Raw genomic sequence first — 55,738 nt, forward strand, 5'->3', positions numbered from 1 at the left:
TTCAAGAAACTTCTGGTCGTATCCAAGCATACGCAGCGAAAGACGTACAAAAAGTACTGAAAGAGAAGTACCAAGGCCTAGATATCGGTGACATCATCGGTGTTAAAGGTGCGCTTCACAAATCAGGTAAAGGCGACCTTTACGTGAACATGGAAGAGTTTGAATTGCTGACTAAAGCACTTCGTCCTCTACCAGAGAAGTTCCACGGTCTAACTGACCAAGAGATGCGTTACCGTCAGCGTTACGTTGACCTAATCGTGAACGAAGATTCTCGCAATGCATTTATCGTGCGTTCTAAGCTTGTATCTTCAATCCGTAACTTCATGAGCGCGAAAGGCTACCTAGAAGTTGAAACGCCAATGATGCACGTGATCCCGGGTGGCGCAACTGCACGTCCATTCATCACTCATCACAATGCACTAGACATCGACATGTATCTACGTGTTGCACCAGAGCTTTACCTTAAGCGTCTAGTGGTTGGTGGTTTTGATCGTGTATTCGAGATCAACCGTAACTTCCGTAACGAAGGTCTATCTCCACGTCACAACCCAGAATTCACAATGATGGAATTCTACCAAGCGTACTCTGACTACAAAGACCTTATGGATCTGACAGAAGAGATGCTAAGCACGGCAGCAATGGACGTTCTTGGTTCTACTTCTATGCCTTACGGTGACGAAACGGTTGAGTTCGGTGGCACTTACGCTCGAATGAGCATGTTCGATGCAATCAAGCACTACAACCCTGAGCACGCTGAGATTCAAGCGCTAACAGAAGCAGACCTACAAGACCGTGAGAAGATGGTTGCTATCGCAAAATCTGTACACGTAGACGTAGAAACGTTCTGGACATGTGGTCAGCTTCTAGAAGAGATCTTTGGTGAAACGGCTGAGCCTCAGCTAATTCAACCAACGTTCATCACTGGCTACCCAGCGGACATCTCTCCTCTAGCACGTCGTAGCGATGACAACCCATTCTTCACAGACCGTTTTGAGTTCTTCATCGGTGGCCGTGAAGTTGCGAATGGTTTCTCTGAGCTTAACGATGCACAAGACCAAGACGAGCGTTTCAAAGCGCAAGTTAACGCGAAAGACGCGGGTGACGACGAAGCAATGTACTACGATGCAGACTACATTACTGCACTAGAGCACGGCCTACCGCCAACAGCAGGTCAAGGTATCGGTATCGACCGTCTAGCAATGCTATTTACAAACACGCACACAATCCGTGACGTGATCTTGTTCCCGGCAATGCGTCCACAAGCGTAATTCTCGCTTATAGGGCGTAACAGCCTATGTAATTAAAAAGCCACCTTCGGGTGGCTTTTTCTGTTTTTGGGCTTCAAAACCTAGTCTGTACCGCACTCTTGATTCGAAAAATCGTTATTTCTGACATAGTCTTACTATTGAGACATAAAATCTAAGATAGTCTCACTACTATACGCCTCTGCGCTGAATACGATCTCGCGGCATTTTGTCGAACGATGAAGCAGTGACTCGTATTAGCCTGATTTAAATAAAAATAGAATAAGGAAGAAGGATGGGAACTCAATTTAAGATGGATTCCTTACCAGGTTCTCTTATCGTCGTTGGTGGTGCGTACGAACCCTGGTTATCAGTGTTAGAACAAGTGGGTTGGCAGTGTACCCAGTGTGCAGATTTACGAAAAGCCGATGCCTTGATTGCTGATATTGGCCCATGTATTGGTATTGTCGATCTTAGTCATGATGAGTTCAGTCTCAACGGTATTGCTAACCTTGTGAGCAATAACAAGCAGGTGAGATGGCTCGCCTTTATCCGTGAATCGCAATTAAGCTCTGATACTATCTGCCAGTTTATCGTTAACTTCTGTATCGACTTTTTCACGGCGCCAATCCCAGATGCTCAGTTGCTGAGTACCATTGGTCACCAACTGGGTATGCTGAAGCTTGAGCAGAAAGTATGGCCAAACTACGGCATTAACAACAATATGGGCCTGCTGGGCGACTCTGTGGCTGTGAAGCGCTTGAGAGACCAAGTGAAGCGTATTGGGCCGACTGATGTCAGTATCTTGATTTATGGCGAGAGCGGAGCTGGTAAAGAGACGATTGCACGCTCGATTCACCAAAACTCGTCGCGAGCACAGAAGCCATTTTTAACGGTTAACTGTCGTGCCTTGTCTGAAATGAGAATAGAGGCCGAGGTCTTTGGTATTTCAGCACAGCCAGCGACAGCGCCTTGTATGTTGGAAGAAGCCGATGGCGGAACCATCTTGCTTAATGATGTTTTAGCGATGCCACGCAATCAACAACTGAATCTGTTGCGCTTTTTACAAGAGGGTAAGATTGAAACCGCTAATGGACCTAAATCCGTTGATGTGCGTATTCTGGCCGCGAACTCCTCTGATATCGAGAAGGCGTTGATTGAGGGCGATTTTAATGAAGAGCTCTATCACTACATTAATGTTCTGCGTATTCATGTTCCGAGCTTAAAAGAACGTGTGAGTGATATTTCAGTACTGGCTAATCACTTTCTGCGTGAGTACTCGAAAGAGTTTAATGCTCAAGCGAAGAGCTTTTCAGACGATGCTATCCGTTCGATGAATCGCTACCATTGGCCTGGAAATGTGCGTGAGCTGATGAATCAGATTAAGCGTGTTGTGTTGATGTCGGATGCGGTGATCATTGAGGATCATCAACTCGATTTACCAAAACAGAATGATGAACGCCGAAGTTTGAAGAGTATTCGTGAGCGTTCAGAGCGCGATGCACTGCTGATTGTATTGGAGTCTTACGGCGGTCAGGTTTCGTTGGCAGCTAAAGAACTTGGCGTATCACGAGCAACTATGTACCGATTGCTCAATAAACACAGCCTAATCTCTGAGGGGGTTGTTTAGACTCTTTTCTACATGACTTTATTCAGTCACTGTAAATGAAAGGCCACGTATCTACGTGGCTTTTTTGTTGCTGAAGGGGAGTCAGTTCTTTTCTAGCTCAGCCCGAAGATAGATATGCTGTGATTTTATATAATCATAGTGAATATGTTATATTTAAATGAATATGCAACTGATATTTTAGGTAAATGCATTGTTTTGAAAATGTTAACCAATTATCGGTTGAATAATATACTCACTTGGTTAGACTTTACCCGTGAAAGCAGAGATTTAACAAATACTTGTCTGCTTTTACTACCTCATTTCTTTTTGGATTTTTTAGTTAGCTTGGAGGCGCAAATGAAACATTTCGATTTTATACAGCATATTTGCGCGTCGTTTGATCCGTGTACTGACATGGTGACTGATATGTCACAAACATCAGCCATGGCCGATCGAAACACCCAAGATAAACCTAACTAATAGATCCGTATCCTTATTTGGCTGCGGAAAAATAGCAGCTAAATGAGAAGCCCTCACACTATCTAACACGCTATTTTTCCTCAGTTTATTCAACAACTGGAGAGTTATTATGCGTCACTCAGTATATTTAAAATTAGCAACAGTCCTTATCCGTGCCGATCTTCGTCGTGAAGAGCGTGAATGGCAACGAAAAGTTCGTCGTAGTTCATATGATCTACCATGGAACAATACTCACTTATTAAGAGATATTGGTCTTGAGGCTGACGGTCGACCTATTGGTTTTTCTGAACCAGAAGTTGTCACTATTGAACGTCGAGTACGTCACCTTCGTCGTGTCCTAAGTGCGCGAATACCGACGTAATCTGCGGGGTTGATAGCACCGTTCAACCCCTAAGATAAGTCACAGTGATAGTTATGGCGTCGAAAGTGCAAACTTTTGAACTAGAACTGGTCAAATAAGAGAAGCTCTTGCTTCTCTTTTTTGCTTTTTTAAGCCGTTATCTATGCTTTTTTAAGTTGTTATCTAGTAAAGGAAAAGAGTTCTACTAAGCTTTATAGAGCAAGGGAGGCTGGCTATGCAGAAGCATCAATTAGACATGTGGTTACATGGAGAGCATAAAGACTCTTATCAAACTCCAAAAGTGTACGTTATAGGCTGTTCTGATATCTCAGAATATCTACTGGCGGTGGAGTACAAACACAAGCTAGAACCGGTAAAGCAAGACGGCGAGCCGCTTCACTTTGGATCCTTGGATCAAGTGAAAGAGGAGTTACTCCGGCTCGGCTTTGAAAAGGCGTATCTTCGCCTACATAACGCGTATGATGAGTTTGGTAATGAGCCAAGCCAAAGCTACTGTGACATTGAACTGGCGCTTAAACCTCATTAAGAGAGCGTTTGTTGCTAGAGATTGATTCTAATTGCAGGCTCTTTTGTAACGCATTGAGAGTTTTCGCTACCGAGGCTCGATTAAACGATCTATGCGTAATGTGTTGTCAGCAATTTGTGGGTGAATTGAGTTCGTAGATAGAAACCACGTGGTTTAGTTTTGATAGGTTTTCCACTTGCACCGTAAGCTTCGGTTAACACTCGACTGTTGGCAGCTTTTGGACGTAAATGCAGTGCTTCACCGTGTCTTGCAGTTATTTGCTCCACATTGCCTAACACGATCAATTCCATTAGTTCTTCCCAATCTCTTTTCAAGAGTTCGTCTTCAGCTTGGCTAGGTGTCCATAATAAAGGGGATCCTACATGCCTCTCTGCTAACGGGATCTCTCTTTCTCCCTCGACAGGGATCCACAACACCTTAGACAGCTTGTTTCGAACGTGGCTGGTTTCCCAAGTTATGCCTTGCACACCCATCAAAGGCGCGACACACACAAAGGTGGTTTCGAGTGGCTTGCCAGAATAGCCAATCGGAATACTTTTTAGCTCGATCCCTAGCTTGGCAAAATCTTGTTCTGGCTTGCTGCCTGCAGGTGCACCCAAGTGCCATTCCAATAACTGCCCAACCCAGCCTTTATCACGCTTAAGGTCGTTTGGCATCCGCATCTCGGCTTCGTCGGCGAGTTCTTTAAAGGTCATTCCGGCGATGGCATACGCGCGCTCTAACAGCTCTTGTTGTGTTTGTGGTTCTGGTTTCATAATAAAAGGTATGATCAAAAAAACGATTTTATCAGAAGTTATCACCAAATGACGACTGGTTAAGAAATGATCTCCTTGCGAGAAAAGGGATCAAACTCAGGGTTATCCACAGGACATAAAGGTAATTAATTGAAATATTAATTTAGTGGATAAATAAACAGGGGTTTATGGTGGATAAAATGCTTGCCAAATGGGGTTCAAAATGAATCTTTCACTTGGTAGTGTGGATAAACATCGGAGTGGTTGATCTTTAACCATGTCGAATTTCTGAAAGATCTTTTACATTTCCAATGTTTTTTAAAACTAAGATATTATTTTAATTGGTTGATTTGTATGAATATAAATTAAGTTTTATTGATTTGTCGTTTTTTGTGTTGATGAATCTATGGATTAAAAAAAACGATTGCGGGTAATTCTTCACATAGTTATTCACAGAAAAGGTGAATAAATGTGGTCTATGTCTCACTATTGTGTGGGTAACTAGAATTTGAGCAAAACTTATCCATATCTTTAGTTATTATTCATAAATATAGCGCTTATCACGTCACTAAGTTTGCTCCGATTGGGGATATGTGGAAAAATCAGAGTAATTAAAAATTTAGATAGAGGTTGGCCAGTGATAGATGGCGATGGTTACCGATTAAATGTTGGTATTGTAATCTGTAACAACCATGGTCAGGTCTTCTGGGCTAAACGATACGGACAACATTCATGGCAATTTCCTCAAGGGGGAATAGATGAAGGTGAGACTCCGGAACAGGCAATGTACCGCGAGTTGTATGAAGAGGTTGGCCTTACTAAAAAGGATGTAAAGATCGTCGCGACAAGTCGTCATTGGTTACGCTATAAGCTACCCAAACGACTGGTTCGGTGGGATTCTAAACCTGTCTGTATTGGACAAAAACAGAAGTGGTTTCTTTTGCGCTTAGATTGCGATGAATCGCATATCAATATGCAGCGTGGAAGTACACCTGAGTTTGATGGTTGGCGTTGGGTGAGTTACTGGTACCCAGTTCGACAAGTTGTTTCTTTCAAGCGAGATGTTTACCGTCGAGCGATGAAAGAGTTCGCATCTTTAGCAATGCCGTTTAAAGAGCGAAAAATAAAAGGAAAGCGCAAATTGCGTAGAGGTTAAGCATGCTCAGTCAACTAAGGGAAATAGTTGAACACGTATCAAGAGTTGAAGATGTGTCGACGGCTCTTGATATTTTGGTGAAAGAGACATGCAGTGCGATGCAGACGGAATGTTGCACCGTGTATTTGGCAAATAATGATATGCAGCGCCTTGAGTTGATGGCAACTCAAGGCCTGATCTTCAAAGGCAATAGCATTCACATTGGTTTTGACGAAGGTCTGGTTGGCCTTGTTAAAAGAAGTGCTGAACCTATCAACCTTGCACAAGCATCTGCTCACCCTGCTTATAAGTTTTTTCCAGAGCTTGGAGAAAACGTCTATCACTCTTTTCTCGGTACTCCGATTATCCACCGCAAGCAAGTACTCGGTGTATTGGTCATTCAACAGAAGACTCCGCGTTTATTCAGTGAGATGGAAGAATCTTTCCTTGTCACGCTCTCAGCACAACTTGCCGTTATTGTGGCGCACGCCCAAACTCAAGGTCATTGGCTGTTAGAGCAACAGAAGCTACCTGCGACTAAAGGTATTGCAGCTTCATCGGGCGTGGCGATTGGTGATTTATGGTGGGACAACACCCAGCCTGAACTTACCGATGTTTATCCTGCTTCGACGCTCAATGTAGAGAGAGAGCATGAGTTGTTGGCGGTAGCGGTTGAAAATGCCCTCAATGACTTTAAGCGCATGCGAAAGCGCTTAGATAGCGAAATCAATAAAGACGCATTAGCGATCTTTGACCTGTTTACTCACTTACTCAACGATCCTATGTTGCGTAAGGATCTAAAGAGTCAAATTCAGAAAGGCGATAAAGCCGATTGGGCATTAAGACAAGTGGTTGAGAGCTATTCGAACCGCTTTGCTCGTATGTCTGATGTGTACCTTCGTGAGAGAGCACAAGACATCCGAGAGCTCGGACAAAGGTTGCTCTATTTCCTCCATAACTCTGAACATGAACTCCGCACATTAGATAAGCCGATTATTCTAGTGGTTCGTGAGTTAACCGCTTCGGTATTAGCGTCTATTCCAAAAGAAAAGCTATTAGCTGTTATTTCCTTGGAAGGGGCGGCGAACTCGCATGCAGCGATTTTGTCTCGAGCGCTTGGCATACCTTCAGTCATGGGGGTAAATCTCAATCTAGCTCAAGCTAATGGCAAGCGAGCGATTGTGGATGGGTATAGCGGTGAGATCTTTATTGAGCCGACTAAAAACCTGCTTAAAGAGTATCGAGGGCTGATTCTAGAAGAGAGTGAGCTCTCCTCTATGGTCAATCGCGAGCTGTACCTACCGGCAAAAACGCAAGACGACAAGCAAGTAGAGATTCTACTTAATGCGGGTTTGAGTGCAGACACTAACATCGCCATCAACCAAGGTGTTGATGGAGTAGGGCTGTATCGAACTGAAATCTCTTTCTTGTTACAGCAAAGATTCCCGTCAGAGGATGAACAATTCAAGCAGTATCGTTCTGTGCTGGCAAGTTACCCTGAGAAACAAGTGGTGATGCGTACACTCGATATCGGTGGTGATAAGGCCTTACCTTATTTTCCTATCGAAGAGGACAATCCATTCCTTGGTTGGCGTGGTATTCGTTTTACGCTCGATCATCCAGATATCTTCATTATTCAACTGCGTGCCATGCTACGTGCGAGTTGTGAAAGCCATAACTTGAGCATTTTGCTGCCGATGATCTCTGGTGCTCAGGAATTGGATGACGCGCTACAACTGATTGAACAAGCGTATGACGAAGTGCATGAGCTTGATAACCGAGTGCGTATGCCTCGCGTTGGTATCATGATTGAAGTGCCATCCATGCTGTACATACTGCCGCTGATTGCGGATAAGGTCGACTTCGTTTCAGTCGGTACCAACGACTTAACCCAATATTTATTAGCGGTTGATCGGAACAATTCACGAGTATCCGATGTCTATGAATCAATGCACCCTGCGGTGATCATGGCATTAAAACAAATTCATGATACTTGTAAGCAATATCAATTACCTGTGTGTATTTGTGGCGAGTTAGCCGGTGACCCGATGGGCGCGCTGCTATTGATTGGATTGGGGTATGAGACGCTAAGTATGAATACCTCGAATGTCGCAAGAACCAAATATTTGATTCGTCAATCGAACTTGGCTGAATTACAGGATTTGGCAAATAAGGCACTTTCAAAACCGTATGGTAGTGACATCTATAGTATGATGCTGAACTATTTCGAAGAGCGTGAATTTACAGGCTTCATTCGAGCAGGTAAAAAATAGGATTTAACGTGTCATATGAACTAATAGGCTTGTTAGCAGGCCTTGGTGCTATTGTTGGTGTTTTAGCAGGCTTGCTAGGCATTGGTGGTGGTTTGCTGGTGGTTCCTGCCTTACTGTTTTTGCTTCCTAAAGCGGGTATCCCCCAAGAGTTTGCGATGCAAATGGCATTGGCTACTTCGCTATCAACCATCATTGTTACGTCGGGATCGTCTGCGATTAACCATTTAAAATTAGGTAACGTAGAGATATTTGTCGTTAAGTGGTTGATGCCGGGTGTCGTTATAGGCGGCTTCCTCGGTTCTTTCGTGGCCGATGTCATTCCAGCTCAATACTTACCAAAAGTCTTTGGTGTGATTGTTTTGGTATTGGCGTTGCAAATGCTGTTGTCGATTCGCTCTAAGAGCCAAAAGTCGATGCCGGGTTCAGCTAAAACCGTATTGTGTGGTGGCGGTATTGGTTTGGTATCAAGCTTGGCGGGCATTGGCGGTGGGTCTTTATCGGTGCCTTTCCTTAACCATCATGGTGTGGAAATGCGCAAAGCTGTGGGCTCATCTTCGGTATGCGGTTGTGTTATCGCGATTTCGGGAATGCTCGGTTTCATTTGGCATGGATCTTCTGTTGATGATCTTCCTGCGTATAGCTTAGGTTACGTTTATCTGCCGGCTTTGATCGCGATATCTTGTACCTCAGTTTTGACCACTCGAGTGGGGGCGAAACTGGCCACTCAATTGCCAACCTCTGTGCTGAAGAAATTCTTTGCGGTATTTTTAATGTTTATAGCAGCCACAATGCTGCTGTAGTGTCTTTTCTGTTAGCCATTGAGCTAACCGTTAATCAATTTAGATAGAGAGCCAAGTATGTCTCAGGGTTTTATCGAATTCCCAAATATCGATCCTGTTCTTATTGAACTAGGACCAATCTCAGTTCGTTGGTACGGCTTAATGTACCTTGTTGGTTTTATGTTTGCTCTTTGGTTAGCAAATCGTCGAGCTGATCAACCGGGCAGCGGTTGGACTCGAGAGCAAGTATCAGACTTACTGTTTGCTGGCTTTCTAGGTGTGGTGCTGGGTGGTCGTATTGGCTACGTACTTTTCTACAACTTTGACCTTTTCCTAGCAGATCCTCTTTATCTATTTAAGGTATGGACTGGCGGTATGTCTTTCCACGGTGGTTTGCTTGGTGTTATTACTGCCATGTTTTGGTATGCCAAAAAGAACGGTCGAACCTTCTTTGGTGTGGCAGACATGATTGCACCATTGGTGCCATTTGGTTTAGGCATGGGACGCTTAGGTAACTTCATGAACAGCGAGCTTTGGGGCCGTGTGACTGATGTGCCATGGGCTATTGTGTTCCCTAACGGTGGCCCACTTCCTCGTCACCCATCTCAACTTTACGAGATGGCGCTTGAAGGTATTGTGCTGTTCTTCATCTTGAACTGGTTTATCAAAAAGCCGCGTCCTCTTGGTTCTGTATCAGGGTTATTCCTAGCAGGATATGGTACATTCCGCTTCTTAGTAGAATACGTACGTGAACCTGACGCTCACCTAGGTTTGTTCGGTGGATTTATCTCTATGGGACAAATTTTGTCACTGCCAATGGTTATCATCGGTGTGCTGATGATGGTGTGGGCATACAAGCGTGGTCACTACAAAGACGAATTACCACAACAAACGAAGTAAGGAATTGGTGTGAAACAGTATTTAGATCTCTGTCAGCGTATCGTTGATGACGGTACTTGGATTGAAAATGAACGCACGGGCAAGCGCTGCCTAACCGTGATCAATGCTGACCTGGAATATGATGTTGGTAATAACCAGTTCCCTCTAGTAACAACGCGTAAGAGCTTTTGGAAGGCCGCGGTTGCTGAACTGCTTGGCTACATCCGTGGTTACGATAATGCTGAAGACTTCCGCAAACTAGGTACTAAGACTTGGGATGCGAATTCGAACTTGAACGAGGCATGGCTAAATAACCCTTACCGCAAGGGCGAAGACGATATGGGCCGTGTTTACGGCGTTCAAGGACGTGCATGGGCAAAACCTGATGGCGGTCATATCGACCAACTGAAGAAGATTGTTGATGATCTAACGAACGGTATTGATGACCGTGGTGAGATCTTAAACTTCTATAACCCAGGTGAGTTCCACATGGGATGTTTGCGTCCGTGTATGTACAGCCATCACTTCTCTCTACTTGGTGACACTCTGTACCTAAACAGTACTCAACGTTCTTGTGACGTGCCTTTAGGCCTGAACTTCAACATGGTTCAAGTGTATGTCTTCCTAGCTATTATGGCGCAAATCACGGGTAAGAAAGCTGGCGTGGCTTACCACAAGCTTGTGAATGCTCATATCTACGAAGATCAGCTGGCGCCAATGCGTGACATTCAGCTAAAGCGTGAGCCGTTAGCTGGCCCAACATTCCATATCAATCCTGAGATTAAGTCTCTAGAAGATTTGGAAACATGGGTAACGATGGATGACTTCTGGGTTGAAGGTTACGAATGCCACGAAGCGATTAAGTACCCGTTCTCGGTTTAATCTAATCTGCTTTGTTTGATTGAAAGGCTGCCATTGTGCAGCCTTTTTTATTTGTGATACTTGGCTTGCTTACTATTTATAAAACCAATAATCTTGTGGGGTCTTTTCTAACCACAGAACTGCTATGACTCGTTCGCATTGCTTCGTGTTGCAACATGACTTTCCTATTGCTTTCTACCCTGATAAAAATCAGTTGGTGATTGATGATGAGGCGATTCATCTAGAGCCATTACAAGCAAAGCTACTCAGCTATTTCATCGAAAATCGCGGGCAAGTGGTTAGCACTCAGCAGATAGCCTCTGATGTGTGGCAAAGAACTCAAGTGTCTGACAATCTGGTTAGGCAAGTCATCAGTTTATTGCGCAGTCAACTTCAGGATAAGTCACGTCCGTATCGCATTATTCAGACGATCCCTAAACAAGGTTACCAGTTCGATGTTGAGGTGACTCAGTCGAGCGTTAAACCAACTCCCGTTGAGGACGCCTCTCAACTTGAGCCTATTGTTGCTAAGTCGAAAAAGAAAACCATCGCCCTGATTACAACCGCAGTATTCTCTATTGGCTTAATAGCAGCTTGGGCATGGCAAACCGATGTCCCAGCTAATGACACTGCTGTTATTTCTGCTCATCAAAGTGATGTAATTCCTGTTTATATTCATGACATAACACTCGATTCTGCGAACGATTATGAGATGTCAGAAAGCGTTTATAACTATCTTTTCTACGGGCTGAATTCGGCAAAAAACTTATCGGGTTACCACTTTTCTCAGCTATCGCATCAGGGCAAGCAATCACTGACCAACAATGGTGTTGAACTCAAAGGTTGGCTCAAACAAAAGGACAGTGATTATGTGTTGAGCGTGCTTGTACAAAACAATCGCCAACCGAATCAAAGTCAGAAAGTGGAAAAACGCTTTAGCCAAGATAATTTCTTTGATGCAATTGGGGATGTGATTCTCGAGGTCAAAGCCATTATTGCTCCAATGAGCTCCGAATACGGCGTGGCAAGTCATCGAGTGACCTCTATTGATAACTACGATGATTGGAGTGTTATCTCCGAGGGGATATCGTTGTTCTACCAAGGAAAAGGTGGTCAGCCAATTGAGGAAATAGCACTTCAGTTGGATACGATTCAACAACAAGGGCGAGATAATTATCTGGTCAATGCCTTGCTGTCGTATTCGGAATCTTTGGCTTATTTACAAAATCATGAACAAGAAGACCGCGAACATGCACTGCAACTGGCAAAGCAAGCCTTCGAGATGAACCCACGTTGTGACATCGCTAATCTTACCTTGGGGCTAGCCTTGTTAATCAATCAACATGCTAATCAAGCGTTCCCTTATCTATCCTATGCTGCCGAAAGTACGCCGAGCCCAATCAGCTTTTATCTACTGAGTGTGGCTGACAAGCTGTCGGACAACCCAAAAGGTTCGCAATACAACTATCAACGTTATACCGAAGTAAAAAAAGAGAATGACGGTCAACTGTTTGATCTTATTGAATCTTTATAAAAAAAACCTTTCCTAAACCACGAAATACGTTTTTAAGCGAAGGTGTTTCGTGAGAGCCAATAGCAACGGTATATCCGCAAGACTTTCTTGTGCCAACAGGCTTCTCAATATGTTTGATTATTGTTTGGACTCAGGCTCGATTGCCTTGCATCAAGCGTAAAAACATCGACTTCCAGATACTGGTACCAAATCATTCATTATTGGGGGTACACACATGTTGAAGAAGTTTGCTTTTCAGATCATTCCAATTCAGATCTTCTTATTCGTCTTTTGGTTTAAAAATGGCTTTATCGATAAAGTGATGGGCGTGCTACTTGGCTACATTACACCCGATACCGCTTATGCGGGAGACACTTGGGTGGGTTGGAAAGGCTATATTGTCGGCACTTGGGATAAGAGCCAAATCGGTCATGCTTTATTGAGTCCAACGTTCGATTTTATGTTCCCAATTTTGATTGCTTTGCAATGTGTGCCGTTTTTATTGGTTCTTCGTTCGGTACTTGCTGGTGAGTTCATGGTTGGCAAAGAACGTCCGTGGTTGCTCTATGCCGCCTTTGCTTCTCTGTTTGTGACTGCTTGTATGGCTTTCACTCAAACCATCACAGGTGCAAGCGACGGGCAGTATCTATGGCAATTTATCGGCTTTGGTATGGTTGCCATTATGTACCTGCGTAATGAGCAAGGTAAGTAAGCGTTTTTTAGATGCGAGTAAACGGGATTCGAGATGCGAAGAGCGTGTTTAGATTTGAGTCAGTTAGATATGAAATATTAAAACGCAGATAATTAGAGATAGTCGCTTTTCGTTACTCGTTTACACGAATCTCGTATCTGGTTTTGGTCTTCGTTACTCGCTTACTCAAATCCCGCATCTTCTTTTTGTTTCCTGCATCCGTTCCTAAAAAGAAAAAGCCCGCAACCTAGGAGGTTGCGGGCTTTGCTATAAGCGATGTTTGTTTTGCTATTAAGCAGTCAAAGCTAACACGGTACCAGGCAGTACAAGGAATACCGCAACAAGGTAACCAGCGACTACTGATTTGTTCTTCACAGCCATGTCTGAAATCATGTCTGCCGCTTTAACTGGTAGCTCACGTAGGAACGGAATACCGAAGATGAATACCGTTGCCATGATGTTGAACACCAAGTGTACTAGAGCAATTTGTAGTGCGAATACTGCGAACTCACCAGATACTGCTGTAGCTGCAAGTAGAGCCGTAATACATGTACCGATGTTTGCACCAAGAGTGAATGGGTAAACGTCACGTACTTTAAGAACACCTGAGCCTACTAGTGGAACCATCAAGCTTGTTGTCGTAGAAGAAGACTGAACAAGGATAGTAACGATAGAGCCAGAAGCGATACCGTGGATAGGACCACGACCAATTGCATTCTTTAGAATCTCACGAGCACGGCCAACCATCAGGCTCTTCATTAGCTTACCCATTACCGTGATAGCTACGAAAATAGTCGCAATACCTAGAACGATAAGCATGATGCCACCAACAGTGTCGCCAAATGTTGATAGAGGCTCTTTAATAGCACTAACTACTGGCTTAGTGATTGGCTTGATGAAGTTAAGACCACCCATGCTCATATCACCTGTTGCTAGCATTGGTGATACCAACCAGTGAGAAATCTTTTCTAGAATACCAAACGCCATCTCTAGTGGTAGGAAGATAGCAACGGCTAATAGGTTAAAGAAGTCGTGAATAGTCGCACTTGCGAATGCACGTTTGAACTCTTCTTTACAACGAACGTGACCAAGGCTAACTAGCGTATTGGTTACCGTAGTACCAATGTTAGCACCCATGATCATTGGGATTGCTAGCTCAACAGGTAAACCACCTGCCACAAGGCCAACGATAATTGAAGTAACTGTGCTTGATGATTGAATAAGTGCTGTTGCCACTAAACCAATCATTAAGCCTGCAACTGGGTGTGAAGCAAATTCGAAAAGAACCTTTGCTTGCTCGCCTGTTGCCCATTTGAAGCCTGTACCAACCATTGAAACTGAAAGTAATAGTAGGTAAAGCATGAATGCCAAGTTAGCCCAGCGTAGCCAACGAGTAGTGCTCGAGATAGGCGCTGCTGCAGTAGTAGCTTGGTTCATAATGTTTTCTCCATTGGACCGTTTAAGTCTGTGTTTGGTCTGTTTGTTTAATCTGAGCGTGATGTTAGAGAACAAATATTTCAGTAATATTACATTTTGGTTTAGGTTGGTTTTTTTTGTGATGATTTGCTGTTTAAATATTTTGACAGTAAATGTTGTTAATTTAACCTTTTGTTTTAATTGGTGTTTTTGTGATTTTCAACTTGGGTGATATAGATCTTAAAAGTTAGAGAAAAATTGAAAATAATCGCTGAAATATTACATTATGAAATCAGACACTTCGTAAAAACAGGTGATAATGGTTAGTTAGGTTTGGTTTTTCCGAGTTTGTTGAGTGGGAGTGTCATATTTGATATAAAAGGGTATCTACTCTTTTATTACGGCACATCTATGTCGCACCTCAACTATAACCACCTTTATTACTTTTGGATGGTTTGCAAACAAGGCTCTGTTACTAAAGCGGCAGAAGCTCTATTCCTAACACCACAAACAGTAACTGGTCAGATAAAAGCGTTAGAAGAGCGTATGGATGGCAAGTTAACTAAGCGTAATGGTCGCAGTGTTGAGCCGACAGAGCTTGGGCAGCTAGTCTTTAAGTACGCTGACCGTATGTTTGGCCTGAGTTATGAGATGCTGGATATCGTAAATTATAGCCAGCACTCTAATATTCTGTTTGATGTTGGTGTTGCGGATGCACTGTCTAAAAGACTCGTAAGCAAGATACTGATGTCGACGATTCCCCCAGATAACAGCATTCATTTACGTTGCTTTGAATCGACCCATGAAATGCTACTTGAGCAACTTTCTCAGCATAAGCTCGATATGATCTTGTCTGATTGCCCGGTGGATTCGAGTCAAAGCCCTGGCCTGTTTAGTAAAAAGCTTGGCGAAAGTGGAATGAGCTTTTTCAGTTCCGGCAAGGTTGAAGGTGTGAACTTCCCCGCGGTATTAGAACAAAGAAAGCTTTTGATACCTGGTAGTCGAACCTCAATGGGGCGCAAAGTGCTGCAGTGGTTTGATAGACAAGGACTTAAACCTGATGTTTTGGGTGAGTTTGATGATGCGGCATTGATGAAGGCTTTTGCTCGCTACCACGATGACGCAATATTCTTAGCGCCAACCCTTTATATGTCTGAGGTTGAGGAAGATACATCACTGCAATTATTAGGTGGCATTGAAGAGTTAAAAGAGGAGTACTACGTCATATTTGCTGAGAGGATGATCCAACATCCAGCAGTAAAAAACGTATGCGACGCAGATTTTAGCAAATTGTTCGAGTGAGGCGGTTTGTTAATGAATTGATATCGATTATCATAACTCCACCATATGCCGGAAATACTGATAGCCCGTAGTTGGCGTAAAGGTTGTAGGGAGCCAAACTATGAACTTAAAAGAGATGGAGAAGAACTCAGCACAAGCTGTGATTCTACTCAAAGCCATGGCCAACGAGCGTCGCTTACAGATCTTGTGCCTATTACATGGTACTGAGCTGTCGGTTGGGGAGTTGTGTGGCAAGTTGGAACTGAGTCAGTCTGCTTTATCTCAACATCTTGCTTGGTTGAGAAGAGATGGTTTGGTCGAAACTCGCAAAGAAGCTCAAACTGTGTATTACACATTGAGTAGTGAAGAAGTAAAAGCGATGATTAACCTACTGCATGGTATTTACTGCAAGTAGCTTATTGCTGGTGGGAGGTGGATTTCTTATCAGGAATAAGACCGACACAAGGAAGTGTCAGTATTTCACGTCAAACGTGAGTGCCTATCTATATTACCGACCTATCTATCTGCTTGTCTGTTTTTTTCTCGTTGTTTTTTAGCTGCTTAGCTATTTATCGGTAAGCAAATTAGCGGTTTTTCAGTTAAATAATCACCGGAAAATAATAGCATTTCTCAAATTTTAGATATAAAAAAACCGGCCAAGGCCGGTTTTTTTCGTTTTGCGTTGTAATCAAATTTCTATTAAAGAGCTTTGATTGCAGCAGCGAAACGAGACTTATGACGTGCAGCTTTATTCTTATGAATAAGGCCTTTAGTCGCCATACGGTCTAGAAGAGGTGTAACTTCTACAAGAGCAGCAGTTGCAGCTTCTTTATTGCCAGCTTCAATAGCTGCAATAGTTTTTTTCATGTAAGTGCGCATCATAGAACGACGGCTAGCATTGTGCTGGCGACGTTTCTCAGCTTGGATAGCGCGCTTCTTAGCAGATTTACTGTTTGCCAAGGGTCTAACTCCCAAAAACTTAGTTCGGTGACAATTTAAGGGCGAGGACTATCCCTCATTAGCGCTTAATTGTCAAATGATTTGTGCAAAAACCAATCGTAGCCAAACAAACTTTGGTATGGAAAGGTCATCGCGGTTAAGATGGCGGGGATTCTAACAGCATTTTTAGACCAATGCTAATAAATATGCTTCTTAGGATAGGATAGTATTTATCCTCGCTTGAAAGTAATCAACCAGTGTCAGAGGTTTCTGTGAGTAAACGACTATTAAAGTCAGGGCTGATTGTCAGTGTAATGACTTTTGTTTCCCGTGTCTTGGGGCTAGTACGTGATGTCGTAGTAGCAAACTTAATGGGGGCAGGAGCAAGTGCAGACGTATTTTTCTTCGCCAATAAAATTCCTAATTTTTTACGTCGGCTGTTTGCCGAAGGTGCTTTTTCTCAAGCCTTTGTACCAGTATTAACGGAATATCACGCCGCAGGTGATAAAGATAAAACTCGAGACTTGATAGCAAAGGTGTCCGGTACTCTTGGGGTGTTGGTTTCTATTGTTACGGTGCTTGGGGTATTAGGCTCTGGGGTTATCACCGCAATGTTCGGTGCGGGTTGGTTTATTGATTGGCTTAATGACGGCCCCTCGGCGCCTAAGTTTGAACTCGCCAGCCTAATGCTGAAAATTACTTTTCCTTATTTATGGTTCATTACGTTTGTCGCTTTATCAGGTGCAATCCTTAATACCATGGGCAAATTTGCGGTTTCGTCATTTACGCCTGTGTTCTTGAACGTAATGATCATTGCTTGTGCTTGGTTTCTTGCTCCTAATTTAGAACAACCTGAAATTGGTTTATCCATCGGCGTTTTTCTTGGAGGCTTAGTTCAATTCCTGTTCCAAATGCCTTTCTTGATTAAAGCGGGAGTACTGGTTAAGCCTAAGTGGGGTTGGAGAGATCCGGGCGTGGTTAAGATCCGCACGTTAATGATCCCTGCTTTGTTTGGTGTGTCAGTAAGTCAAATCAACTTGTTGTTCGATACTTTCATTGCCAGTTTTCTAGCGACGGGCTCGATCAGTTGGCTGTATTACTCGGATCGACTATTAGAATTTCCACTCGGTTTGTTTGGTATTGCCATTGCGACGGTTATTCTTCCTGCTTTATCTCGTAAGCACGTTGATGCTGAAGGAGAAGGGTTTGCTCACACCATGGATTGGGGTGTGCGCATGGTACTGCTGCTCGGTATTCCTGCGATGTTCGGTCTTATTGTGTTAGCAAAACCGATGTTGATGGTGCTGTTTATGCGTGGTGAGTTTTCTCCTCATGATGTTAATCAGGCTTCAATGTCTTTAGTGGCGTACGCTTCAGGCTTGCTGAATTTCATGCTTATTAAAGTATTGGCTCCCGGCTATTACTCTCGTCAAGACACCAAAACACCGGTTAAGTACGGCATCATTGCGATGGTGACTAACATGGTGTTCAACGCAATCTTCGCTTATTTCTATGGTTATGTTGGTTTGGCAATCGCAACGGCGTTGTCTGCGTTCGTGAACATGACTCTGCTTTATCGTGGTTTGCATCTAGCGGGTGTTTATCGTTTAACCAAGACTACATTGTTGTTTAGCCTTAAATTATTGATCTCAGGTACGGTAATGATTGGCGTGATTTTATGGCAGCTAGACAATATGCAATTGTGGCTTGATTGGGGCTTTAACCAAAGAGCGTTGACACTAACAGGGTTGATCGCACTTGGCGCCTTTGCTTATATTGTGTCGATACTGGTTTTAGGTATCCGAGTAAAACATTTAAAAGCAGCGACAGATTAATACTGATTAGTATATAATCCGTCGGTTTCACACAATAAATGATGTTAATAACAGGTTTTAGCTGATCACAATGGAACTGATCCGAGGTATACACAATATTAAAGCGCAGCATCATGGCTGTGTATTAACCATAGGTAACTTCGATGGTGTTCATTTAGGGCATCAAGAGGTTCTGAGTCAGGTTTCTAAACAAGCTGCAGCATTAGGGCTCCCTTCTGTTGTCATGACGTTTGAGCCGCAACCTATGGAGTTGTTTGCCAAAGGTAAAGCACCAGCACGTTTAACTCGCTTACGAGATAAATACGTGCAACTGAGTAAGCTAGATATCAGTCGTTTATTGTGTGTGAATTTTAATCAGTATTTTGCAAGCTTGTCGGCTGAAGCGTTCATTAAAGACCTTTTGGTTGATAAGCTTGGCGTGAAATTCTTGGTTGTCGGTGACGATTTTTGCTTCGGTAAGGGTCGTACTGGTAATTTCGCTATGCTCAAAGCGGCAGGCGAGAAGTATGGTTTTGAGGTGGTGAGCACCCAGAGCTATTGCTTAAACCAATTACGAGTAAGCAGTACTGAGATACGAAATGCGTTAGCGGCCAATGACTTGGCTTCTAGTGCTACCATGCTAGGGCGTGACTACAGTATCAGTGGTCGTGTTTCTCATGGTCGAAAACTAGGGAGAACTATCGGTTTCCCTACCGCTAATATTCCATTAAAGCGTTGTGTTTCTCCTGTATCGGGAGTGTATGTTGTTGAAGCTTTGGATATCGACGGTGTTCCTGTCGGTGGCGTTGCTAATATTGGACAACGACCAACAGTTAATGGGGTAAGGCAGCAATTAGAAGTGCACTTTTTTGACTTTAAAGCCAATTTATATGGTAAACAGTTAGAAGTACGACTTTTGCACAAACTGCGCGACGAGATAAAATTTGAATCGTTCGACGCACTAAAGAATCAAATAGAATTGGATGCTGAAGCCGCAAGGGTGTGGCTGCTTCAGCTAAAGAATTAATCGGATGATTCCACCGATTAACATAATGTCTAACTTCGCCCAATATAACGGAATTAAGAATCGATGAGTGATTATAAAGATACCCTGAACTTACCAGAAACAGGGTTCCCAATGCGCGGTAATCTGGCAAATCGTGAGCCAGAAATGCTGAAGCGTTGGTACAAAGAAGATCTTTACGGCGAAATCCGTAAGGCAAAGAAAGGTAAAAAATCTTTCGTACTGCATGATGGCCCTCCATACGCGAACGGCGACATTCACATTGGCCACGCGCTGAATAAGATTCTTAAAGACATTATTATCAAATCTAAGACCCTTTCTGGTTTTGATGCACCGTACATCCCAGGTTGGGACTGTCACGGTCTTCCAATCGAGCTAATGGTTGAGAAGAAGAAAGGTAAGCCTGGTCAGAAGATTTCGGCTGCTGAATTCCGCGAAGAGTGTCGTAAGTACGCTGCGGGCCAAGTTGAAGGTCAGAAAGAGAGCTTCAAACGTCTTGGTATCATGGGCGAGTGGGACAAACCTTACCGTACTATGGATTTCGGCACTGAAGCGAACATCATTCGTTCTCTAGGCAAAATCGCAGACAAAGGTCACCTTCTTAAAGGTTTCAAACCAGTTCACTGGTGTACTGACTGTGGTTCTGCTCTGGCTGAAGCTGAAGTTGAATATAAAGATAAAGTTTCTCCATCTATCGATGTGAAATTTACAGCAGCTGACGAAGCGGCGCTGCTAGAGAAATTTACTCTAGCTGAAGGTCATGCGGGTCAAGGCGAAATTTCTATCGTTATCTGGACGACAACACCATGGACTCTGCCGGCGAACCGCGCAGTATGTCTACGTGATGATCTTGAATACGTGCTTATCCAAGTTGAAGCGAATGGCGACCAACCAGCTCAACGTATCGTTGTTGCTTCTGATCTAGCAAAAGACGTAATGGACCGTGCAGGTATCGAGCATTTCCATAACCTTGGTTTTGCTACAGGTGCTGATCTTGAGCTTTCTCAGTTCAACCACCCGTTCTACGATTTTACTGTTCCTGCTGTTCTTGGCGACCACGTAACAACGGATTCAGGTACTGGTGTGGTTCACACTGCGCCTGGCCACGGTCAAGAGGATTTCGTGGTTGGTAAGAAGTACAACCTAGAAATCGCTAACCCAGTTGGTTCAAACGGCGTTTACCTGCCAGATACTGAGCTATTTGCTGGTCAGCACGTATTTAAAGCGAACGACTCTGTTTTAGAAGTTCTAAAAGATAAAGGTGCACTTCTGCATCACCACGCTTACGAGCACAGCTACCCACACTGTTGGAGACACAAAACTCCAATCATCTTCCGTGCAACACCACAATGGTTCATCTCTATGGATCAAGCTGGCCTACGTGCTAAAGCACTAGAGTCTATCAAGAGTGTTGAGTGGTTGCCTGAATGGGGTCAAAGCCGTATCGAAGGTATGGTTGAAGGTCGCCCTGAGTGGTGTATCTCTCGTCAACGTACTTGGGGTGTGCCAATTGCTCTGTTCGTTCATAAAGAAACAGCAGAACTTCACCCAGAAAGCCCAGCGCTTATTGAAAAAGTCGCGAAGTTAGTTGAAGAGAAAGGTATTCAAGCTTGGTGGGATGTAGACGCTGCTGAACTTATGGGCGCAGAAGACGCTGATAAGTACGAAAAAGTAATGGATACGCTAGACGTATGGTTCGACTCAGGTGTGACGCACTTCTCGGTTGTTGATTCTCGTGAAGAGTACAACTTCCCGAACGAAGAGCGTACTCACAGTGCTGATCTTTACCTTGAAGGTTCAGACCAACACCGTGGCTGGTTCCAGTCTTCTTTAATTTCATCTATTGCGATGAAAGACGAAGCACCATACAAGCAAGTACTAACTCACGGTTTCGTGGTTGACGGTAACGGCCGTAAGATGTCTAAATCTATCGGTAACGTTGTTGCACCTAAAGATGTAACCAACAAGCTAGGTGCAGATATCCTGCGTCTATGGGTTGCTTCTACAGACTACACGGGTGAAGTTGCGGTTTCTGATGAAATCCTGAAGCGTTCAGCTGATGCTTACCGTCGTATTCGTAACACAGCGCGTTTCTTCCTAGCGAACTTGAATGGTTTCAACCCTGAAACTGACCTAGTACCTGCTGAAGAGATGGTTGCACTTGATCGCTGGGCTGTTGGCCGTGCTCAAGCTGCACAAGAAGAGATTGTTAAAGCATACGGCGAGTACAACACTCACGGTGTGACTCAACGTCTAATGCAGTTCTGTTCTATCGAAATGGGTTCTTTCTACCTAGACGTAATTAAAGACCGTCAGTACACAGCGAAGCAGGGCAGCCATGCTCAACGTAGCTGTCAAACTGCGCTTTACTACATCGTAGAAGCTCTAGTTCGTTGGATGGCACCTATCATGTCGTTCACTGCAGATGAAATCTGGAACGAGATGCCGGGTGAGCGCGACAAGTTCGTGTTTACTGGCGAATGGTTCGAAGGCCTATTCGGTCTAGCTGAAGGCGAAGAGCTAAGCAACGAATTCTGGGCTGAAATCCAAACGGTTCGTGGCGCTGTGAACAAGCTTCTTGAAGATGCTCGTAAAGAGAAAACGATCGGTGGCGCACTGCAAGCTGAAGTGATTCTATACGCTGACGACGCACTAGCGGCGAAAATCAACAAGCTAGAAGATGAGCTACGTTTCGTACTTATCACTTCTGCAGCTGTTGTTAAGCCATTAAGCGAGAAGTCTGATGCAGCTCAAGAGACAGACGTTGCTGGTCTATTCGTTGAAGTTGCAGCTACTGAAGCTGAGAAGTGTGACCGTTGCTGGCACCACACTCCAGATGTAGGCACTATTGAAGGTCATGAGAAAGTTTGTGGTCGTTGTGTGTCGAACATCGACGGTGAAGGCGAAGTGCGTAAGTTCGCATAACAGCTCAGAGAAAGACTGAACTTTTTGTAAAAATCATAGCCCCAGTATCAACTGGGGTTATTTTTAATTATAGGAAATGTGTTTATACAAGTACGGTAATCAGGTCACTTAAATTGAGTAACAGTGAATACCAACTTCGTAAATACTAGGAATAGAAATGAGTGAAGTTTCGTTAAAACAATCTGGTGTGCGTTGGCTATGGTTGGCCCTAGTGGTCTTCCTTGCCGATATCGGCATTAAACTCTTTGTTATGGATAACATGGGTTATGGCTGGGCAAACCGTATTGAGGTTCTGCCATTCTTTAACTTTTTGTACGTGCATAACTATGGTGCAGCGTTTAGCTTCTTGAGTGATCAAAGTGGTTGGCAGCGTTGGTTATTTACCGGTATCGCATTTGCGGTAACAGGTATGCTGACGTACTGGATGAGCAAACTACCAGCTGCAGAGAAGTGGAATAACATTGCTTATGCGATCATCATTGGTGGCGCAGTAGGAAATGTGTTTGACCGAGTCGTACATGGCTTTGTTGTCGATTACTTAGACTTCTACTGGGGCACTTACCATTGGCCCGCATTTAACTTAGCCGATATGGGAATCTGTATCGGTGCTGCGATGATCATCCTAGATGGTTTCCGTAAGAAAGACGAAAGCAAATAGCTTGCCTCAAAGTCAGTCTATGACTCACAGAATAGAATAGCCCTAAGCGCTGTCGGTTGATTCCGACGGCGCTTTTTTTTATGCTTCAGTCAACAAGGAAGCAAAGCACAATGCATCCTCAAATAATAAAGAAATCTAAGGAAAGTAACGTGGCAGCAATTAAAAATGATTCAGCAGTAACTCTACATTTTACGATTAAAATGAAGGATGGTTCAGTTGCCGATAGCACCGAAAATATGGGCAAACCTGCAAAGTTCGTCATGGGCGATGGCAGCCTAAGTGAGAACTTTGAAGCGTGCTTACTTGGACTTGAAGCTGGAACTGAAAAGTCTATCGAACTGAAAGCGGAAGATGCGTTTGGTATGCCAAACCCTGATCATATTCATTATATGGATCGTGCTAAGTTTGTTGGTGATTCTGAAGTTGAAGTGGGTACTATCATGGCATTCTCTGGTCCTGATGGGATGGAAATTCCAGGTATTATTACTGAGATCGCAGGTGATTCAGTGACGGTTGATTTTAATCACCCACTCGCAGGTCAAGACGTTACGTTTGACGTCAATATCTTAACGGTAGAATAACTCTCTTAACGTTAGAATAAGATAGCCTTACTGCGGTGATGTCACCTAGAGCTTCACTGTCTAGACGCTTCACTGTAGAATGCGAACCTCGCTGACGGCGAACTCTATAGAAACAACCTTAGTACCGCGGTAAATGATGAGCAATGAAATGAAAATAATGTTAGCTAACCCTCGTGGCTTTTGTGCCGGTGTCGATCGTGCGATCAGCATCGTAGAGCGCGCACTTGAAATGTATCAGCCACCGATCTATGTTCGCCATGAAGTGGTACACAACCGCTTTGTTGTTGAGGGGCTCAAGCAACGTGGTGCTATTTTTGTCGAAGAACTGAGTGAAGTGCCTGACGACAATATCGTGATTTTCTCTGCTCACGGTGTTTCTCAAGCGGTTCGTAAAGAAGCGAAGGAGCGCGAGCTAACGGTATTCGATGCAACCTGTCCTTTGGTGACTAAAGTTCATATGGAGGTTGCTCGTGCGAGCCGTAAACATATGGAAGTAGTACTGATCGGTCACGCGGGTCACCCGGAAGTTGAAGGCACTATGGGTCAGTACGCGAGTCAAACAGGTGGTATGTACTTGGTTGAAAGACCAGAAGACGTACAAAAACTAGTGGTTAATGATCCAAGTAACTTACACTACGTGAGCCAAACTACGCTGTCTGTTGATGAAACGGCAGATGTAATTGAAGAGTTACGTCGTGTATTCCCTGAGATTCAAGGCCCTCGTAAAGACGACATCTGTTATGCGACTCAAAACCGTCAAGACGCGGTGCGTGAGATGGCGAATGACGTTGATGTGGTGATAGTGGTTGGTTCTAAGAACTCATCGAACTCTACACGCCTAAAAGAGCTAGCTGAGAAGCTAGGCACACCAGGCTACCTAACGGATTGCCCAGAAGATATTCAGACTGAATGGGTTGAAGGCAAGAAGAAAATCGGCGTAACGGCTGGTGCTTCTGCTCCTGAAGAGTTAGTTAACCAAATCTTAGATCGTATCCGCGAACTAGGTGCGACTGGCGTTGAAGAGATTCAAGGTCGCGAAGAGAACATGTTCTTCGAAGTACCTAAAGAGCTGCAGATCAAGCAAGTAGATTAATCTCTATTGATTCGAGACACTAGCGATTCGCAAACAGTTGATTCGCAAATACTATCGATTTGTAAACAGTAGGAAGCCAACGTTGATGCGTTGGCTTTTTTGATCGTGCTGTATGTCCCGTCCGAGATGTGTTTACTGAAGACCGAGCTGCTCTTTTAAAGTCTTGAGGTAACGACGGCTAACAGGGACTTCAAAGCCAGTCAGGGTAATGATCTCCGCTAATCCATTCTCTAACAGTTTGATCTCTTGGATCGACTTTATGTTGATCAAATACTGGCGATGACAGCGGATCAAATCGGTTTTTTCTTCCAAGATCTTTAGCGTTAACTGTGAAGTCGCGGTTTGCGATGAGCTACGTACATGCACCCCACTGATATCGGAATAGGCGCACTCGACCGTTTGGCTTGCCATGATCACAATGCGGTTATGACCAATACATGGAATCTGCTCTAAGTGACAGGGAGCAATCGCAGAGATGTCTTGTGCTGGCGCTTTCTGATTTTGTTTGATGACCTTATTCAGGCGACAAACGCTCTTGTTTAATCGACAAGGCTCGACTGGCTTAAGTAGGTAATCAAAAGCATTATCTTCAAAGGCTTGAATAGCATATTGGTCGTAGGCGGTGACGAATACCACGTAGGGCATGGTTTCCGGGTCAAGCATACTCAACAATTCAATACCGGTGACCTGAGGCATTTGAATGTCCAAATACACCACATCAGGCTTGAGAAGGTTGATCTGCTTAAGTCCTTCAATTGCGTTACTCGCTTGACCAATGACTTCGACTTCTCCGGTTTCGGTCAGAAGTTCAATCAGTTCTTCGCGAGCAAAAAGCTCATCATCGATAACTAATGCTTTTAACATCCTACAATCTTCATTTTTGTGCCATCCCTGCTTGATTCACGCTTATCTTTTTAATGTCTGCTAAATGTTACTACTGGGGGAGCTAACATCTATGAAAACATCATTATTTTAGTATAGGTATGATAAAGCTCATTCGAGTAAATTGCTGTGGTTGAGATTCTATTTTTAGTGCTGAATCTTGTCCAAAGAAATTAGTGAGTCGTTTATCAACAATCTCCATCCCTAATCCTACATGATCTTGAGATGGCTTCTGATAATTACCCGCGTTGTCTTCAACGGTTAACTTGAACCCACTCTCGAAAGCCTCGCTATAGATCTTCACTGTGCCACCTTCTAGCATGTTCGAAATGCCATGCTTGATGGCGTTCTCAACCAATGGTTGCAGGGTAAAGCTTGGTAGTTGTGACTCGTATAACTGTGGATCTATGTCCCATTCCACTTCTAACCGGTCGGTAAAACGTGCCTTTTCAATGGTGAGATACGCATTGACGTGTGCAAGCTCATCTTTGAGTTTCACAGTGTTGATGTTCTGCTTAAGGTTGCTTCTAAAGAAGTGAGATAGGTGCTGAATAAGCTCTCGCGCTTTATCAGGGTCACGGCGAGTAACGGCGCTAATCGTATTAAGCGCATTAAACAAGAAGTGTGGGTTCACTTGAGCGTGCAGTAGTTTGATTTCAGCTTGGGTAAGCAGGGTTTGTTGTTGCTGATAGTTGCTGAACAGGATCTGACTCGACAATAGTTGAGCAATACCTTCAGCCATCGACATGTTGATGGTTGAAAATAGCTTTAGCTTAGGCTCATACAGTTTGATGGTACCGACGACTTCGTTACCGGCACGCAGTGGGATAATCAGCGCAGAACCTAACTTACAATCTTGCGAAAGAGAACATTGGTATGGGTTCTCTTTGCCATCAAGGTAGATGATGTCGTTCTGTTCCATCGAAGTGAGCGTGCTTTGCGATGAAATAGGGGTATTTGGAATATGGTGTTCATCGCCAATGCCAACGAACGCGAGGATTTTTTCTCGGTCGGTGATCGCTACCGCCCCAACATTGGTCTCTTCGTAAACGATACGTACGATTTTTTGCGCGTTATCTGAATTAAACCCGCCATGCAAAATACCTACCGAACGCTCGGCAATAGTAAGTGCGCGGCGCGAGAAGGTTGCGGAGTATTTCTCGAAGATGGTTTTTCTGTCTTGGATGATGCTCATGAACAGTGCAGCGCCCACTGAGTTAGCAATGATCATTGGCGCGGCAATATCAGAAACTAGAGCGTAGGACTGCTCAAACGGTTTAGCGACTGCGAGCAGAATTAACATCTGAATGATCTCTGCAAATAGCGTCACAGAGAACACCACCATCGGGTTAAACAACTGGCTGGCTTTGTTCTTTCGGACTAAGTATACATGCAGCAAGCCACCAATCAGGCCCTCTGCAGTGGTTGAAATCGCACAAGCTAAGTCAGTAAAGCCACCTAATGAGTAGCGATGAATCCCGCCGGTAAAGCCTACGGCAAAGCCAACGACAGGGCCGCCAAACAGGCCTCCCATTACCGCCCCCATTGCACGAGTGTTGGCTATCGCGTCATTAATCTGCAGTCCGAAATAGGTGCCCATAATGCAGAACAGGGAAAACAGAACATAACAGCTGACTTTATGACTTAAGCGTGAAGAGATGCTTAACAGAGGGAGAATCAGCGGGGTTTTACTTAGCATGTAAGCAATCACTAAGTAGACACAAGTTTGTTGCAGAAGAGAGAGAATGAGTTCCATATTTTCACCTATTGAGACGCTTGTTAAGTGTAAAGCTCATTGCGTGGTAACGGTAGCTTTGCTTGTGTTTTCGTTGGTTATATCGAGTGACGATTGCTTCTCAATGCTGAGATACAGTAAAGCCCATCACAGAGGACGGGCTTTAGTCTTAATTTCCACGAATCACTGGGTGATTACGGGAGCAAGCGAAGTGTGTTTGGCTGTTGTTTTGTCTCTCAATGAAGACGTGTCTCTTTTATTCAAAGTCTGAAAGAACTAGGCAGTTTTGGTTACGCCTTTTGCTTCTTTCTCTTCTTCATCAGCAAGGTCGATATCACCTTTGCCTTTTGATATCTTGATAACGTAAGCCGCAATACCAAGTGCACTCACCACACCAATGATGGTCGAGATTTGCATTGGTAGACCGAAGCCTAGTTGGCTGTTGTTCAGGATGAATGTGATACATACAGATGTCATGAACACAGCTGGAACCGTAGTTACCCAGTGCAGTTTATTGTGACGAAGTAGGTAAGCCGAAGCTGTCCATAACATCATTACAGCTGTTGATTGGTTAGCAAAACCGAAGTAGCGCCAGATGATACCGAAATCAACTTGAGTCAAGATGCCACCGATAACGAACAGTGGCAGAGCCATCAGTAGGCGGTTACGCAGTGTTTTCTGTTCCATGTTGAAGTATTCAGCAAGGATAAGACGGCTTGAACGGAATGCTGTGTCACCAGAAGTGATTGGTAGGATAACCACGCCAAGGAAAGCAAGGATACCGCCGAATACACCCAGTAGACCAAATGAAGCGCTGTATACCACGTTACCTGGGCCGCCGTTTGCAATTGCGTCTGATAGAGACTCAACTGAACCGAAGAATGAAAGAGCAAGTGCACACCAGATTAGAGCGATGATGCCTTCACCAATCATTGCACCATAGAATACGAAGCGACCGTTCTTCTCGTTTTCCATACAACGCGCCATCAGTGGTGACTGAGTTGCGTGGAAGCCAGAGATTGCACCACAAGCGATAGTGATGAATAGAGCAGGCCAAAGTGGTAGGTCATTCGGGTTCATGTTGGTGAACATGTCTTTCATCTCGAAGCCACCCATGATTTGGTGCTCGTCAGATAGACCAATCGCAGTGATTAGGCCAACAGACATGAAGATAAGTAGTGCACCGAACAGTGGGTAGAAACGACCAATGATTTTATCGACAGGGACAATCGTTGCGATGATGTAGTAAGCAAAGATGATAACAACCATGGTTGTTGCAGACATCGCGAAATCAGTTTGGTCGTTCACTAGGTTAGTGATCATGCCTGCAGGAGCAGAAACAAATACCACACCAACAAGAAGCAGTAGAACAATGGCAAAGATGTTCATAAAGTGTTTTGCGCCATTGCCTAGGTAACGTCCAGTGATGGTTGGAACCGAAGCACCACCATTACGGATAGATAACATACCTGAGAAGTAGTCGTGTACTGCACCTGCGAAGATACAACCTAGCACGATCCAAAGCATCGCTGCTGGGCCGTAAAGGGCACCCATGATAGGTCCGAAGATTGGACCTACACCTGCAATGTTAAGCAGTTGAACTAGGTAAACCTTTGGTGTCGACATTGGAACGTAGTCCACGCCATCTTGCTTAGTGTGAGCGGGTGTTTGACGCTTTTCATTGATACCGAAAATCTTCTCGATAAAGGCACCGTAAATAAAGTAGCCACCAATGAGTGCTGCAACACAGGTAAGAAACCACATCATAATTTGTTATCCCTGAATGTATTAATTAAGTCAGGGTGTATATTAAAGAAGAGTATGAAAAGAAACTTCCGCTATGAGAGTGAGTGGTCGAATAGTCAATTAAGTGGTGTTATAACTGATTGAGTGGTTTGCTACGTTTGTAGAGCGGTTGGTTATTCGTGTTGAGAAGGCTCTTGCTTCTGGCAAGTGGTGATTTATCAGCTTTAAGCGGTAACCAATAGATATCAGTGGCAGATAACAGACATAAGTGGACATCAGCCAGTGTTCAGCGGAGAATCACCATAAAGGTAACGCTTCGTCAGGAAGTGGCTAGGTAAATATAAAGGACTGAAATGAAAAAAATAATCGCACTATTCGCCGTGGCATTTAGCCTTGCAGGATGCAGCGCCAATGTTCAAGATTTAGCCGCTGAGGGCAATTGGCAAGAGATTGGCTATCGTGATGGCATCAAAGGTCACACTCAGCGTTCGTATTCAGAGATGACTGAGCTTGGCGCAGTCGATCAAGCGAGTTACACAGAAGGTTACCATCTAGGTGTGACTGAATATTGTAATCCGAACCATGCTTATCAGATTGGTTTATCTGGTCAGGTGTATGAAGGCGTGTGCTCTGGTACGGAAGACGCTCAACGTTTCCGCATGGAATGGCAACGTGGCTGGGATGAGTTCTCAAACGACTATTAAGCCCAAGCTAGCGATAAAAAATTAAAACTAAAAAGACCAGTACCGCATGTGTACTGGTCTTTTTGTTTGTAGTGAGAGTAACAGAAGCAGATTACTGATTATTCTCGACTGCTTTTCTCAAGAAACCATTTTGCTTATCAAGCTGAGCCTTGGCCAATTCTAAATCTAGCCCGGTTAGAATCATCAAAATAGACAACTTCACATCGTAATCAGTCGTTTTAAGTGTCGAGACTGCCAGCGCTTTGTCGCATTCAGTTGCTTGGATAACGATACGAGCAGCGCGGGCAACCAACTTTTCATTGGTCGCTTTTACGTCGACCATCAGATTTTGGTAGCTCTTACCGATACGAATCATGCTGGCAGTCGTTAGCATATTAAGCACCAGCTTTTGTGCTGTACCTGATTTGAGTCGTGTTGAACCAGTCAATGCTTCTGGGCCAACCACCGGGCTAATTGCGATTTGAGCGATTTCAGCAATTGGAGAATCAGGGTTACAAGACAATGCAACGGTCACCGCGCCAAGCTGATTGGCATAGTTGAGTGCACCAATCACGTAAGGTGTGCGACCACTGGCAGCTATACCCACCACGACATCATTTTCTGAAAATTGAATCGCTTTCAGATCTTCAATACCGAGAGTCAGCGAGTCTTCTGCGCCTTCTTTGGCTTTTAAAATCGCCTCTGGTCCACCTGCAATTAGGCCGATAACCATTTTGTCTGAAACACCGAAAGTCGGTGGGCATTCTGATGCGTCCAACACACCTAATCGACCACTGGTGCCTGCGCCCATATAAATCAGTCGACCACCGTTTTGAAAGGCATGAGCAATTTTATCAACCGCTTTCGCGATCTGCGGCAGTTCCGCTTCAATCGCCAGTGGGACTTGTTTGTCTTGTTGGTTAATCTTTTCAACCACTTCGAGAGAGGTGAGCAGATCAATATCCATAGTATCAGGGTTTCTCCCCTCCGAAACGAGGTGCGAGAGCGCTGATATGAGAGCGTCGTTACTCATAATGATCCTTAAATGGTGATTCTAAAATGATGGTTCTAAAATGGTTTAGTCAGCACGATAGAGAACGCCTAGAGAGGCAGCTCTACTTGCGCCAGTCACTTCTGGTAAATTGCTTGGCAGTTGATGAACATGGCGTTGGGCAAGCCACGCAAAGGCCATAGCTTCCATATAATCGGCATCAACGCCTTTACTGGTGGTCGATTCCACTTCCCAACTCGGAAGCAATTCAGCCAACCTTTTCATCAACAATGGGTTTCTCGTACCGCCACCACACACATAGAGTGCAGGTTGGTTACCCAAGCGATAAGTTTCCACTTCATTGGCTATCGTCAATGCCGTGTATTCACAAAGCGTGCGTTGCACATCTTCTGCTGCAAGGTCTTTAAATTCTGTAAGCTGTTGTTCTAGCCACGGTAGGTTAAACAACTCTCTACCGGTACTTTTGGGTGGTAATTGAGATAGATAAGATTCATTCAACAGCTGTTCGAGTAAAGCTTGATTAAGTTGGCCTTTAAGTGCGAATTGCGCATCACGGTCAAACTTCTTACCCGTATGTTTATCAACCCAAGCGTCCATCAACATATTGCCCGGGCCAGTATCATAACCAAGCGTTGGCTGATTCGGGCGCAGTACTGAAATATTCGAGATACCACCAATATTCAACACTACAACTGAGCTGTCTTGCGGGTGAAAAATAGTGTGGTGGAAGGCGGGGACTAACGGTGCACCTTGTCCGCCTAATGCCATGTCTTTACGTCTAAAATCAGCGACGGTTTGAATCTGTGTTTTAGCGGCAATGATGTTGGCATCACCCAGCTGCATGGTAAATGGAGATTCGCCTGTTGGCTGATGAAACACCGTTTGGCCATGATTACCAATCGCAGTCACAGAAGATGCAGGTGTGTCTGACTTGTCGAGAAGTTGCAGAACCGCATCAGCAAATAGATGGCCAAGCTGGTGGTCGAGTTCGCCAATAGCAATCAAATCCGTTTTCTGACCAATACACACCTCAAGCAGACGCGCTTTGAGATCATCAGGCATTGGGAACTCATCATGAGCGAGTAATGTGATACGCGTATCTTCAATCGAAACTAAAGCAGTATCAACGCCGTCCATACTCGTCCCCGACATCACGCCGATATACAGTTCTTTATGATCCATTCCTAAGCTCTTGCACTGCATTCCTAAAGTCTTCCACAGATTGGTTTAAAAACATTGTAAAGCAAATTTAAAGAGAATAATCTCGGGAAGTTTATGAAATTAGGTTTAATAAGGGATAAATATGGGACCGTTGTGGGTTGATGTTGCAGGCTACGAGCTGACAGCTGAAGACAGAGAGATTTTGGAGCACCCAACTGTTGGTGGTCTCATCTTATTTGCTCGAAACTACCACGATAGCAAACAGTTATCGGCGTTAAATAAAGAGATTCGCAAAGTTGCAAAACGTCCTATTTTAATCGGCGTTGACCAAGAAGGCGGACGAGTACAGCGTTTCCGTGATGGCTTTTCAATTATCCCAGCAGCTCAAGAATTCGCGACTAAGAATAATGGCGAACAGTTAGCAGAACAAGCGGGTTGGCTGATGGCGGCGGAATTGATTGCCCATGATATCGACCTGAGCTTTGCGCCAGTATTAGATAAAGGCCACGACTGTAAAGCAATTGGTAGCCGAGCGTTTGGTGAAGATATTGAGACCATCGTTCGTCATAGCAGCGCGTTCATCAAAGGCATGAAGTCGGTTGGCATGGCGACAACAGGAAAACACTTCCCTGGACACGGTGGCGTAATTGCTGACTCACACTTAGAGACGCCATATGACCCTAGAGACGACATCTTTGAAACCGACATGGCAATCTTCAAGGCGCAAATTGAAGCCGGAATATTGGATGCCATGATGCCTGCACATGTGGTGTTCTCTCATTATGATGATCAACCAGCAAGTGGCTCTCAGTATTGGCTACAGAAAGTATTGAGACAAAAACTTGGCTTTAAAGGCCTAATATTCTCGGACGACTTAACCATGGAAGGTGCTGCTATTATGGGCGGACCAGCCGACAGAGCGAAAGCGGCCTTGAATGCGGGGTGTGACATGGTGTTGATGTGTAATAAACGAGATGCACAAATTGAGGCTCTTGATCACTTAGCGATTCAAGAAGTGCCTTTAGCCAACTCATTGTTTAAAAAGCACAGCTTTGATTTACCGACGCTTCACTCGGATAGCCGATGGAAAGAGGCCTCAGAGCAAATTAAGCGGATGTTAAACGCTGGGTGATAAATAAACACTCTATAAGTTTTAAGAAGGCGATATTAAAGATATCGCCTTTTTTGTATGTGCTTGGTGTGGTTAAGGCCTATTTGTGCCTCAGAACGAGCTAAAGATGGGATGTAAATTTATATTTACATTAAATGTTTTTTATTGTTTACACTTGCAATCGTTTTTGTAGCTGTTATTGTGTTTTTAAAGATTGTTAGCCCAAATGGAAATGTTGGGTGTAAAAATAAATATACAGGTTGAGTTATGCAGAAAAGTGAATTAAGCAATGTCAATATCATCGACGAACAGGTACTGATTACTCCTGAGGAGTTAAAAGCAAAACTGCCTTTGAGTGATAATGCTCGTCGTTTCATTCAAGAGTCTCGTCAAACTATCGCAAACATCATTCATAAGAAAGATCATCGTATGCTTGTTGTATGTGGTCCATGTTCTATCCATGACATTGAAGCTGCGAAAGAGTATGCGAAACGCCTAAAAGCACTTTCTGAAGAACTGAGCGATCAACTGTATATTGTAATGCGTGTTTACTTTGAAAAGCCTCGTACTACTGTTGGTTGGAAAGGTTTGATTAATGACCCTCATCTAGATGGCACTTTCGATATTGAGCACGGTCTGCATGTTGGTCGTGAGCTGCTGGTTGAACTTGCTGAGATGGAAATTCCACTCGCAACAGAAGCACTAGATCCAATCAGCCCGCAATACCTAGCAGATACCTTCAGTTGGGCGGCGATTGGCGCTCGTACTACTGAATCGCAAACTCACCGTGAGATGGCAAGTGGTCTTTCAATGCCAATCGGTTTTAAAAACGGCACCGATGGCAACTTAGGTACAGCAATCAATGCAATGCAGGCGGCTTCTTCTAGCCACCGTTTCATGGGTATTAGTCGCGAAGGTCAAGTTGCACTACTAACAACGCAAGGTAACCCAAACGGTCACGTGATTTTACGTGGCGGTAAGCAGACGAACTACGATTCAGTATCGGTACACGAATGTGAGCAAGAGCTGGGTAAATCTGGCTTAGAGGCTGCGCTAATGGTCGACTGTAGCCACGCGAACTCTCGCAAAGATTTCCGCCGCCAACCTCTAGTTGCAGAAGATGTGATTCACCAAATTCGTGAAGGCAACAAGTCGATTATCGGCCTTATGATTGAAAGCCATATTAACGAAGGAAACCAATCTTCGGATATACCTCTCAATGAGATGAAATACGGCGTATCTATTACCGACGCGTGTATCAATTGGGATTCAACTGAGGCACTATTGAAGCATGCACATACGGAATTAGTCCCGTTCTTAGAGAACCGTTTGAAAGGTTAGTCAGAGTTTTAAATTTAAGTGCCTCATCTAATGGGGCATTTTAAGATCTGTTACTAGCGAACTCAGCGTTAGTAGGGGCTTATAGATTAGTAAGGAATAAAATGGCCGTTGAACTGAACGAATTACGCGACCAAATCGATGCTGTCGATAAACAAATGTTGGATTTACTTGCTCAGCGATTGGCTCTAGTAGAGAAAGTCGGTGAAGTAAAAAGTGAACATGGTTTACCTATTTATGTACCAGAGCGTGAGGCTGCAATGCTGGCATCTCGTCGTCAAGAAGCCGAGAAAATAGGGGTTCCACCACAGCTAATCGAAGATATTTTGCGTCGTACTATGCGTGAGTCTTATGCCAGTGAGAAAGATTCTGGTTTTAAGTGTCTAAACCCAGAGTTACGTTCAGTGGTTATCGTTGGTGGTAATGGTCAACTTGGTGGCTTGTTTGGTCGTATGTTCAAACTGTCTGGCTACGAAGTGAAAATCCTCGGCAGCCAAGATTGGGATAAGGCCGACGAAATCTTAGATAATGCTGGCCTTGTTGTTGTTACGGTTCCAATTCACCTAACGGAAGGTGTGATTGCAAAACTAGGTAACCTACCAAGCGATTGTATTCTTTGTGATTTAACATCGATTAAGTCAAAACCGCTACAAGCAATGATGGACATGCACCAAGGCCCAGTGGTTGGATTGCACCCAATGTTTGGTCCTGATGTTCCTAGCCTTGCTAAGCAGGTGATTGTCTACAGTGATGGTCGTGGTTCTGAAAGCTACCAATGGCTACTGAATCAATTTGGTATCTGGGGTGCGAGCCTATGTCAGATGGATGCAGCTGAACACGATCACGGTATGACCTTGATTCAAGCACTTCGTCACTTCACCTCTTTTGCTTACGGCTTGCACCTGAGTAAAGAGAACCCGAACATTGATCAACTTCTGAAGCTAAGCTCGCCAATCTACCGACTTGAGATTGCGATGGTTGGTCGTTTGTTTGCTCAAGACCCGAACCTGTACGGTGACATCATTCTCTCTTCAGATGAGAACATTGAAATGATTCGACGCTTCCATAGCTGTTTCGGAGAGGCGTTAGAAATCCTAGATGGCAAAGATAAAGCCAAGTTTGTTGAGAGCTTCAACCAAGTGAGTGATTGGTTTGGTGACTACTCACAACAATTTTTGCAAGAGAGCCAAAGTCTTCTAAAACAAGCACATGACTCGATTCATCGTGGTTAATACGATTTGAAATCATAAAAAAGAGCGACCTGATGGTCGCTCTTTTTGTTTGTGTTGAACGCTATGAAAGCATTTGGCCTACTGTAGGCTAAATGCAATTAGATCATCATAGGCCAAATCAACAGGTTCTAGTTAGCTGTGTCTAGTTAGTCGTAATAGGTTTCTTACTATCTTCACTCGATACGGTGTCGATGGTTGAGCTAATGTAAGGCACGTTAGTCAGGTTGATCTGCAAACGAACCACATTATCAATCAGCTGAACCAGTGGGCCCCACTTAACCTTTTTCTCTTTTTCGAATACGTAGTTGAAGTTTTCCGGTGTCCAATCCATCAAGTATTGAGGGTTCAACGAACGGCCAAGGAAGCGTACTTCATAATGCAAGTGTGGGCCGGTTGAGTTACCTGAATTACCACAGCTCGCAATGACATCGCCTTTACTTACAAACTGACCGCTACGTACCTTGAACTTCTGTAGGTGCGCATAAGAACTCATGAAACCAAACGAGTGACGCATAGTGATAAAGTTGCCGAAGCCTTTTTTACTTGGGCGTACTGTTTCAATGACTCCATCTGCGGGCGCCACAATATCTTCACCACGCTTACACGTTAGATCGATACCAGTATGTACGTGGCGTTTACCTGAAATAGGGTTAGTGCGGCTACCATAAGAAGAAGAGATACGTTGATAAGCCATCGGGCTGTCGTTTGGAATCAAACGGAACATCGTGGCTCTTACTGCTGAATCGACTGCAGCCGCATCAATACGATCTTCTAAAGATGCATCATCGGTAAGCAGCTCTTCATCAGCAAGACCAAGTACTGATTCCACATCGAATACACGCTTACCAAGCAGTTGAATCGTGCCTTCTTTCTCAGTCAGTGTTTGCGATAGCGAATGGTTGGTTTCTACTTGCTCAGCATAAAGAAACTCAGTTTGCTCTTTTTCAACAATCAGAGTTTCAATCAACTCTTGTGCGTCACCTGCTTGCATCGCGAGTTCTTGTTTACTCTCGAAGTGCATGTACGCCGCTCCGCTAATCAGTAACGGTACTGAAAAAATGGCAGTGGTGCACATGAGCACGGCTTTTCGGCCGAAGTAAAACGTCTGTTCCCCCTGACTAGAGGGAATAGTGATGGAAATTTTTTTAGACATGGTTCTGTATTAACTAAATGCTTCTAATAGAAAAAGGGTAATGGAGATATCACTCTCTACCTAAATCGGTAAGGTGTTCAATCTCTCTATAAAGCAGTTCATCGTCACCAACGTTAAGCTCCACAAGGCGCTTAAGGTGGCTAATACTATCAATATCTAAATGCTCTATGCGTAAACGCATTGAGGTATTGATGGTAGAGACTATCGTTGCTTCTAACTGAATATTGATATCACTGCTTTCGAGCTTAAAGCTCACTTGAACAGGGATATCATGGCTAAGTTGTTTTGATTCATTGCATTGAATGAGTAAACCATGGAGTGATAAGTCTTGCACTGAGCCTGATACATTTACTTGCCCTTGTGAGATCTCAGTCGGGACTTGATAAATAACTCGTGAAAATTGACGTCTTTCAACCATAAGTGATCTCTCTATATCGATGCATAACACGTAAGCCAGATATATCAAAGGCCGCTATTATCGCGGCCTTTGTTCAAAATACAAGCTTATTTACTTAGCGATACGCTTGTACTTGATGCGGTGCGGTTCTGCCGCTTGAGCGCCCAGAGTCTGCTTAAGCCACTCAGTGTACTCAGTATAGTTACCTTCGTAGAAGTTAACTTGACCTTCATCACGGTAGTCTAAGATATGGGTCGCAATACGGTCAAGGAACCAACGGTCATGCGAGATAACCATTGCACAGCCAGGGAATTCAAGCAGTGCTTCTTCAAGAGCACGTAGCGTTTCAACGTCAAGGTCGTTGGTCGGTTCATCGAGTAACAGTACGTTACCGCCCGCTTTTAGCAGTTTAGCTAAGTGAACACGGTTACGTTCACCACCAGAAAGCTCACCGATGATCTTCTGTTGGTCGTTGCCTTTAAAGTTGAAACGAGAACAGTAAGCACGCGCAGGGATTTCGAAGTTGTTGATCTTAATGATATCAGCGCCTTCAGAGATCTCTTGGAATACTGTCTTAGTGTCGTCCATGCTGTCACGGAACTGATCAACAGAAGCAAGCTTAACAGTCTCACCTAATACAACTGAACCTGAATCTGGTTGTTCTGCACCGCTTAGCATCTTGAATAGTGTTGATTTACCTGCACCGTTGGCACCAACGATACCGACGATAGCGCCCTTAGGCATGCTGAACGATAGGTCGTCGATAAGAACGCGGTCACCAAACGACTTAGTCAGGTTGTTCACTTCAAGAACTTTGTCACCTAAACGCTCACCTGGCGGGATGAACAGTTCGTTGGTTTCGTTACGCTTTTGGTATTGGCCAGTAGTCAGTTCTTCAAAACGAGCCATACGAGCTTTAGACTTAGCTTGACGGCCTTTAGGGTTTTGACGAACCCATTCAAGTTCTTTCTCGATTGTCTTTTGACGTGCGCTTTCGCCCGCTTTTTCTTGCTTAAGACGCTCGTCTTTTTGCTCTAGCCAAGACGTGTAGTTACCTTCCCATGGGATACCTTCACCACGGTCAAGTTCTAGAATCCAGCCTGCAGCGTTGTCTAGGAAGTAACGGTCGTGGGTAATCGCCACAACAGTACCGCTGTAATCGACTAGGAAGTGCTCAAGCCATGCTACTGATTCGGCATCCAAGTGGTTGGTTGGTTCATCAAGAAGCAGCATGTCTGGCTTTTCAAGAAGTAGACGACAGATAGCAACACGACGACGCTCACCACCTGATAGGAATTCAATTTTCGCATCCCACTCAGGAAGACGAAGTGCGTCAGCAGCACGCTCTAGAGCTGTTTCTAGGTTGTGGCCGTCTTTTGCTTGAATCAGTGCTTCTAGTTCGCCTTGCTCTTTTGCTAGTGCATCGAAGTCTGCATCCGGTTCTGCGTAAGCTGCGTAGACTGCATCTATACGCTTAAGTGCGTCAGCAACGTCAGAAACCGCTTCTTCTACGATCTCACGAACGGTTTTTGATTCGTCTAGTACAGGTTCTTGCGGTAGGTAACCTACTTTAAGGCCTTGCTGTGCACGAGCTTCACCATCAATATCAGTATCAATACCAGCCATGATACGTAGTAGGGTAGATTTACCTGAACCATTTAAACCCAAAACACCGATTTTAGCGCCAGGAAAAAAGCTAAGAGAAATGTCTTTAAGAATTTGACGCTTAGGTGGAACAGTTTTGCTCACCCGAGACATGGTATATACGTATTCAGCCATTGCCGATCGATCCTAATTATTGTTCAAAATTGTCTGCTATTTTATACCAATATCCCTAAAGATGTTACTCCTAGGTCAGAAAAGCCATTCTTGAACTAATCCTTACCTATTATTGTCACATTGGTCATTAAAACTATATTTAATAAGCTTCTGAGGCGAAGTGTTAAATATTAATAGTATTTACACTCAAATCCTTTACATTTGATGTGATGTCGGGCGTAAATAGACTTCACGTATTCATACACGCACTAAGGAAAGAGCGAATGTTTTTCCGCATTGGTAATACGAAAATTGCTGTGGCTGCATCAGCAATTTTGTCTTCATTTTCACTGGCTCCGATGGCTATGGCTAGCAACGCCTCTGAGCTTGAAATGCAGCGTGATGTTTATGATAGAGCGCAAGAGGTTTTAGACAACCGTGATCTAAAAGCTTACTCCGCGCTGCGCAACAAAATTCAAACATACCCTTTAACACCTTACACCGATTATCGAGCCTTTCTGATTGGCTTAGGTGATCGCACACCTGCTGAGGTGGATGCTTTCATTGAAGAGAATAAGGCACTGCCATTTTCTAATCGAATGCGCGCACCTTACCTGGATTCATTGGCTTCTCAAAAACAGTGGAAGACCATCCTTGAATTTCAAACTAAAGAGCCTGTCGGTGAAAAATATCAATGCATCTATTATCGAGCGCATTACGAGCAAGGTAACAAAGAGCTCGCCTTTAAAGGGGCGAAACAGCTTTGGTTGAGTGGCAGTGGTGTTGATGATGCCTGTGACCCTTTATTTAAAAGTTGGGATCAAGCCGGTTTAAGAACGGATGAACTCATCCTAGATAGAATGTTATTAGCGTTTGAAGGCCGTAACGGCAAGCTGATGAGCTACCTGATCAAGCAATTGGATCATGATGATTCAATTGCTCAAGCTAAGCAGATGAAGGCGTTGTACAACAAGCCTGAAAACGTGCTCGAATTTGCTAACAAGCACCCAGCAAATGAATTCTACCAAGCGCAAACCGAGTTTGCTTTCGAGAAGTTAGCAAGGAAGTCATCAAGCAGCGCTCAAGAGGTGTTTGATGACGTCATCAAGGCTCAAAAGTTCTCGAAAGAGAAGTCTCAAGAGCTTGCTGATTACCTAACGTTTCGTTTGATTAACACCGATTCTGAAGAGTTGATGGCGTGGCGAGACCAGATGCTCGCGAGTTCATCAAAGCAAGTTCTGCTCGAACGACGTGCTCGCTTAGCGATTCAACATGCCGATTGGACGGGTTTGAAAGAGTGGATAGCGCGCTTGGATGACAAGCATCAGGCTTCGCTTCGTTGGCAATATTGGCAGGGCAGAGCTGAAATCGCGACGGGCGATACTGACAAAGGAAATAAGCGATTGTCAGATATCTTGGGTCAGCGTAATTTCTACAGTGTAGCTGCGGCTAAGCAGTTAGGTAAGTCTGTCGAATACCCAACATCGACACTTAAATACAATGCTGAAACAGTCAAGCCATTCGACACCTCTTTGGTGCGTATTGGTGAGCTGATTGACCGAGATAAAATTGCGGCAGCGAAGAGTGAGTGGAGTTGGTTACTAAGCAACGTAGACAAAGACCAAAAAGCGATGCTTGCGGCTCATGCTGCGACGCAACGTTGGAATCACTTTACCGTGACGGCGAGTATCTCAGCGAAGATGTGGGACAACATTGCATTACGTTTCCCTGTTGCTCATAAGTGGTGGTTTAACTTCTATGCAGAAAAACATGATATTGACCCAATCACCTTGATGTCTTTAGCAAGACAAGAGAGTGCGATGGATTCAGAGGCTCGCTCCCCTGTTGGCGCGCGTGGAATCATGCAAATTATGCCGAAGACGGCGCAATACACGGCTAACAAACATAAAATTAAGTATCAGGGCAGCGATGATCTTTATGATGTCGGCAAGAACATTGAGATTGGTAGCCACTACTTAGATGGCTTATTAGCTCAATATGATGACAACCGTATCTTTGCTTTTGCCGCTTATAATGCAGGTCCTAGCCGTGTTAAACAGTGGCGTTCACGCAGCGATGAAAAACTCGATGCTTTTGCATTTATTGAAATGATCCCATTCAAAGAGACTCGGGGCTACGTTCAGAATATCTTGATGTTTGAGACCTACTATCGAGATATCTTGGGTGAGAAAGGAACATTTTTAGCTCCCCATGAAGCAAAAATGAAATACTAAGGCTTCGGCATTTGGCCCGAAACTGAGTAAGAATAAAGGCAGTGAGTGCGAACCATTTCCACTTACTGCCTTTTTACATTGGATCGCATCAAGTGTTTCGGTATAAAGTGTTAAACGCTTTCAATTGTTAAGCGACTCTTTAAAGTCAGAATTTAAAAGTAAGTGTAGAGATATGGCATCACAACCTGAATATGATAATTGGCAACAACTGATGGACTTGGTAAAGACGGCTGTCGAAAAAGATCAGCACGAACTGTTGTTGACCATGATGATGACACCAGACGAGCGAGATGCTCTGGTTGCTCGAATTAATATCTTCTGTGAGTTGATGAAAGGCGATCTGTCTCAACGACAGGTGAGTCAAATGCTGGGAGTAGGCGTAGCGACGATAACCAGAGGTTCGAATGAGCTAAAGGCAAAATCGGAACAAGAGAAAGCCGTGATTGCGGATCTACTACTCAAATAGTCACTAAGTTGTTAAAGTAAGAGTTCGATAAAAAACGCTAACTAACTGTTAGCGTTTTTTGTTTCTGAAGATTGTTTTCAGAACCTTTCTAAGTTTAACGAAGCACTAAACAGGAAAGTGCTCAGGGTTCACAAATGGGATCAGCGCTAAAATTAAAGCCTGATGATACACTGAACTGCGAGACAGTTGATTATGTGTCAGTAGGCCAATTGCTCCACCTTTCTGTTTGATATTATCGGTACCAAACACTTCATCCATTACATCTCCGAGCTCGTTTGCATACTCTAACTTATCAAGCACGGCTGGTGGCAACATAAGGCTAGCTGAACGAGACTCTCCACGTTGACCATTCGCTTCGATAACCATCCAAGCAAAGGTGACGTTTTTTTCTATTCCTGCTTCTAGGCCAACATAAAAGTCAGCATAGGGCTGCGCTTGCGTTGCGTTGTGCACGCGGTTCACCGCCCCTTGATAGGTTTCATCATTACTCATCGGTTGATCGGCAACGCCACTAGGGACGCTGATGCCTTTGAAATCAAATTCAGTATCAGGAAAAGCAGATAAGAACGCACTTTTAACGGCGTTAATTTTAGCTGGGTTCAGCGATGCGATGATTACAGATTTCATGTGTCGGATTCTTTTTGTTGTCGAGTAGATTGAGTTGATGTTGTTGGTACCAGTCACTCAACTCTTCTAATGGCATAGGTTTACCAAAGTAATAGCCTTGCAGCATATCGCACTGCGCATCCTGTAACCACTGGTGCATGCCTTGAGTTTCAATCCCTTCGGCGGTGACCTTTTTCCCCTGAGCATGACATAGTCCAATCACAGGTTTTACGATGTTCTGGTTATCGGTCTCAATCAAGGTATCCAAAAACGCTTTATCTAATTTAATTTTTTGAGTTGGATACTGCACCAGTTGAGTGATAGAGGTATAACCGGAACCAAAGTCATCAATTGCTAATCGATAGCCCATCCCCGCCAATTCGTTGAGCAACGGAAAGCCTTCCGAATTCGAATAAAAGGTCTCGGTAATTTCAAAATCAATCAAACTTGGTGGAATATGATTGATTTTTGCGTGTGTTTTAATGAAATCGGCAAGGTGTGTGGTTTCAATCCCAGCAGAAGATAAGTTAATCGACAGCTGAATTGAGTGGTCAAATTGAGCCTGAAGTCGGTAAAAAGAAGCAAACGCATTCTGAATTACCCAACGATCAACTTGCTCGAATAACCCTGTTTGCTCGGCAATTGGAATGAATTCATCGGGCGGAACTACTCCCAACAGTTTCGAGTCCCAGCGTAATAGTACCTCAACCCCAATAATATGCGCGCCGGTTGAATCCATATAGGGCATATAAACGAGTCTAAACTCTTCATCAAAATTTTTGTCTCTAAGCGCACGTTCAATGTTTGCTTGGCGTTGAATCGCTTTGTCTAAATCCCGTGAATAGTCAGCAAATTGGTTTTTGCCTGCACGCTTTGCTTGATACATTGCGGTATCCGCGTTCGACAGTAGCTTCTCGATTGAATCGCCATCATTAGGGTAGGTCGCAATACCAATACTGACCGTGATCGGAAAGCTTCCTGATTCGGTTATAAACCCTTTTTGTAAGGGAGTCAGTAAATCACTCGAAAATCGATGCGCGACATTTCCTCGGTGACTAGGAGCGTTAATGTACACCACGAATTCGTCACCAGAAAGTCGGGCTGGCATGCAATGAGCATCGAACTCCGTTTGATAGTGGCGACAAATATCTGAAATACGCTGAGCAAAAGAGACCAGAATCGAGTCGCCGATTTGATGCCCATATTTATCGTTCACAAACTTGAAGTTATCCAAATCAAAGTAGAGAACCCAAGTTTCGGTATTTGAACTCGGTTTTGGCAACGATTGCTGAACGAAGGTTTGAAACTGATGCCTGTTGGCGATTTGGGTTAACTGATCATTCTCGGCCAAGAGCTTGGTTTGTTGGTAGGTGTTATCTAGCTCTTGGTACATGTCATAAAAACGCTGTGATAGTCGGCCAAGCTCATCTCGAGTGCCTAAGCGTTCAATGTTCTTCCGTTGTTTTTTTTCTACTTGCTGTAGTTGTCGATCAAGCCGTGTTATCGGAGTAATCACAGTGCGAGACAGAAGTATGAGTAGTAAAGCGACAGTCACAAACGCAGACAGTGCAAACGATAAACTCAGCTTGTTCCATATGGAATCGAGCTTGTTTTCCAACAGGAATTGCGCCGGATCGACCGTGGCGTATAGTTCTGGAGCAAGCTTGACTGAATGGGTGACATCATTTCCCAAAGAAATCGCTATGGATGTGAAAAACAAGCTGGTTTGGTAGTCGAACTCTATCTGTTTTCTAAGCGCATTAAACTTGTCGAGAGAAACAGATACAACAACAAAGAATACATCGCTTGGTTGATTATTTTCGGTTGGAAAAATCGCTTTTCTATCTACCTTTTCATAGTGAACCAACATCCCTTCGCCTTGGGAGTTTTGAATATAGTTGGTACTCGATGTTGCTAGGGTGTCATGATAGTGCTGGTCAACATACTCCAATATCTTACTGTCAATCTGAGTGCGTGAGTCGTTGCTATTATCTGCGTAGTAACGCAGTTTTCGGTCAGCATTAAGAAGTGCTAAACCCGTATAGCTCTCATCGTCATCTTGCAGGAAATCTATAGCTTCTCGAAGGTTACTAACCAGTTCAAGATCGCGAGATAGATTTTGGTCAGTGAGAAAATAACCTTTCACCATATCGCTTTGGGTCAAGGTGTAAGAGTAGCTATTGAGAAACGAACGAGATTGACGAAAGTATCCCGCTAGTTTTTCCATGTTGAGCTGAAGTGCGTTGTCTTCGCGTTTGATGAAGCTGCTTTTTTGCGTCGAATAAATAATATAGCTAGAAGCCGCGGTACTGATCAGTATCACAGGGGTTATCAGTAGTAAGATTTTAGTACTTAGCTTCATAGTTAATGACAACACTATTTATAATTTAAGCGCGTAAGTTTATGTTACTTAATGCTTACTCGCTATTAATTACACGTAGTTCGATGATTTCCTGTGAAGGGTGTAAGGTTTTGTCTTTATTGATAAAAAAGCCACTAATGAGTTTTTTGTTAGAAATACTTAAGCAGTGGAGGGGATAAGCGTGCCGAATGTGCGAAACAAGTGAATTGTGTTTTAGGCATGCTAGGGTAAGTGTTCTTAGACCGAATAGTATTCGACTAAATGGTGATTTAAGTATTTGGCCTACTGTAGGCCAAATACTTATGTTAGCTAAAAGCTGATACTCGCTCTCAGCTATGACAACTTAACTTGAGTCGCTTTGATATTCTCACTCGGGTAGCAACCTAACACTTTCAGGTGACGAGTAATGGCTGTTAATTCAGTGATTGCTTGCTGCATATTATCTGAATCCAGGTGTGCTTCTAAATCGACATAGAACATCTCTTCCCAAGGGTTACCCATAATAGGACGAGACTCTAGCTTGGTCATGTTGATACCCAAGCGTTGCAGAATCAGTAGTGTCTCGACCAAAGAACCTGCTTCTTGAGAAGTCGACATGATGAGCGTCGTTTTTGCAGGTATTTGAGTTGACACTTCAACAGGCTTACGAGCTACCACGATGAAACGTGTGTGGTTCTCTGTTTGGTTTGCAATGTTGCCCTGAATTGGCTGAAGTCCATAAAGCTTGCCGCTAGACGCATTACCAATTGCAGCAACATCATCACCGTCCAGATCTTTTACCTTCTTCATAGCGTCAGCTGTGCTGGCACAAGACTCAAGGGCTACATCTTTAAGACGGCTCAAGAACTCGCTGCACTGCTGATGTGGTTGTGGGTGCGAGTAAAGTGTTTTGATGTCTTCTAAACGGATATCACTTTTCGCCACTAGGCAGTGTTCGATTGGTTGAGAAAGCTCACCAACGATGTAAAGCGTTGTGTGTTGAAGTAGGTCATACACTTCGTTAATCGAACCTGAGCTGGTGTTCTCAATAGGCAGTACACCGTAGTCGGCATGGCCAGATTCTACCGTAGAGGCTACTTCTTTGAAGTGATTACAGTTTAACTCAATCAACTCCATATTCTTACGACTGAAGTATTCGCGACTCGCAAGGTGAGAGTACGACCCCTTAGAGCCCAAGAATGCAACGCGAGCCAATGGTTTACGACTTTGCGGGTTCGCTAGATTTTGTAAGTATGACTGCTGTAGTAAAACGGAATCTTCGATGATGGTGTGAAATAGCTTGGTAATGTACTGCGCATCAAGTTCGTATTTATCTTTGCCATTGTTGATCAGCTTAACTAATAGTTGTTGCTCTCGTACTGCATCACGAACTGGTTTTGATGTCTCTACCTTGCTTTTAGCAACTTCGATACTTAGCTTGCGACGCTCCGAAAGTAACTTCAGGAGTTCGTCGTCTAAATCATTAAGACGAAGGCGGATATCATCCAGTGAAATTGAGCTGTCAGTCATAAATGTGTCCTTATAAAAAAGCCTCCCTAGTGTGGGAGGCTTCTTGTTCGTTTTTGACTTGTTTTTCTAAAACGACTTAGCCTCCGATTTACGGAAGAAAAAAGAAGTCAAAAATAAACAAAGATTGAGTGTGCATAAAAAGTGATTGTTTTATGAATGTTTAAACACAATAAGCAAGCGAGCTACGAGCGTCAAGCAAAAAAATAGCGCCCTGAGGCGCTATTTTTTAATCTGTTCTCTTTCCTTATTCTACTTCAGCTTCTAGCTCTTCGATTTCAGGCTTTTCAGCGCGGCGCGCTTCTGGTTTATGGCGTAGCTTGTTGAGTTGACGCTCTAGTTTTTGTTCTACTTCGTTGATAGCTACGTAGAGATCATCATGGATTGATGAAGCAACAAGTTGGCCTTTTGGTACGGTTAGTACCGCTTCAAATTTCTTCTTCTTGTTTGGTTCTTCGCTAAAGCTCGCTTGGCAGCCAATGATGTCTACTTGCCATTTATCCAGCTTTTTAAATTTGCTTTCTATGTGATCACGGATTGCAGAGGTAATGTCGATGTTTTTACCAGTGATGTTCATTTTCATAGAAGTTTTCCTCTGTTGTATCCCTCATGGGTTAACTTCAGATTACGACTTTTAGGATTAAAGAATGTGATCTGGTTCTTGTTTTGGTTGAGTGGAATAAGCATTAAAATCAAATGTGATCTTACGCAAGTCTTGATATATTTTTGGTGAAAAATGCTTGTTATCCTTATGAAAAGCGATAACTTGGAGGCAAGGCTTCGCTAAAAATTAAACCAGTTTTTAGGGGCGTCCTACAGCTTATTGAAAGTGCTTGATTGAAAATTGCTCAATAGTATTTTGTGATATAGGTCTCGTGATATATATCGCTACGTAAGCTTCTTCTGAATTAGATAAGCAAAAGCCGAATAAGTCTTCTTATGCGGCTTTTGTGTTTTTAGACTTACCTAATGCCCTTTAGCTCTCCAACTGTGGGATTGATTGAGGCGATCCTAATCGTTAGCGTTCAGTAATCTCGCTGTACCGTCTTCTCGAATGGCATTGATAGCTTGTAATTGTTTATAGATTACGAAGTAGCGATTGATGTTGGCAACATAGGTTACGGGTTCTTTACTCACGTACTTGCGAGTGATGATTTCTACGTTTTTAAACCAGATGTTTGGGTTGTAGCCTTTCTGCTTAGCAAGGCGCCTCATCTTTCTGATCTTAGCGGGACCTGCGTTGTAAGAAGCCAAGGTAAAGTAGATTTGATTGTCGGGTGATATTGCCGGGTCGTCAAAATATCGGTCTTTGATAAAACGCATGTATTTCACACCCGCATGGATATTGTTATCCACCTTATGGATGTTCTTTATGTTGACGTTTTTATCTTTGGCGGTACTTGGTAATACCTGCATCACACCAATAGCCCCACGATGAGAAACTCTGCTTTGATCCAACCCAGACTCTTGGAAACCTTGTGCAGACATCATCAAAGGGTCGAATTCGTATTTACTCGAATACTTTTCAAAGACATCTGACAGCTTAGCCACTCGGTCTATTTTATTTGGGTTGAGTGCTCGACCTAACCAGCGAGTGTTGTCGATGTATTTCTGATAGATAACATTTCCAAGTAGGGTACCTGTTCGTGCAGTCTTGACGTATTTGTTTATCTCTTTCTTTAACTGAGGGCTGTTTTTTCTCAATGCCCATGCTATTTGGCCATTTTCACGTAAGGGCAAATCATGATGCACTTGAATGTTTTCCATTACATCTATCCAGAGCTTTGCTTTGTGGCTGTCCAGAATTGTGCCCTGAATATAACCTTGGTTAACCAACTCTATCAGCTCGTAGTCTTGCAGTGATTCTTCAATGAAGTGGACATGCAGTGGTGGTAAACCTAATTTGTTAAGCTCTTTATTGATTCTTTGTACACTCTCGAAGTAACTCGAGCTTGCACGTATCCACACCTCTTTGCCGCTCAATTGCTTGATTTCGGTGATAGGTTCGGCCTTTTTCCCTGTGATAATGAGTTCTTTACCATCTTTAATCATCGGATCTGAAAAATCGATGGTTCGTAATCGTTTGTCGGTGATCGTTAGGTTCGCGACAGCGACATCACCATAGCCAGATTCTAAAGAGGGAAGTAGATCATCTCGTTGTACGGGGATGATTTGAACATTGAGGTAGGGGTGTTTTTTACGAAGACTTTTTTCAAAGTGGTAGAGCATTTCTGCCACGATGCCTTTTGGCTTACCATCCTCGATGTAATAGAAACCAAGATCGGCAGATACGAGCACTCTAACCGTTCCTTTGGTTTTGAGCACATCCAAATCACCCATGTAAGGCTTATTGCTCAATGGGGACAGTTCTAATGCGTAGGATAATTGGCTAAATAGCGATATCCAGATAAATAATAACAACCTACTCACATCCACACTCCATGTTGATGTTTTGTTAAAAGTTATCTTTTGAAGATACCGTGTATTATGCGATTCATCAAGTTTGCGATATGTGGTCAAAAAAAACGCGCTAGTAAACTAGCGCGCTTTTTGGGTTGAGATGTAAGAAGTTGATTAAGGTAGTGGGTTTAACTCAATCAACTTTTCAGTTCTTAACACAGCATCATCTAGGCCTAGTTGTTTATAAGCTTCTAGCTGAATCTCTAAAGATTTACGCGCAGCAACGGTATCTGGGTAAGTCTTTTGCAACTCTTGTGTTCTGTTAATAGCAGCAATCCACGCTTCGCGACGTAGGTAGAAATCAGCGGTTGCTAAATCATAGTCGGCTAGGCGATTCTTAAGTGCGAACATGCGTTTTTGTGCATCTTCAGCATAGGGGCTGCTAGGGAAACGTTCGAGTAGTCGCTTGAAGTCAGCAAAAGCGAGTTTTACTGGTTCTGGGTCTCGGTCACTACGGTCGATATTAAAAATATCGTGCATGAAGTTTCGGTCTTGCGCCATGTGCGTTAAGCCGCGCATGTAAAGAACCCAGTCTTGTTTCTCATGAGTTGGGTTCAAACGTAGGAAACGTGAAATGGTAGCAAGGCCAAGTGCCAAGTCATCATTTTTGTAGTAAGCGTAAATCAGATCGAGCTGTACTTGCTCAGAATAGGCGCCGAATGGGTAACGTGAGTCTAGGGCTTCTAGCTTTTCTATTGCTGAAAGCCAGCTACCGCTCTGTAGTGATTCTTGAGCGTCAGAGTAGAGAACCGATGGCGGTACATCTGGCACTATCTCTTCACTACTTGAACAACCAACCAAGAGTGATACGGCTAATAGACCCGATAAAGTAAGGTGTTTCATGTCAGGCGTCGATTCCTTGAATTAAATATTTCGTAAGCTTCCGTTACTTTCTAACCAGTAACAGATACAATGATGCAATTATTCTATTTTATCCATACTAATGGGTATTAGTCTCACGGTTTTTAAAAAAGTTCGATATGGCTCAGCAGATCACATTAACAGACACAGTAAAAAGCAGCCAGTTAGGTCAACGTTTAGACCAAGCTGTCGCTGAACTATTTACCGATTTTTCTCGCTCTCGCATTAAAGAGTGGCTTCTTGACGGCAAAATCCAAGTGGATGGCGAAGTTATTACTAAGCCGCGCGTTAAGGTTTTGGGCGGTGAAGAGATCATCTTGCAAGCTGAACTTGCAGATGAAGAACGCTGGGAAGCACAAGATATTCCTCTAGACATTGTCTACGAAGATGATGACTTATTGGTTATCAATAAGCCTCGCGATCTGGTTGTACACCCAGGCGCGGGCACACCGGATGGAACCATACTAAACGCATTGCTTTTCCATTACCCACAGATTGCAGAAGTGCCTCGTGCAGGTATTGTGCACCGTCTTGATAAAGACACAACAGGCCTTATGGTTGTGGCTAAAACGGTTCCAGCTCAAACTCGTCTTGTGCGTGCTCTTGCTAAGCGTCGTATTACTCGTGAATATGAAGCAATTGCAATTGGTAAAATGACCGCTGGTGGTGTTGTAGAGAAAGGCATTAGCCGTCATGCAACTAAGCGTACCTTAATGGACGTAAATGAATTAGGAAAGCCAGCGGTAACTCACTACCGTGTTGCTGAGCACTTCCGCGAGCATACTCGTATTCGTCTACGCCTAGAAACGGGTCGTACTCACCAAATCCGTGTTCACATGTCATACCTTCAGCACCCGCTGCTAGGTGATGTTGCATACGGTGGCCGTGCTCGTATTCCAAAAGGTGCATCTGAAGAACTAACAACAATGATTCGTTCTTTTGACCGCCAAGCACTGCACGCAGTCATGCTTAAATTTGTTCACCCAATTACAGGTGAAGAAGTTGAGTTCCACGCTCCTGTGCCAAATGACATGGTTGTGATGGCTGAAGCGTTACGTGTTGATGCTCGCGAAAATAAAGAAGAAGACATTTAATATGTCGTTGATCATCCCTAACTGGAATGCACCCAATAACGTGAAGGCATTTGCGTCGACACGTGTAGGTGGCTTTTCTACTGGTGCGTATCAAGGATTAAACCTAGGTACGCATGTTGGGGATGATGCTTCGCTTGTTGAAAACAATAGAACTTGGCTTAAGCAGCAAGCGAACATGCCGGCAACTCCGGTATGGCTAAATCAAACCCATTCAACAGACGTTGTTACGGTTTTACAACCTACGGCGGATATTCTTGATGCTGACGGTGCATTTACCACTGCTAAAGGTGTTGTTTGTTCTGCGATGACAGCTGATTGTTTACCTGTAATCCTTACTGATACGAAAGGCACTCAAGTTGCTGCCGTTCATGCTGGTTGGCGTGGTCTTGCTGGTGGAATTCTTGAAAATGCCGTCGCAAAGTTTTCGAAACTAGATTCAGAGAATAAGATCATTGCTTGGCTTGGGCCTGCAATAGGCAAACAAGCCTTTGAAGTCGGCGATGATGTGTTGGAAGCGTTTGTTAGCTTTGACCCTCAAGCTAAGCTTGCATTTAAAGCCAAGCCTGAACAGGGTAAATGGCTAGCGAATATGTCTCAGCTTGCAACGCAACGACTGAACAAAGTTGATGTAACTTCTGTGATAGACTCCAATCTATGCACCTTCGCTGATGCGGATGCGTTCTATTCTTATCGTCGTGATGGCATTACGGGACGCCAAGCTACTTTTATTTGGTTAGAGTAATCTTTAGCTAGTGCAACTAGTCATCCAGCCCATTTATATTTTCATATAAACTCTATTCTTCATTCTTATCCCTTGAAAATCCGCGTTACCGTATCCATCTTCTAAGTATAAGATAAACATATCTAAGAGTAGGAAGGTTGGCATGCGTCTCGATCGATTCACTAGTAAATTCCAAATTGCGATATCTGATGCTCAGTCACTCGCATTAGGTCGTGATCACCAATATATAGAACCTGTACACCTAATGGTGTCTTTGCTGAATCAAGATGGTAGTGCAATTCGTCCATTGCTCACCATGCTGAATATTGATGTGGTTCAATTACGTTCTAAATTGAGCGAAATATTAGACCGAGTGCCTAAAGTCAGTGGCATTGGTGGTGACGTTCAGCTATCGAATGCGATGGGAACGCTGTTTAATCTATGTGATAAGGTCGCGCAAAAGCGTCAAGACAGTTACATATCTTCAGAAGTATTCCTACTTGCTGCCATTGAAGACAAAGGCCCTTTAGGAAACCTACTTAAAGAGCTAGGTCTTACCGAGCAAAAATTATCTCAAGCAATTGAACAAGTTCGTGGCGGCCAAAAGGTCGATGATCCGAATGCGGAAGACAGACGTCAAGCGCTAGAGAAGTTCACCATTGATCTGACGGAAAGAGCAGAGCAAGGCAAGCTTGATCCGGTAATTGGCCGAGATGACGAAATTCGTCGCACTATCCAAGTACTTCAACGCCGTACTAAGAATAACCCTGTCATTATCGGTGAACCTGGTGTCGGTAAAACAGCGATAGTCGAAGGTTTAGCGCAGCGTATTATCAACAATGAAGTGCCGGAAGGTTTGAGAGGCCGACGTGTACTTTCGTTAGATATGGGCTCTTTGATTGCCGGTGCTAAATATCGTGGTGAATTTGAAGAACGTTTGAAATCAGTTCTTAACGAATTATCAAAAGAAGAGGGCAACATCATTCTCTTCATCGATGAAATTCACACCATGGTAGGTGCGGGCAAGGGTGAAGGCTCTATGGATGCGGGTAATATGCTGAAACCAGCATTGGCTCGTGGTGAACTTCACTGTGTAGGTGCAACGACACTCGATGAATATCGCCAGTATATAGAGAAAGATCCCGCGTTAGAGCGTCGATTCCAAAAAGTGATAGTCGATGAGCCAACCGTGGAAGACACAGTCGCAATTCTCCGCGGTTTGAAAGAGCGCTATGAACTTCACCATCATGTAGAAATTACCGACCCAGCGATTGTCGCAGCGGCAACCTTATCTCATCGATACGTTTCTGACCGTCAGTTGCCAGATAAGGCGATTGATCTAATTGATGAAGCGGCTTCGAGTATTCGTATGCAGATCGACTCAAAACCTGAGTCACTAGATAAGCTCGAGCGTAAGATCATTCAGTTAAAGATCGAGCAGCAAGCTCTTACTAATGAGAATGACGAAGCCAGTGAAAAACGCCTTCGAACATTACAAGAAGAGCTTTCTGATAAAGAACGAGATTTCGCAGAGCTCGAAGAAGTGTGGAATGCAGAGAAAGCCGCACTTTCTGGCACACAACACATCAAGTCCGAGTTAGAACAAGCTCGCATGGATATGGATTTTGCAAGACGTGCTGGTGATCTTAACCGAATGTCTGAATTGCAATATGGTCGAATCCCAGAATTAGAGAAGCAGTTAGATCTTGCGACTCAAGCTGAGATGCAAGAGATGACCTTACTACGTAATAAGGTCACGGATGCAGAAATTGCAGACGTACTATCGAAGCAAACAGGTATCCCTGTTTCTAAAATGCTAGAGGCTGAGAAAGAGAAGCTTCTTAAAATGGAAGGTGTTCTGCACAAGCGTGTTATTGGTCAAGCGGAAGCAGTAGAAGTGGTATCGAACGCGATTCGTCGTAGCCGTGCTGGTTTATCTGATCCGAACAAGCCGATTGGATCCTTCTTATTCCTTGGCCCAACTGGTGTTGGTAAAACCGAGTTATGTAAAACACTCGCAAACTTCATGTTTGATAGTGACGATGCAATGGTGCGCATCGATATGTCTGAGTTTATGGAGAAACACTCTGTTGCTCGTTTGGTTGGTGCTCCTCCAGGTTACGTTGGATATGAAGAAGGTGGCTACTTAACAGAAGCGGTACGCCGCAAGCCCTATTCGGTGATTTTGCTAGATGAAGTAGAGAAAGCGCATCCTGATGTATTCAATATATTATTGCAGGTGCTTGATGATGGACGCTTAACTGATGGACAAGGTCGGACCGTCGACTTTAGAAACACGGTAGTGATCATGACTTCGAACCTTGGCTCTTCGAGAATTCAAGAGAACTTCAATACGCTCGATTACCAAGGAATAAAGAATGAGGTGATGGAAGTAGTAGGCAAACATTTCCGTCCTGAGTTTTTGAATCGAGTTGATGAAAGCGTTGTGTTCCACCCATTAGGTCAAGATCACATTCAATCGATAGCCGCTATTCAGCTTGAGCACCTCAAGAAGCGAATGGAAGACAATGGTTATGAGCTTGAAGTCTCGGATAAAGCACTCAAGTTAATTTCTCAAGTCGGTTTTGACCCAGTATATGGTGCACGACCTTTGAAAAGAGCGATTCAACAAAGTGTCGAGAACCCTTTAGCGAAAGCAATATTGGCAGGAAAAATTAATCCAGATAAAAAAGTACAACTATTAGTAAACAACGACCGCATTATTGCTCACCAGTAGTTTAAGTAAGAATTGTAGGTACGATTGGCCAAAATTAAGGTGTAATCGTACCTATTTTGAACGCTTTGTGTGAATTGTGTTCGAACGGTTGCCGATGGCGGTTTTTTTTTGTTTTTGGCCTTGTGCAAAGGATTATTCTCTCTATAATGCGCCTCCGTTGCCAAGGATAACCAAGCGGTTTGAACTGAATAACGAGACGGTGATAAGCATTTAAGATGCTTTGAAAAATTAGCTGGAAAAAGTGTTTGACACTGGAATCCAATTCGCTAGAATGGCCGTCCACTTCGAGAGGCTCCTTATTAAAAGGAACGCTCAACAAGTAAAGCTCTTTAACAATTTAAACCTATCAATCTGTGTGGGCACTCGTTGATGAATATCAAAACGTTTTATCGTTAGATAAACCAGATTCTTCGGAATCAACTTTGGTTTCAATGAACTGAGTGACCAATACAAATAACTACTTTCTCTTGTAGAAAGAAGGTATTTGGCACAGTCAATTCATTATCTTTCTGTTGGAAAGATAATAGCTTTAGAATTACTTTTTGTAGTTTTGAAGTCAGTATTCATTGAGCCGTCAAAATCTTAAATTGAAGAGTTTGATCATGGCTCAGATTGAACGCTGGCGGCAGGCCTAACACATGCAAGTCGAGCGGAAACGACACTAACAATCCTTCGGGTGCGTTAATGGGCGTCGAGCGGCGGACGGGTGAGTAATGCCTAGGAAATTGCCTTGATGTGGGGGATAACCATTGGAAACGATGGCTAATACCGCATAATGCCTACGGGCCAAAGAGGGGGACCTTCGGGCCTCTCGCGTCAAGATATGCCTAGGTGGGATTAGCTAGTTGGTGAGGTAATGGCTCACCAAGGCGACGATCCCTAGCTGGTCTGAGAGGATGATCAGCCACACTGGAACTGAGACACGGTCCAGACTCCTACGGGAGGCAGCAGTGGGGAATATTGCACAATGGGCGAAAGCCTGATGCAGCCATGCCGCGTGTATGAAGAAGGCCTTCGGGTTGTAAAGTACTTTCAGTTGTGAGGAAGGGGGTGTAGTTAATAGCTGCATCTCTTGACGTTAGCAACAGAAGAAGCACCGGCTAACTCCGTGCCAGCAGCCGCGGTAATACGGAGGGTGCGAGCGTTAATCGGAATTACTGGGCGTAAAGCGCATGCAGGTGGTTCATTAAGTCAGATGTGAAAGCCCGGGGCTCAACCTCGGAACTGCATTTGAAACTGGTGAACTAGAGTACTGTAGAGGGGGGTAGAATTTCAGGTGTAGCGGTGAAATGCGTAGAGATCTGAAGGAATACCAGTGGCGAAGGCGGCCCCCTGGACAGATACTGACACTCAGATGCGAAAGCGTGGGGAGCAAACAGGATTAGATACCCTGGTAGTCCACGCCGTAAACGATGTCTACTTGGAGGTTGTGGCCTTGAGCCGTGGCTTTCGGAGCTAACGCGTTAAGTAGACCGCCTGGGGAGTACGGTCGCAAGATTAAAACTCAAATGAATTGACGGGGGCCCGCACAAGCGGTGGAGCATGTGGTTTAATTCGATGCAACGCGAAGAACCTTACCTACTCTTGACATCCAGAGAAGCCAGCGGAGACGCAGGTGTGCCTTCGGGAGCTCTGAGACAGGTGCTGCATGGCTGTCGTCAGCTCGT

45 protein-coding genes, 1 rRNA gene and 1 other annotated feature (1 of these 47 only partly in view) are annotated in these 55,738 nt (G+C 44.0%); of the genes, 29 read left to right on the top strand and 17 right to left on the bottom strand.

Translation table 11 applies throughout. From position 1 onward, the window contains the following. The 4 genes from lysS to CWO27_RS10065 all read left to right on the top strand — a co-directional run. Positions 1 to 1,268: the 3' portion of a lysine--tRNA ligase gene (gene lysS / locus CWO27_RS10045; RefSeq protein WP_017059330.1), read on the top strand. The gene continues 265 nt to the left of window position 1, outside the view; 1,268 of the gene's 1,533 nt are visible here — the last part of the coding sequence; its start codon lies beyond the left edge, outside the window; it ends in the stop codon at positions 1,266 to 1,268. Positions 1,269 to 1,539: 271 nt separating this feature from the next. Continuing rightward, positions 1,540 to 2,874, top strand: coding sequence for a cyclic-di-GMP-binding transcriptional regulator VpsR (gene vpsR, locus CWO27_RS10050; RefSeq protein ID WP_050053118.1), 1,335 nt, complete (start codon positions 1,540 to 1,542; stop codon positions 2,872 to 2,874). Positions 2,875 to 3,442: 568 nt separating this feature from the next. Then, positions 3,443 to 3,694: a hypothetical protein gene (locus CWO27_RS10060; protein WP_004735015.1), complete on the top strand. Its 252-nt coding sequence runs from the start codon at positions 3,443 to 3,445 to the stop codon at positions 3,692 to 3,694. A gap of 214 nt (positions 3,695 to 3,908) precedes the next feature. Beyond that, a complete protein-coding gene (locus tag CWO27_RS10065) occupies positions 3,909 to 4,220 on the top strand; it encodes a DUF6482 family protein (RefSeq protein WP_004735016.1) in 312 nt (103 codons plus the stop codon). Positions 4,221 to 4,309: 89 nt separating this feature from the next. Here CWO27_RS10065 and mutH read toward each other — a convergent pair whose 3' ends face one another. Continuing rightward, a complete protein-coding gene (mutH, locus tag CWO27_RS10070) occupies positions 4,310 to 4,975 on the bottom strand; it encodes a DNA mismatch repair endonuclease MutH (RefSeq protein ID WP_055319051.1) in 666 nt (221 codons plus the stop codon). A 616-nt stretch (positions 4,976 to 5,591) separates the two neighbouring features. Here mutH and rppH point away from each other — a divergent pair. The 7 genes from rppH (at position 5,592) to CWO27_RS10105 (ending at position 13,106) form a co-directional block, all read left to right on the top strand. Continuing rightward, a complete protein-coding gene (rppH, locus tag CWO27_RS10075; protein WP_017059335.1) occupies positions 5,592 to 6,110 on the top strand; it encodes an RNA pyrophosphohydrolase in 519 nt (172 codons plus the stop codon). A 2-nt stretch (positions 6,111 to 6,112) separates the two neighbouring features. Beyond that, complete coding sequence (gene ptsP, locus CWO27_RS10080) at positions 6,113 to 8,362, top strand: phosphoenolpyruvate--protein phosphotransferase (protein ID WP_019820560.1); 2,250 nt, start codon at positions 6,113 to 6,115, stop codon at positions 8,360 to 8,362. Between the two features lie 8 nt (positions 8,363 to 8,370). After that, positions 8,371 to 9,162 (top strand): sulfite exporter TauE/SafE family protein, encoded by a 792-nt coding sequence (locus tag CWO27_RS10085; protein ID WP_048662681.1) that lies wholly within the window; start codon positions 8,371 to 8,373, stop codon positions 9,160 to 9,162. Between the two features lie 57 nt (positions 9,163 to 9,219). Further along, the gene (gene lgt, locus CWO27_RS10090; RefSeq protein WP_017059338.1) at positions 9,220 to 10,041 is read left to right on the top strand and encodes a prolipoprotein diacylglyceryl transferase; all 822 of its coding nucleotides are present in this window, start codon (positions 9,220 to 9,222) and stop codon (positions 10,039 to 10,041) included. A gap of 9 nt (positions 10,042 to 10,050) precedes the next feature. Continuing rightward, complete coding sequence (locus CWO27_RS10095; RefSeq protein WP_017056122.1) at positions 10,051 to 10,902, top strand: thymidylate synthase; 852 nt, start codon at positions 10,051 to 10,053, stop codon at positions 10,900 to 10,902. A 124-nt stretch (positions 10,903 to 11,026) separates the two neighbouring features. Continuing rightward, the gene (locus tag CWO27_RS10100; RefSeq protein WP_102432240.1) at positions 11,027 to 12,415 is read left to right on the top strand and encodes a winged helix-turn-helix domain-containing protein; all 1,389 of its coding nucleotides are present in this window, start codon (positions 11,027 to 11,029) and stop codon (positions 12,413 to 12,415) included. Positions 12,416 to 12,629: 214 nt separating this feature from the next. After that, positions 12,630 to 13,106, top strand: a complete 477-nt coding sequence (locus CWO27_RS10105) for a hypothetical protein (RefSeq protein ID WP_102432239.1) — start codon at positions 12,630 to 12,632, stop codon at positions 13,104 to 13,106. Positions 13,107 to 13,376: 270 nt separating this feature from the next. Here CWO27_RS10105 and CWO27_RS10110 read toward each other — a convergent pair whose 3' ends face one another. Further along, a complete protein-coding gene (locus CWO27_RS10110; RefSeq protein ID WP_048662115.1) occupies positions 13,377 to 14,522 on the bottom strand; it encodes a Na/Pi symporter in 1,146 nt (381 codons plus the stop codon). A gap of 390 nt (positions 14,523 to 14,912) precedes the next feature. Between CWO27_RS10110 and nhaR the strand changes: the two genes are divergently transcribed. Both nhaR and CWO27_RS10120 read left to right on the top strand, forming a co-directional pair. Further along, entirely contained in the window at positions 14,913 to 15,803 is an 891-nt protein-coding gene (gene nhaR, locus CWO27_RS10115; protein ID WP_048658065.1) for a transcriptional activator NhaR, read from the top strand. A 100-nt stretch (positions 15,804 to 15,903) separates the two neighbouring features. Next, a complete protein-coding gene (locus CWO27_RS10120) occupies positions 15,904 to 16,197 on the top strand; it encodes an ArsR/SmtB family transcription factor (RefSeq protein ID WP_004735028.1) in 294 nt (97 codons plus the stop codon). A gap of 284 nt (positions 16,198 to 16,481) precedes the next feature. Here the strand turns inward: CWO27_RS10120 and rpsT are convergent, their stop codons facing one another. Continuing rightward, a complete protein-coding gene (gene rpsT / locus CWO27_RS10125) occupies positions 16,482 to 16,742 on the bottom strand; it encodes a 30S ribosomal protein S20 (protein ID WP_012603273.1) in 261 nt (86 codons plus the stop codon). 251 nt (positions 16,743 to 16,993) lie between these two features. Between rpsT and murJ the strand changes: the two genes are divergently transcribed. The 6 genes from murJ (at position 16,994) to ispH (ending at position 24,816) form a co-directional block, all read left to right on the top strand. After that, on the top strand, positions 16,994 to 18,556 hold the full coding sequence (murJ, locus tag CWO27_RS10130; protein ID WP_032501129.1) for a murein biosynthesis integral membrane protein MurJ: 1,563 nt from the start codon (positions 16,994 to 16,996) through the stop codon (positions 18,554 to 18,556). Between the two features lie 70 nt (positions 18,557 to 18,626). After that, positions 18,627 to 19,562 carry a bifunctional riboflavin kinase/FAD synthetase gene (gene ribF, locus CWO27_RS10135; RefSeq protein ID WP_102394040.1) on the top strand — a complete coding sequence of 312 codons (936 nt, stop codon included), beginning with the start codon at positions 18,627 to 18,629 and terminating at the stop codon, positions 19,560 to 19,562. Between the two features lie 63 nt (positions 19,563 to 19,625). Then, on the top strand, positions 19,626 to 22,484 hold the full coding sequence (gene ileS / locus CWO27_RS10140; protein ID WP_102394039.1) for an isoleucine--tRNA ligase: 2,859 nt from the start codon (positions 19,626 to 19,628) through the stop codon (positions 22,482 to 22,484). A 157-nt stretch (positions 22,485 to 22,641) separates the two neighbouring features. Beyond that, entirely contained in the window at positions 22,642 to 23,142 is a 501-nt protein-coding gene (lspA, locus tag CWO27_RS10145; protein ID WP_102394038.1) for a signal peptidase II, read from the top strand. Between the two features lie 149 nt (positions 23,143 to 23,291). Next, positions 23,292 to 23,723 carry an FKBP-type peptidyl-prolyl cis-trans isomerase gene (gene fkpB / locus CWO27_RS10150; RefSeq protein WP_017062866.1) on the top strand — a complete coding sequence of 144 codons (432 nt, stop codon included), beginning with the start codon at positions 23,292 to 23,294 and terminating at the stop codon, positions 23,721 to 23,723. A 136-nt stretch (positions 23,724 to 23,859) separates the two neighbouring features. Continuing rightward, positions 23,860 to 24,816 carry a 4-hydroxy-3-methylbut-2-enyl diphosphate reductase gene (gene ispH, locus CWO27_RS10155; protein WP_102394042.1) on the top strand — a complete coding sequence of 319 codons (957 nt, stop codon included), beginning with the start codon at positions 23,860 to 23,862 and terminating at the stop codon, positions 24,814 to 24,816. 132 nt (positions 24,817 to 24,948) lie between these two features. Here ispH and btsR read toward each other — a convergent pair whose 3' ends face one another. The 3 genes from btsR to CWO27_RS10170 all read right to left on the bottom strand — a co-directional run bounded on the left by btsR (position 24,949) and on the right by CWO27_RS10170 (position 29,200). Continuing rightward, on the bottom strand, positions 24,949 to 25,680 hold the full coding sequence (btsR, locus tag CWO27_RS10160) for a two-component system response regulator BtsR (RefSeq protein WP_055319044.1): 732 nt from the start codon (positions 25,678 to 25,680) through the stop codon (positions 24,949 to 24,951). A 103-nt stretch (positions 25,681 to 25,783) separates the two neighbouring features. After that, a complete protein-coding gene (locus CWO27_RS10165) occupies positions 25,784 to 27,454 on the bottom strand; it encodes a sensor histidine kinase (protein ID WP_102432237.1) in 1,671 nt (556 codons plus the stop codon). Positions 27,455 to 27,709: 255 nt separating this feature from the next. Continuing rightward, positions 27,710 to 29,200: a carbon starvation CstA family protein gene (locus tag CWO27_RS10170; RefSeq protein WP_048669573.1), complete on the bottom strand. Its 1,491-nt coding sequence runs from the start codon at positions 29,198 to 29,200 to the stop codon at positions 27,710 to 27,712. Positions 29,201 to 29,532: 332 nt separating this feature from the next. On the opposite strand from CWO27_RS10170, the gene CWO27_RS10175 reads away from it, so the two are divergent. Then, positions 29,533 to 29,883 carry a DUF2799 domain-containing protein gene (locus CWO27_RS10175; RefSeq protein ID WP_017098352.1) on the top strand — a complete coding sequence of 117 codons (351 nt, stop codon included), beginning with the start codon at positions 29,533 to 29,535 and terminating at the stop codon, positions 29,881 to 29,883. A gap of 91 nt (positions 29,884 to 29,974) precedes the next feature. Here CWO27_RS10175 and murQ read toward each other — a convergent pair whose 3' ends face one another. Beyond that, positions 29,975 to 30,895: an N-acetylmuramic acid 6-phosphate etherase gene (gene murQ / locus CWO27_RS10180; RefSeq protein WP_048658073.1), complete on the bottom strand. Its 921-nt coding sequence runs from the start codon at positions 30,893 to 30,895 to the stop codon at positions 29,975 to 29,977. Positions 30,896 to 30,940: 45 nt separating this feature from the next. Then, positions 30,941 to 32,056, bottom strand: coding sequence for an anhydro-N-acetylmuramic acid kinase (locus CWO27_RS10185; RefSeq protein ID WP_102432236.1), 1,116 nt, complete (start codon positions 32,054 to 32,056; stop codon positions 30,941 to 30,943). Between the two features lie 121 nt (positions 32,057 to 32,177). Here CWO27_RS10185 and nagZ point away from each other — a divergent pair, with 121 nt between their 5' ends. The 3 genes from nagZ to tyrA all read left to right on the top strand — a co-directional run bounded on the left by nagZ (position 32,178) and on the right by tyrA (position 35,716). Continuing rightward, entirely contained in the window at positions 32,178 to 33,167 is a 990-nt protein-coding gene (gene nagZ / locus CWO27_RS10190; RefSeq protein WP_102432235.1) for a beta-N-acetylhexosaminidase, read from the top strand. 246 nt (positions 33,168 to 33,413) lie between these two features. Then, positions 33,414 to 34,487 (top strand): 3-deoxy-7-phosphoheptulonate synthase, encoded by a 1,074-nt coding sequence (locus tag CWO27_RS10195; protein ID WP_017629783.1) that lies wholly within the window; start codon positions 33,414 to 33,416, stop codon positions 34,485 to 34,487. Between the two features lie 101 nt (positions 34,488 to 34,588). After that, complete coding sequence (tyrA, locus tag CWO27_RS10200; protein WP_017071391.1) at positions 34,589 to 35,716, top strand: bifunctional chorismate mutase/prephenate dehydrogenase; 1,128 nt, start codon at positions 34,589 to 34,591, stop codon at positions 35,714 to 35,716. Positions 35,717 to 35,858: 142 nt separating this feature from the next. Here tyrA and CWO27_RS10205 read toward each other — a convergent pair whose 3' ends face one another. From CWO27_RS10205 to ettA, 3 genes are all read right to left on the bottom strand, one after another. Then, positions 35,859 to 36,869, bottom strand: coding sequence for a M23 family metallopeptidase (locus CWO27_RS10205; protein WP_048669570.1), 1,011 nt, complete (start codon positions 36,867 to 36,869; stop codon positions 35,859 to 35,861). A 49-nt stretch (positions 36,870 to 36,918) separates the two neighbouring features. After that, positions 36,919 to 37,287 (bottom strand): PilZ domain-containing protein, encoded by a 369-nt coding sequence (locus tag CWO27_RS10210; protein WP_048658078.1) that lies wholly within the window; start codon positions 37,285 to 37,287, stop codon positions 36,919 to 36,921. A 90-nt stretch (positions 37,288 to 37,377) separates the two neighbouring features. Next, entirely contained in the window at positions 37,378 to 39,045 is a 1,668-nt protein-coding gene (gene ettA, locus CWO27_RS10215; RefSeq protein ID WP_017071393.1) for an energy-dependent translational throttle protein EttA, read from the bottom strand. 263 nt (positions 39,046 to 39,308) lie between these two features. Here ettA and sltY point away from each other — a divergent pair, with 263 nt between their 5' ends. Next, complete coding sequence (sltY, locus tag CWO27_RS10220; RefSeq protein WP_048662122.1) at positions 39,309 to 41,258, top strand: murein transglycosylase; 1,950 nt, start codon at positions 39,309 to 39,311, stop codon at positions 41,256 to 41,258. 172 nt (positions 41,259 to 41,430) lie between these two features. Then, positions 41,431 to 41,724, top strand: a complete 294-nt coding sequence (gene trpR, locus CWO27_RS10225; RefSeq protein ID WP_048658080.1) for a trp operon repressor — start codon at positions 41,431 to 41,433, stop codon at positions 41,722 to 41,724. A gap of 105 nt (positions 41,725 to 41,829) precedes the next feature. Here the strand turns inward: trpR and yjjX are convergent, their stop codons facing one another. The 6 genes from yjjX to CWO27_RS10255 form a co-directional block, all read right to left on the bottom strand. Further along, positions 41,830 to 42,351 (bottom strand): inosine/xanthosine triphosphatase, encoded by a 522-nt coding sequence (yjjX, locus tag CWO27_RS10230; protein WP_107898928.1) that lies wholly within the window; start codon positions 42,349 to 42,351, stop codon positions 41,830 to 41,832. Then, positions 42,314 to 44,692 carry a putative bifunctional diguanylate cyclase/phosphodiesterase gene (locus CWO27_RS10235; protein WP_107898929.1) on the bottom strand — a complete coding sequence of 793 codons (2,379 nt, stop codon included), beginning with the start codon at positions 44,690 to 44,692 and terminating at the stop codon, positions 42,314 to 42,316. Before CWO27_RS10235 ends, yjjX begins: the two co-directional genes overlap by 38 nt. A 333-nt stretch (positions 44,693 to 45,025) precedes the next feature. Continuing rightward, positions 45,026 to 46,201 (bottom strand): prephenate dehydratase, encoded by a 1,176-nt coding sequence (gene pheA, locus CWO27_RS10240; protein ID WP_107898930.1) that lies wholly within the window; start codon positions 46,199 to 46,201, stop codon positions 45,026 to 45,028. A 12-nt stretch (positions 46,202 to 46,213) separates the two neighbouring features. Continuing rightward, positions 46,214 to 46,335, bottom strand: a sequence feature (Phe leader region). Between the two features lie 110 nt (positions 46,336 to 46,445). Beyond that, on the bottom strand, positions 46,446 to 46,781 hold the full coding sequence (gene hpf / locus CWO27_RS10245; protein ID WP_004735034.1) for a ribosome hibernation-promoting factor, HPF/YfiA family: 336 nt from the start codon (positions 46,779 to 46,781) through the stop codon (positions 46,446 to 46,448). A 428-nt stretch (positions 46,782 to 47,209) separates the two neighbouring features. Beyond that, positions 47,210 to 48,634, bottom strand: coding sequence for a lytic transglycosylase F (locus tag CWO27_RS10250; protein ID WP_312030853.1), 1,425 nt, complete (start codon positions 48,632 to 48,634; stop codon positions 47,210 to 47,212). A gap of 138 nt (positions 48,635 to 48,772) precedes the next feature. Then, entirely contained in the window at positions 48,773 to 49,501 is a 729-nt protein-coding gene (locus CWO27_RS10255; RefSeq protein WP_107898931.1) for an outer membrane protein assembly factor BamD, read from the bottom strand. Positions 49,502 to 49,638: 137 nt separating this feature from the next. On the opposite strand from CWO27_RS10255, the gene rluD reads away from it, so the two are divergent. The 4 genes from rluD to CWO27_RS10280 all read left to right on the top strand — a co-directional run. Beyond that, positions 49,639 to 50,613: a 23S rRNA pseudouridine(1911/1915/1917) synthase RluD gene (gene rluD / locus CWO27_RS10260; RefSeq protein WP_019820953.1), complete on the top strand. Its 975-nt coding sequence runs from the start codon at positions 49,639 to 49,641 to the stop codon at positions 50,611 to 50,613. A 1-nt stretch (position 50,614) separates the two neighbouring features. After that, positions 50,615 to 51,355 carry a peptidoglycan editing factor PgeF gene (pgeF, locus tag CWO27_RS10265; RefSeq protein ID WP_019820954.1) on the top strand — a complete coding sequence of 247 codons (741 nt, stop codon included), beginning with the start codon at positions 50,615 to 50,617 and terminating at the stop codon, positions 51,353 to 51,355. Positions 51,356 to 51,497: 142 nt separating this feature from the next. After that, on the top strand, positions 51,498 to 54,071 hold the full coding sequence (clpB, locus tag CWO27_RS10270) for an ATP-dependent chaperone ClpB (protein WP_107898932.1): 2,574 nt from the start codon (positions 51,498 to 51,500) through the stop codon (positions 54,069 to 54,071). Between the two features lie 584 nt (positions 54,072 to 54,655). Then, positions 54,656 to 55,738: ribosomal RNA gene (locus CWO27_RS10280) — 16S ribosomal RNA — on the top strand; the annotation flags it as partial.

This window comes from Vibrio sp. 10N.286.51.C3 (assembly GCF_003050065.1).
GTDB classification, from domain to species: Bacteria; Pseudomonadota; Gammaproteobacteria; order Enterobacterales; family Vibrionaceae; genus Vibrio; species Vibrio crassostreae.

Bases quoted from the DNA above. Each gene is read 5' to 3' on its own strand.
- vpsR (WP_050053118.1), top strand. From the start codon at position 1,540: ATGGGAACTCAATTTAAGATGGATTCCTTACCAGGTTCTCTTATCGTC.
- CWO27_RS10060 (WP_004735015.1), top strand. From the start codon at position 3,443: ATGCGTCACTCAGTATATTTAAAATTAGCAACAGTCCTTATCCGTGCC.
- CWO27_RS10065 (WP_004735016.1), top strand. From the start codon at position 3,909: ATGCAGAAGCATCAATTAGACATGTGGTTACATGGAGAGCATAAAGAC.
- mutH (WP_055319051.1), bottom strand. From the start codon at position 4,975: ATGAAACCAGAACCACAAACACAACAAGAGCTGTTAGAGCGCGCGTAT.
- ptsP (WP_019820560.1), top strand. From the start codon at position 6,113: ATGCTCAGTCAACTAAGGGAAATAGTTGAACACGTATCAAGAGTTGAA.
- lgt (WP_017059338.1), top strand. From the start codon at position 9,220: ATGTCTCAGGGTTTTATCGAATTCCCAAATATCGATCCTGTTCTTATT.
- CWO27_RS10100 (WP_102432240.1), top strand. From the start codon at position 11,027: ATGACTCGTTCGCATTGCTTCGTGTTGCAACATGACTTTCCTATTGCT.
- CWO27_RS10105 (WP_102432239.1), top strand. From the start codon at position 12,630: ATGTTGAAGAAGTTTGCTTTTCAGATCATTCCAATTCAGATCTTCTTA.
- CWO27_RS10110 (WP_048662115.1), bottom strand. From the start codon at position 14,522: ATGAACCAAGCTACTACTGCAGCAGCGCCTATCTCGAGCACTACTCGT.
- nhaR (WP_048658065.1), top strand. From the start codon at position 14,913: ATGTCGCACCTCAACTATAACCACCTTTATTACTTTTGGATGGTTTGC.
- CWO27_RS10120 (WP_004735028.1), top strand. From the start codon at position 15,904: ATGAACTTAAAAGAGATGGAGAAGAACTCAGCACAAGCTGTGATTCTA.
- ribF (WP_102394040.1), top strand. From the start codon at position 18,627: ATGGAACTGATCCGAGGTATACACAATATTAAAGCGCAGCATCATGGC.
- ileS (WP_102394039.1), top strand. From the start codon at position 19,626: ATGAGTGATTATAAAGATACCCTGAACTTACCAGAAACAGGGTTCCCA.
- lspA (WP_102394038.1), top strand. From the start codon at position 22,642: ATGAGTGAAGTTTCGTTAAAACAATCTGGTGTGCGTTGGCTATGGTTG.
- ispH (WP_102394042.1), top strand. From the start codon at position 23,860: ATGAGCAATGAAATGAAAATAATGTTAGCTAACCCTCGTGGCTTTTGT.
- btsR (WP_055319044.1), bottom strand. From the start codon at position 25,680: ATGTTAAAAGCATTAGTTATCGATGATGAGCTTTTTGCTCGCGAAGAA.
- CWO27_RS10165 (WP_102432237.1), bottom strand. From the start codon at position 27,454: ATGGAACTCATTCTCTCTCTTCTGCAACAAACTTGTGTCTACTTAGTG.
- CWO27_RS10170 (WP_048669573.1), bottom strand. From the start codon at position 29,200: ATGATGTGGTTTCTTACCTGTGTTGCAGCACTCATTGGTGGCTACTTT.
- CWO27_RS10175 (WP_017098352.1), top strand. From the start codon at position 29,533: ATGAAAAAAATAATCGCACTATTCGCCGTGGCATTTAGCCTTGCAGGA.
- murQ (WP_048658073.1), bottom strand. From the start codon at position 30,895: ATGAGTAACGACGCTCTCATATCAGCGCTCTCGCACCTCGTTTCGGAG.
- CWO27_RS10185 (WP_102432236.1), bottom strand. From the start codon at position 32,056: ATGGATCATAAAGAACTGTATATCGGCGTGATGTCGGGGACGAGTATG.
- nagZ (WP_102432235.1), top strand. From the start codon at position 32,178: ATGGGACCGTTGTGGGTTGATGTTGCAGGCTACGAGCTGACAGCTGAA.
- CWO27_RS10195 (WP_017629783.1), top strand. From the start codon at position 33,414: ATGCAGAAAAGTGAATTAAGCAATGTCAATATCATCGACGAACAGGTA.
- tyrA (WP_017071391.1), top strand. From the start codon at position 34,589: ATGGCCGTTGAACTGAACGAATTACGCGACCAAATCGATGCTGTCGAT.
- CWO27_RS10205 (WP_048669570.1), bottom strand. From the start codon at position 36,869: ATGTCTAAAAAAATTTCCATCACTATTCCCTCTAGTCAGGGGGAACAG.
- CWO27_RS10210 (WP_048658078.1), bottom strand. From the start codon at position 37,287: ATGGTTGAAAGACGTCAATTTTCACGAGTTATTTATCAAGTCCCGACT.
- ettA (WP_017071393.1), bottom strand. From the start codon at position 39,045: ATGGCTGAATACGTATATACCATGTCTCGGGTGAGCAAAACTGTTCCA.
- sltY (WP_048662122.1), top strand. From the start codon at position 39,309: ATGTTTTTCCGCATTGGTAATACGAAAATTGCTGTGGCTGCATCAGCA.
- trpR (WP_048658080.1), top strand. From the start codon at position 41,431: ATGGCATCACAACCTGAATATGATAATTGGCAACAACTGATGGACTTG.
- yjjX (WP_107898928.1), bottom strand. From the start codon at position 42,351: ATGAAATCTGTAATCATCGCATCGCTGAACCCAGCTAAAATTAACGCC.
- CWO27_RS10235 (WP_107898929.1), bottom strand. From the start codon at position 44,692: ATGAAGCTAAGTACTAAAATCTTACTACTGATAACCCCTGTGATACTG.
- pheA (WP_107898930.1), bottom strand. From the start codon at position 46,201: ATGACTGACAGCTCAATTTCACTGGATGATATCCGCCTTCGTCTTAAT.
- hpf (WP_004735034.1), bottom strand. From the start codon at position 46,781: ATGAAAATGAACATCACTGGTAAAAACATCGACATTACCTCTGCAATC.
- CWO27_RS10255 (WP_107898931.1), bottom strand. From the start codon at position 49,501: ATGAAACACCTTACTTTATCGGGTCTATTAGCCGTATCACTCTTGGTT.
- rluD (WP_019820953.1), top strand. From the start codon at position 49,639: ATGGCTCAGCAGATCACATTAACAGACACAGTAAAAAGCAGCCAGTTA.
- pgeF (WP_019820954.1), top strand. From the start codon at position 50,615: ATGTCGTTGATCATCCCTAACTGGAATGCACCCAATAACGTGAAGGCA.
- clpB (WP_107898932.1), top strand. From the start codon at position 51,498: ATGCGTCTCGATCGATTCACTAGTAAATTCCAAATTGCGATATCTGAT.